Source organism: Vibrio sp. F13 (genome assembly GCF_020806305.2).
Taxonomy (GTDB): domain Bacteria; phylum Pseudomonadota; class Gammaproteobacteria; order Enterobacterales; family Vibrionaceae; genus Vibrio; species Vibrio crassostreae_C.
Genome location: NZ_CP170176.1, coordinates 1,383,543 through 1,441,213, shown reverse-complemented (window position 1 = coordinate 1,441,213; position 57,671 = coordinate 1,383,543). Strand labels below are relative to the sequence as shown.

Below are 57,671 nucleotides of genomic sequence, written 5' to 3'. Positions count from 1 at the left end.
TACGGCGAAGTTGAATGGGTCGGCTTCACTTACTGTGTCTAACTGCAGTGGTTCCCAAGGATGTGAGGCAATGACTTTTTCATGGTGGTGTGCAGTGCTCGGAATCAAGGCTTGACCGGTTTGGTCAAGCACGTAAATGATGCCATGTTTCGCGAAAGTCATTTGCCTTGCTGCTGTGAGAACGGCATCCAAAGTTTGAGCTAACTGGCTGCGATCAGCCAGAGATTGGCTGATCGCAAGTAGGGCATTACTAAGCTCACTATGGTTAGCTGAACGCATAGGTTAGAGTTCCTTGCTCGTCCACAGAAACGTCAATTTGAGTATGTGAATCATCCTTGTCATTCACCAGTAGTTGAGTCGAAAGCTGCGGCAATAGTTGACGGTTAATAACGGCATCAATATTTCGAGCTCCCGTCTCTGCAAGGCGGCAGTTGCCTAATACGAATTCCACTAAGTTATCACCATAGCAAAGTGCCAGTTTGTGGTGGCTTTGCAGGCGCTCAGACACTTTCTTAAGTTTATGATGGATGATATCAGTCATTGCTGCGTCTGAAAGTGGAAGGAATGGCAACACGGACATACGAGCCAACAAGGCTGGCTTGAAGTGTTGATTCAACGTTGGGCGAATGGCTTCAGCGACGATATTGGCATCAATGTCTTTCGCTTGGTGAACTAAAGACTCAATCTCATGAGTCGCAAGGTTACTTGTCATGATGATGAGTGTATTTTTGAAGTCGATGGTACGACCTTCGCCATCATTTAGCGTGCCTTTGTCGAACACTTGGTAGAACAGGTTGAGTACTTCTGGATCTGCTTTTTCAACTTCATCTAAAAGAACAACAGAGTAAGGGCGCTGACGAACTGCTTCGGTCAGCATACCGCCTTCACCAAAACCAACATAGCCAGGAGGAGAACCAATAAGACGAGAAACCGTGTGTTTCTCTTGGAACTCAGACATGTTGATGGTTGTCATGAAGCGTTCACCACCAAACATCTGATCAGCGATAGCGCGAGCGGTTTCTGTTTTACCTACACCACTTGGGCCAACCAATAAGAAAACACCCGTTGGTGCATCTGGGTTACCTAATCCCGCTTTTGCGGTTTGAATACCTTCAGCAAGCGCATCAATGGCAAATTCTTGGCCTTTAATGTTTTGGATTAGGTTTTGTTTCAAGTTTAAGGTTGCTTGCGACTCATCTTGAAGCATCTTACCAATAGGGATGCCTGTCCAATCAGAAATTACATGACTAATTTCGTCGGGACCCACTTCATAGTGAACGAGTGGATTGGTACCGCGCACGTTATCTAAACGTTCGTTACAAGATTGAATAGCTTCGCGAGTCTGCTCTTCAGAATATTCATGACAATTTGGTTTGTCACTTGTTAGTGCGTCATCATCTTGAACCGTATTGTCAGCTATAGGAGCGCTGTCTTCTTCAGTCGAAGGAGTAGTAAGGCTATAAAGATGGCTACGCAGTTCAATGATTTCTTGAATAAGAGATTGTTCTTTCTTCCATTGAACTTGAAGGGTAGCTTGTTCTTCGGTGGCCTTTTCAATCTTCTCTTTTAGATCAGGAATTAAAGCGGCGCTGTGTTTGTCACCGGTTTGCTGCAGTTGGTCACGCTCAAGAGCTTCGAGTTCGCGGTTCGCAGCCGCAATTTCTTGATGCAATGTTTCGACAGGTGCCGGTGTTGCATTAAGGCTAATATTGACGCGAGCACAAGCCGTATCTAACACGTCGATTGCTTTATCTGGCAGTTGGCGTCCAGTGATGTAACGATCAGCTAAGTTTGCTGCGGCAGTGATTGCGTCGTCACGTACGTACACGTTATGTGATTTTTCATAGGCTGGTCTTAAGCCTCGGATGATCAATGCGGCTTGACTAGCTGATGGCTCATCGAGTTTTACTAGTTGGAAACGGCGCGCCAGAGCTGGATCTTTTTCGAAATATTTCTTGTATTCAGACCATGTGGTGGCAGCAATTGTTTTTACTTCACCACGTGCTAGAGCGGGTTTAAGTAGGTTGGCAGCATCACTGCCTCCAGCTTGATTGCCTCCACCAACTAGCGTGTGAGCTTCATCTATAAATAAAATGATTGGAGTCGGTGAATTCTTCACTTCATCTAGTACTGCGTTAAGGCGTTTTTCAAACTCACCTTTTACACTCGCTCCTGCTTGAAGTAAGCCCATGTCTAGGCCGTATAGTTCAACACCTTTGAGGCAGTCTGGCACATCTCCTTCGGTAATTTTTAATGCAAGACCCTCTACCACCGCTGTTTTACCAACTCCCGGCTCACCTACGGCGATTGGGTTATTTTTTCTGCGTCGCGCCAATATGTCGATTATTTGTCGGATTTCCTGATCACGGCAGAATACTGGGTCGATCTCGCCCTTTCTTGCTTTGCCGGTAAAGTCGGTGGTGAATTTACTTAATGCCGAACCATCTTCACGTGCATCGGTTTTTTCTGATGTCGTTGCTAAAGATTCTAGTGAGTTTGTTGTGAGTTCAGAAAAGTTACGCTTTAAGGTATCTGGGTTTACACCGTCTAAGATTGAAGCGTAGCCGTGCTGACCATAGCGTAGTGGGTTACTCACGAGTGTAAGAAGTAGGGCGCCAGAGCGAATCTGAGTTTCGGATAGATCTAAAGATGAGACCAACCAACTTTCTTGAAGCCATTCGATTAAAAGCGAAGAAAAAACGGGCTTGCTGCCGTTGCCTGTTGTGTTGGTATCTAAAGTCGAACGAATGGATTGCCTTAAAATGGTCTCTGAGCAATCGAAATGACTTAATAAGATATCAAAATCACTATGTGGCCTTTCTAATAAGCTTAATAGATAGTGTTCAATTTGCACTTCATTGGCTTTTTCCGATACGGCTAATGCAGCGGCGTCCTCTAAAGCGACTTTTACAATAGGGTGCAGACGTTGTATTAAAGAGGAAAGGTTTATATTTATCATTTTAGTTCTATTAGTTATGTATATGGGATGCAGCAATTATACTAAAATTGATAACTGGTTTTTTATTCGGTGATGAATTTACTATTGTTTATTGGTTACTTTTATTGTTTGTTTTGGCTTTTTATCTGACTAATATTTAAAATCCCGTTCAAAATAATAAATAGTCTAGGCGTTATGATTTAATTGCTAGTTTTTTTGACTTTATTTCTAATCTTCGAGATAGTTATTTTGCCTTTGTTTTTTAAATTCAATTTATTAGTATCCACGTTCAATAAATCGTTTTTCTAAACAACAAATTGTTGTTAAATATAATATTTATAACGGATAATTTATTGTAACTATCTGTATTTATTGGTTTTATAAAGTTGGCATGATGTTTGTATTAGCTTAATCAGTCGCGGTGATAAGCGATTTGGTGAATTAATGAATTATAAATTTTAAAAAGGAAATATCGATGCCAACTCCAGCATATATGTCTATCAATGGTGAAACTCAAGGTCACATTACTAAAGATACTTACTCTGCAGATTCTGTAGGTAACACTTGGCAAGAAGCTCACGTTGATGAGTTCCTAGTTCAAGAACTTGATCACGTACTAACAGTTCCACGTGACCCACAAAGTGGCCAACCAACAGGTCAACGTGTTCACCGCCCTGTAGTAGTAACTAAAGTACAAGACCGTTGTTCACCTCTGTTATTCAACGCATTAGTGTCTGGCGAAAAGCTTCCTGAGTGTGTAATCCGTTTTTACCGTACTTCAGTACAAGGTAAGCAAGAGCACTACTACTCAATCAAGTTAATTGATGCACTACTTGTAGATATTCAAACTCGTATGAATCACTGTCAAGACGCTGCAACTTCAGATCGTGTAACTGAAGAAGTACTTAAGCTGACTTACCGCGCAATCGAAGTAACTCACGAAAACTGTGGTACTGCTGGTAACGATGACTGGCGTGCTCCACGCGAAGCTTAATCGCTTTTCGTGAAAAACAAAGGGTCAACAACTGCTGTTGGCCCTATTTCTATTATTAGTATCAGGTAAAAGATATGGTGAATGACGTAGAATTTAAGTTTGAACTGCAAGGCTCTGAGCATGATTTTCGTGTGGAGAGCTTTCAGGTAATCGAAGAGCTTTCAAAGCCTTTTCAAATCAGCCTATCATTACTTTCACTTGATCCTGATATCTCATTTGATGCACTCATCCGTAAACCAGGTAGCTTGACTCTATATGGTCAAGGTGTCAGTTCAGCGAGATGCTTTCACGGCGTAGTTAATGAAGTTCGTTACCTTGGATCGGGTAGGAGATTCTCCCGTTACCAACTGACTCTTGTTCCGCAAGCTTGGTTTTTGAGCCAAAGACAAGACTGCCGCATTTTTCAACAAAAATCAGCGTCGGCGATCATCTCTGAAGTTTTAGATGATGCGTCAGTAACTGATTATCGATTAGAACTGTCAGGTGTCTATCCTTCAAAAGAATACGTGCTCCAATATCGAGAGACAGACCTAGAGTTTGTTCAACGAATTTTGGCAGAGCATGGTATGTGGTACTACTTCGAGCATACAGAAGCTAACCACACAATGGTTATTGTCGACAGTAATGATGCAATAACTGAGTTATTGAGCTCACCACTTAACGGATCTTATCTAGGCCCTATTGTTTATCATGCGGATGGTGGTGGTGTTGCAGACCGCGAGCATATCTCTGACCTTGAACTCGTGAATAGAGTAAAAACTGGCCACGTTACTTACACTGATTATAACTATGAGTTTCCGAAGATCCCTCAGGAAATGAGCAGCTCCGGCGAACTCGATTTAGATTTGAAATTATTCGATTTTCCAGGACGTTACGTTGACCCAGCAATGGGGCAAGTAAGATCAAATGAATGGATGTCAGAGCACGTTGTAGATAATCAGCAAGTAGAGGCGACCAGTAATGTCATGAGACTGGCGTCTGGATACAGTTTTAGTATCAGTGAGCATCCACGTTCGGCAATCAACCGCGATTACCTCATGCTGTCGGTGATGCATAGTGGTCATGACCCTCAGGTGCATGAAGACGAAACTAATGGTCTGCCAACTACATATCACAATCAGTTTGCGTGTATTCCTAGACATGTTGAGTTTAGAGCTCCAAAACTTGAAGCTCCTTTGGTTGAAGGTACACAAACAGCGGTTGTCGTAGGGCCTGCAGGTGAAGAGATCTATACCGATAAGCTTGGGCGAATCAAAGTTCAGTTTCATTGGGATCGTTATGGCGAGAGCGACGAGCATTCGAGTTGTTGGATTCGAGTTAGCCAATCAATGGCGGCACCAACTTGGGGGGCGGTATACTTACCTCGTATCGGCCATGAGGTGGTAGTGACCTTCCTAGAAGGTGACCCTGACAGGCCCTTGGTTACAGGCGCAGTTTATAACGGGCTTCATTATCCTCCGTATTCGTTACCAGAGAACAAAACGCGTACAACTTTCCGAACTCAAACGCATAAAGGGACAGGCTATAACGAGTTGAGCTTTGAAGACGAAGCGAACCAAGAAGAAGTTTACATCCATGCGCAAAAGGACATGTCGACTAAGGTTTTGAATAACCGCTATCGCGATATAGGTCAAGATGAGTTCTTAAAGGTTGCACGCCATCAAACAAATGATGTTCATGGTGATCACAAAGAGACCATCGACGGACACAAGACTACCCAAGTTAACAGCACGTTTACTGAAACTGTAGAGCAAGATGTATCCGTTACTTACAATGCCAATGAGACTCAATATGTTAAGAATAACTCTGATCTAGAAATTGGAGACAATCAAATTACCAAGATTGGTAAGAATGATGACTTGGATGTGGGCGAAAATAGCAACTTAACGGTAGGTGCTTCAAAAAGTTCTGACATTGGAGCTGATGATAACCAAACGGTTGGTGGCAACTTAACGGTTTCTGTTAAAGGAAATACTTCATACAAAGCCGATGGTGCGACCCAGATCATAAGCGGTGACAAGATAGTACTGAAAACGGGTGGGTCTTCATTAGTGATGAATAGTGACGGCTCAATCAAGTTGTCAGGTTCCTCAATAACTATCGAAGGAAGCGATAAAGTTGTAATCAAAGGTGGAAACGTAGCGATCAATTAATGATGGAAAAACAAACCCCAATTATACAAACCATCACGGAACAGCAAGCCGAATCAACGGCTTGCTTTTCGCGTTTTGGAACAATTGTATCGATTAACGAAACTAAGAGTGGTGTTCGCGTCGATTTCGAAGGAAACCCGTTGCTGCAGCCAATTAATGCGAGGTTGGGGCGAGGGTTTAAATTAGCCGAGTTGCAACTTGCTGTTGATAACAACCTTTCATGTCGTATCGAGTTTCTAAATAACGACTTTAACCTTCCCTTAGTCACAGATATCTTTTTCTCTATTCTTGATGATTCGGATGAGTTTGTACTGAGAGCAAAGAAAATGGTTATTGAAACGGAACAAGAGTTAATTGTGAGAAGTGGCGAAACAGAGACTCGTTACAGCGGCCGTGATGGCCGAATTACCACCAAAGCCAAATATGTGACTTCTCAAGCTGAGAAGGCTCAAAAAATTCAAGGCGGCACCATTGCGATCAATTGATCGTGTTACTAGATTGGATTCCCGGATGCGTCAAAAAATAGGTATAGATCAACTAAACCAGCCGATTACTAATGAAGATGTGGAACTGGCCATCGCTAATGCGGAAATTACGCTCACTTTATTGAACGAGCTTCCTATCAAATGGCTGGATATGTGTAATGAAAAGCTGTCACTGGCTTCGGAGACATTCGGTTTCTTGTTAAAGCAACGCTTACAAGTACATAAAAGGGGATACCCAAGCGTTAAACTGGAGTATTTAGCGCTGGCTGAGCGTCAGATTGAAGACCTAAAAAATGTTTATTTGTCTTTCTATCGATTGGCTCCGGGATTGATTCATCAATTAAAGCAGAGCGAACCAACCATTTATGCTTGGCTCATGTTGAATTCTGAGATTGGACAAGAGCAAGAAAACCTACTTTGTGGTTTATCGATACTTGATGATTTGGATTACCAAACCGCAAAATTGCTAGTTGTTCAGTCATCATTATCAGGTATCGACTCTGTGGTAATCGAAATGGTTGAAGGTGGTTGTAAACTGCCCCTGCTTTTCTTGGAGTGCTTACAGTTACGCCAAACTGTCACAGTTGGTCTGCTAAAACGTTGGCTTAAAGACAAGCGGTTTTCTGAGCATAAAACACATTTGTTTTTATCGTTACAAAACGATGCAGAAAGCGTTGACTGGTTAGCTGAAAACTCAAATAGCAGTCAGAACTTGTTTGAGCGATTACTTGCGAAAGAGGATAGAGGGACATGGTTTCGTAAGGAATTTGGTACCTCAATCGATAGTGTATCTGATCCCGAAGTGGTCACTTTTGCCAAACTTTTAGAACTCAAAGAGTTTTCCAAGTTTGATACGAGCGGTGCGCTGGCGCCAATTGAGTTTGTTTTACATGGCCTGAATGAGCACGTTCCTGAAATAGTTGAATTGATGTTAAGCCTTGATGAGTTCGATGGCGAGCAATGGGTTCAGGCGCTCTATATTGTCTATGGACAACGTATGCCAGTGACACCAGAAAATTTTGGCCTCGACATTGAATGGGATGAAATACTCATAAAGTTAACAGAGTGGGTTGAAAGTGGTGCTTACATACAAGTATCACCAAGTCGAATGGGGCAACCTTTGACCTTAGAAACCAGTATACAAGCCATGTTCGATACTCAGGTTAGTACCGTATTTAGGGTTTGGATTTGGCGACAGGTTTGTCTTCACACTCGATCATACATTCCTTGGGATTTTACTATGCCTGCTCATCAACAAAACTGGAATATCACACGATTAACTCAGAATTCAGCAGCCTCAGAAAGGTTCAATTTAAGGAATAATAATGCAGTTGTGGGATATTGAGAATCATCCTGACCTTTCTATTAAAGGCAGATTCCAACGAGATCAGAATGGCGATGAGGTGTGGGTTGTTGTTGGAAAACGCTCTTGGAAACTCGTAGATTCAGTTTGGACGGAGCAAGAAGAGTCAGAGATTTACGACGATCCGATTTATTTGGGTGAAGCGGGGCTCTCCGCCATGAAAGTAGACCATGAATTTGCCATAGTCAAAGCCAATACTGATGTGCTGATTTTCGGTAAGGCACGAAGCTATGCAAAAAAGGCAGTTACGTACCATGAGTGTCGGCTTTTGATTGATGGCCATATCGACAAAACCATATCGGTACTTGGTGATAGGCAATGGATTGAGCACGGAGGTAGCGTAACGCTAAGTAAACCACTCCCATTTGTGGAAAAAGAGATGGACTTCTCCTGTGCTATCGGAGGCGATTTAAGAAACCGGCTCGGCGGAGGTATTGCTGATACTAAAGGGGAACTATTGAAACAGAAGGTTCCTTCGGTTTTTTATCCTACGGAAGATTGGAGTGCGATACCCAAGAATACACGGGTTGCTGGATTTGGCCCGTTAGCCCCATTTTTCGGGGCTCGTCAGCAATATGCTGGCACTTTTGATGACGATTGGCTAGAGAATAGGAAACCTCTTTATCCCGTAGACTTTGACCAGCGTTTTTATCAGAGTGCGCCACTAGACCAACAATGCAAAGGCTTCATATCTGGCGGTGAACGATTGATGATGAGTGGATTTTGCCATAATGATGCACTCTCTTTCCGTTTCCCCAAAGAGATGTATGTAGCAGAAGCTCAATTTAAAAATGCCAACTATCAAGTAGATATGCCTATTTCTACGGTTTTCATTGATACAGAGGCTCGCATACTTTCAATCAGTTACAGCGCTGCCTTTCCATGTCAAGGCGAGGAGCATCTTTTAGTGTCAACGAAGATCCATAAAAAACAGGAGTTGTCGGATAATGAATAACAATTCAGCACGATTCGTTATTGGTATGGAAGCCATGACACCAACGGGCATGAATCTTGATATTGCCACAACAGTTGCCAAAGCGGATTTGGGAAGGTTCGATCAGCAAGTGGCCGGTGATGGGATAGAAAGATTCACCTACGCTAGTATTGAATACATTTCCAGTACATCATTGTTTGACAAGTGTTCGGTGCTTATTGAGAGCTTGATCGACTCTCTTTTAAAGCAGTTACCTACATCATTAAAGCCTATTCCGTTACTCGTCAATGTACCGGGCTCTATTTCTGCTGTGGAGATGAGTCAGTGGTTAAGTGAATGTAAGCATTGTGATTCAATATCACGTTATGAAGTGGTTCAACAAAGTGGACCATCATACTTGACCACATCATTGGCTAAGTTGAACCAATTCGATGCAATAATGAGTATCTCAGTAGATTCACTTGTTGATGATCTCAGTGACTTAATCGAAGCTGGAGATGTCATGAGTTCAACTAATCCATGGGGCATAATACCGAGTGAGGGCGGGGCTGGAGTCATTTTGTGTCGAAACAATTTGGTTAAAACGTTAAAACTTAAGCCCTTGGCGCAATTAGGTTACTTTGACTTAGAAGCCGCAAACACAACTCGTAGAACAATGATGAAGCTCGTCAGGAATGCGAGTCGCAATATCAAGAGTTTTGGGCCTGTATTCTCTGATATGACTAATCTGAGGTCTCATACTGAAGATTATGGGTTCGCGTTAGGTGCACGCGCCGAATGTTTTGATAACCCACAGCAGCCCACTTTAATTAATGATTTATGGGGTACATTGGGTAGTTGTTCTGCATTGGCATTAATGGCCTGCACTATCCAAGAGGTAACGCATAATAGCCCTGTAACCCTGTTAATGTTTGATGTTAAAGGAGAAAGGGCGTTGCTCCAACTCACTTGTATGAAACAGACCTGACTGCATAGCCGTGATACGAAACGCTTATATTATAATCATTATCACACGACAATTATCTGAAAGGCGATTCAGTAGACAAAGTTAGTCTTAGCGTTTATTTAGATCCACCTTATTCATCAAGCCGCTTTAGTTGCTGCACCGCTCTATCTCTAAATTTGTAACACCTTGATGAAACTGATGTGTATTTTTATCATCGTAATTAAGTATAGCGTTGTACATTCCAATGACGAACTCAAGCTTAGGAGCGGGGCTTGATGGTTTTATGATAAGTGAGCAGTATTTCAGTGCTTTACCATACTCACTTGATATCGAACTATTCCTAATTCCTATTTGGTGAATCCACTTCCCAAACACCTATTCCAATTATAGAGATAATCAATATTATTTCTGAACATTACTCAGATAAACGAACAATTCGTTTTTATTAGAATGAACTAAAAATGTGACTCAGTTAACAATGTATGTTTAGTTCGTTATTTACGTGGATAAGTACCCTAATTTTTAGCCAAAAATAGTTAGTTAAAGCGTTTGTCGTAATGTTCGGTTGTTTAGTAATAATAACTGAATTAATAGTCTTACCGATGGTTTTAAATACTGCTATTGAAAAGGGTATTGGACAGTAATTATTATCTAGCATTAATTTATTTCGTTTGATAAAGAGTTTAGCGTGCCAGAAAAGCAAGGGACAGCCAAAGGTTATCTAGATAAGTTGGTTGTGAAAGCAATCGAAAAGAAAAATCAGCAAGCTCAGAATATGGCTAATAAAAATAAGCCCAAGCTAGAGTATGTGATTTTCTCCCAATTTGACGTGTTAGATACATTACCTTCAAAAAATGGCAAAACGACTGTTTATCACCTGGCCAAGAAAGGGAACCCTGAAAAACAGGTTTGCTGTAAGGTTCTAAATGAAGGTTCATCTGAACTTGCGAATGAATTAATCATTAATGAAGCCAGTCGTCTTGAGATGTCTCAACATCCGAGTGTTGCTGATTTCATTAAAATAGGCAAAGAGTTCGATCGACCATACTTTATGTATCAGTGGATTCAGGGCGAATCTTTGGCTGAAAAAATGGCTCGTCATACTCCTAAAGGTTTTAGGCATGACCATATTGCGTGGCTGATATATCAATTGTCTGGTGCGCTTGAGTTTATGCACACGAGAGGTGTCTGCCATTTAGATATTAAACCTTCAAACATTATTGTTACAGAGTCCGATTATGTAAAGTTGATCGACTTTGGTGCTGCTCGTTATGTTGGTGAATCTAATACTTACGCTGAAGCAAGCATGAGCTATGCGTCTCCTGCGTTTATAAAGTCTGGCGTGGCTCAACCTCAAGATGACGTCTATTCATTGGCGTTATTAACTGGGCATCTATTTCTTGGAGCTGCATTTGGCGATGCTTGGACAACTCAATTACAAGCAAAAAAACGACCAGGTTTAATCCCTAACCATGTATGGAAGTTAATTAAAGATGTTGTCAACAACCCTCGACAGCACAGGTATACAGCGACTTCGTTTGCGCAGCAACTAGCCAAGATCAATACCCAAAAATTTGGTGCTGATGTAAGTGCTCCCTTATTTAGTAGTTTACGGAATGCTGATCTCGTTCTAACCAAACATCGAACTATTGACAGAATTCAAAGTGGTCGGCTTCGATACTTAGAAGCGAGTTTGGTTCTGTGTGTCGTGATTATCACTGGTACATATTTATATAACCAAGGTCAGCCTGAATGGAAATCGATTGTTAAATCGACCAACAGTTCGAGTAGCCTTGTGAGCACGATTAAACCTGCACAAACCGCGTCTTTTTTAGCGCAGTCTCCATGGGATATTGAATTCGCGTTACAAGATATGGAAAAAGATGTCGTCTCGACAGCTCCTTACCGAGAAGCTTATGAAGTCCAACAGAGCAAATTAGCTAAGTTGTATAAAAACTATGAATCGGACTTGAATGAATATGAAGGGGCGGTCGATCTACTTCCTAAAACTCTGATGTCGATCCGGCATGATCTCGTTGTTTTGCGAGAAAAACTGAACAGTGACGGCTCTCTATTTCCTTATGCAGATAAAGCGCTGACGGAAACGATGGCAAGTCTGAATAAGGCGACCATCAATTCACAAAATATTGCCGCCTTTGGTGGGAATCAAGAACAGCGTTTAGTCGAACTCATCTTAGATGGGAAATCAGATGTTGCAGACAGTGATATTGAAACTGCTTGGAAAGTAAACCAGTCAAGAGCCTACTTTTATAGTCATGTATTACCGCGAAAAGTGCTCAGCGGAATAGATGCCTCGATAGAGAAAAATGCAAAGCAGCATTATTACACCAAAGCAATTCTTGAGGCAGAAGCTGCGCAATCATTTTTTGGTAACACGCCAAAATTGAAAGCTAAAGTAAGAGCTCTAAAAGTAGCAAGAAGCGAATTTATCTTGTTCAGTACTGTAACTGAACAATCAGTATTTGGCCGACAGAAACTTCACGACTCGTTAGCTGATCTAGAGACTAATGCCCCTAAGAAATTCAGCGAAATAACGGAAATTCTTAATAGTATGGCAAGTGATTCTATAGACAAAAGTCATCAACTATCTAAACCAGCGCGAGGTGCTATAGCAATCGAGCGAGCAATTAGAAATTACAATTCTGAAAGCAGAGGTTAACTTGAGTCTGATCGATACTGAAACGCTATTAGCACCAATATCTGAACACTCACCAACTGGTGAGGATGCTAGGTACGAGTTTTGCTATGAAATGATGGAAGCCGAAGTGAAAAAATTTGGTTCATTATTTGGTGAGACTGTTGACTGGCATATAGTAAAAGTCCATTCGATTGAAGTGCTAAGTCAGCATAGTAAGGATCTTAAAGCGCTTTGTTATCTGATCCGTTCTTTGGTAGAGGACAAAGGCGAGATAGGGCTTGAGGAAGGATTATCTTTGCTCAATGACTCAATCAGTCGTTTTGGTCATGAGTTATACCCTAAACGTAAAAGAGGTAGAGATGGGGCTGTTGAGTGGCTCAATCATCAATTCAAACTCGTCGCGACTAAATTGTCTGCAGAATCCCTTGACTGGGAAGTTCTATCTCGATGTATCACACTAACTGAAGGTATCCAGCGTCAGTTTGACGAGATATTTCAAGACTCTGATGTAGACTTTTTCGAATTAAAAAGTCATTTGAATCAACTAATGCAGAACGCATCTTTAAATGAAGAAACGTTGGTTGAACACAGTTTGGCTGATTCCGAACCGCTCATTGATGTTGTTGCACTGTCCGAGAAAGCGATCGTTCCACAAAGCCACGAAGCTGACAGTCCGAAGACGCACACCACGCCTAATCAGAAACGAAGTAAACCTCGAGAGCACAGCACTGTAGACGTTGACACAGATTTTTCATCTCCGGCTGCATCAAAGCGTACGTTAAAAAAAGTGTCTGAGATCATGGTGCATTCAAATCCGACTGAACCTTTAGGATATCGGATTTACCGTCACCTGACATGGGCCGACGTTGATGGTTTACCTGATCACAAAGACAATCTAACGCCTCTTAGCCTCGCTGTGTCATCAGACCAGCAGGCGGAATATCGAGATAAAGCAAATCAAGAAAGTGATATCGATACGATCAAGCGTTTAGAGCGAACACTTACTGATGCGCCATTTTGGCTGACTGGGCATTATTTCGTTTATTCAATGTTAGACAATCTTGGGTATGACGAAGCTGCGTTGGCTGTAAAGCAAGAAACAAAGAGATTTGTCGATTCTTTTGAGGGAATTGAGAACCTCTCTTTCAAAAATTCTATTCCATTTGCGGATGAAGCAACGATTACTTGGTTGTCTACAGGTAACGCTTGTCCTTCGGGTAAGTCGTCAATAATTCAAACTATTGTTGTAGCTGAAGATGATCTATCTGAGATGGAGGATATTGCCCTAGGTGACTTGGGTAAATATGTGGCTGAACTGTCAAACAAACTCGAGTTGGATAACTCCGGTCGTGGACAATTCATGTTGCACTTAAAGTTAGTGAAAGCCTACCAAAGTGTTGGTTTATACCCTTTGTGCTTGCCTTACTTGGAACAAAGTTGGGCGGTGGCTAAGGAACTAAATCTATCAATTTGGGAACCCCATTTGTTTTTTTCTTTAGAAAATCTAATTCAAAAAACTCTAAAGGAACTATATCGAACTAAGGATTTTTTACCTGTGAGATATAGCGAATGGGAAACAATTTATGACCAGCAATAAACTAGAAAGGACTAATTATGTCACGTGATGGCTCGGTGGCTCCGAAAGAGCGAATTAATATACGTTATGTTCCAGCAACAGGCGATGCGTCTGATGATGTTGAACTGCCCCTAAGTATGATGGTTGTCGGTGACTTCACTGCTCGTGCAGATGAAACTCCAATCGAAGAGCGTAATCCGATTAATATCGATAAAGATAACTTTAACGAAGTATTAGAAGGTTACGCACCGAATATCAAAGCAAATGTTGAAAACCGTCTTTCTGATGAAGAAGGTGCGCAAATTGGCGTTGATATTACATTCAAAAATATGAAGGACTTTACTCCAGAGTCGATTGCGAAGAGCGTTCCTGAGCTGAATGGTTTACTAGAACTTCGTGAAGCCTTGGTTGCATTGAAAGGCCCTCTAGGGAATGTACCTGCTTTCCGTAAGAAGATTGCAGCAGTTCTTCAAGATGAAGAAGCAAGAAAGAAACTTTTGGATGAACTAAGCATTGGTGCAGACCAAGGCGAAAAAGCAGAGTAAGGAAGATCATGTCGGCAGAAGCACAAGCACCAGAACAAGAAGCAGCTCTAGTTGAGTCAGGCTCTCTTCTGGATAGCATTTTAAATGAGACTCGCATTAAACCTAGTGATGAGGGTTTTGACGTTGCAAAGCGTGGCGTTGAAGCATTCATTGGTGAGTTATTAAGCAGCTCAACAGTAGAAAAAGTAGACCAGTCTTTAGTTGATTTGATGATCTCTGAGATTGATCAAAAGTTGTCTAAACAGGTTGATGCAATTCTTCACAACGAAGAAGTTCAAGCGATTGAATCAACATGGCGTGGTCTTAAATATCTTGTTGATCACACGGACTTCCGTGAAAACATTCAAATCGAACTTATTTCGGCTAAGAAAGACGAAGTTCTGGATGATTTTGAAGATGCTCCTGAAGTAGTGAAATCAGGTTTATATAAGCAGATTTATACTCGTGAATACGGTCAATTTGGTGGTAAGCCTGTAGGTGCCGTTATTTGTGATTACCAACTGTCTGCGTCTTCGCCTGATATTAAACTAATGGAATATATGGGTAATGTAGGTGCTATGTCTCATGCACCATTTATTACTTCTGCATCTTCTCAATTCTTTGGTTTAGATTCTTATGAAGAATTACCAAACTTAAAAGACTTAAAGTCGGTATTTGAAGGTCCTCAGTATACTAAGTGGCGCGGATTCCGTGAGCACGAAGACGCACGTTATGTTGGGCTGTGTACATCACGTTTTATGCTGCGTACGCCATACTCAGTTGAAGACAACCCAATTAAGGCGTTTGACTACGATGAAATGGTTACGGACAGCCATGACAATTACCTTTGGGGTAACTCAGCTTATGCTATGGCTTCAAAGATCAGTGAGTCGTTTGCAAAATATCGCTGGTGTCCAAACATTATTGGCCCGCAAAGTGGTGGTGCGGTAACCGATTTACCGGTTTATAACTTTGAAGCGATGGGTCAGATCGAAACTAAGATCCCAACCGAAATTCTGGTTTCTGACCGCCGTGAGTATGAACTTGCAGAAGAAGGCTTTATGGCTTTAACAATGCGTAAAGGTTCTGATAACGCAGCGTTCTTCTCGGCAAACTCAGTTCAAAAACCAAAAGTGTTTGCGAATACACCTGAAGGCAAGCAAGCTGAGATGAACTACAAGTTGGGTACTCAGCTACCTTACATGTTCATTATTAACCGCTTAGCTCATTACATTAAAGTACTTCAACGTGAGCAAATTGGTTCTTGGAAAGAGCGTACCGATTTGGAAGTTGAGCTAAATAAATGGATCCGTCAATACGTATCTGACCAAGAGAACCCGCCAGCAGAAGTTCGTGGTCGTCGACCGTTACGAGCGGCTAAAGTCGAAGTGTCTGACGTTGAGGGTGACCCAGGTTGGTATAAAGTATCGATGTCTGTTCGTCCTCACTTCAAGTACATGGGCGCGAGCTTTGACTTATCTTTGGTTGGTAAGCTAGACCAATAATAAGTTTGGAAATAAATAAGCGGCCAGGTTTACTGGCTGCTTTTTTTCTTAGAGTGTTATATGGAAAAAGGTTACCGATTATTAGAACGAATTGAACTTGGTGAGCCGAAAAATTGTTATGAAAAAGTGGTTTCACATAGGCATTTAATTGAATCCATTCATCTGCACCTTGCTGATTTGCTTAATACTCATGCGGGTAATTCAATGATCGATCGGGAATATGGCTTACCTGATTTCAATGATGTTCTATCGAACAACACCAATTTAGTTCGTCACATCCAAAAGAACATCACTTCCACAATAGAAAGCTTCGAACCTCGGCTACGAAGTGTTGAAGTACATTACCGAGAAAATCACAACAACCCTCTTCAATTAGGCTTTGGCATATGCGGAGAAGTCTTACACAACGGTGGAAAAGTTCCGATGTCTATCGATGTCTATATGGGAACTGACGGCCAATTTAACGTTTAGTAGGTGCCCATTGAGTAACAGTAAATACTTTCAAGATGAACTCACATATCTACGAGAATCCGGCAGCGAATTTGCCAAGTACAATCCAAAACTGACCAACTTTTTGTCTGAAGGAACATTCGATCCTGATGTAGAACGTCTTCTTGAAGGTTTTGCGTTTCTTACTGGCCGTATTAGAGAAAAGATTGATGATGAACTCCCAGAGCTCACTCAGTCGTTAATGACGCTGTTGTGGCCACATTACATGCGCTCGATTCCTTCGTTATGCATTAGCGAACTAACGCCACACTCCGGAAGTGTCACTGAAAAAACAGTGGTAAAGCGCAGGGCTGAGATGGCTAGTGAACAAGTGGAAGGTACGCAATGTTTATTCAGAACCTGCTATGACGTAGAGCTTTTCCCCTTAAAAATCACAAGCATTGACCAAAGCAACAGTCGAACAAGCTCATCTGTTGATGTGACACTTGCGACTGAACATGGGCTAGAGTTATCTCGTATCGGGTTAGATAAATTAAGGTTTCATTTACATGGTGAGATCCATATAACTAGAATTCTTTTCTTATGGATATTTAGATACTTAGACTACGTCGAGTTAGACGTGGGCGGTGGGTATAAACGTAAACTTGGACCTGAATTTGTTAAACCGGTTGGGTACCAAGACGACGAAGCGATACTGCCATATAGCGACAATTCATTTGCAGGTTATCGTTTGTTGCAAGAATATTTTTCTTTACCAGACAAATTTATGTTTTTTGATATTACGGGTCTCGATTGGCTAAAAGGGATACCACAAAGAAGTACCGTGAACCTTAAATTCCATTTTAAGAGAGCATTACCTGCCGAAGTTGTCCTGAAAGATAAGCACTTAAGGTTACATTGCACGCCAGCTGTGAACCTATTCGAAAAAGATGGTGATCCAATTCGGCTTGAACATCGCCGAAATGAGTATAAAGTTCGGCCACAGAGTGACAACCAGGATCACTACGAAGTTTATTCAATAAACCAAGTAGAAAGTTGGAGCAAAAATGAAAGGCGACGAAAATCTCTTATTGAATTTGAGTCCTTTGAACACCAAATAAATCAAAGAGATAAACGTGATTTCTACAAGTCAAAAGTTTCAGAGCGAGTGAGTGGAAGAGGGCTTGAGCGTTATATATCTTTTCATACCCACAATGGGGATATTGCAGACCTAGGAACCGAAACGGTTTTGATGAAGTTATTGTGCAGTAATGCAGATTTGTCTGAAAGATTGTCTGTAGGAGACATCATATATACCACACATAAATCTCCAACTTACGCCACGTTTAGTAATATTACTAAACCTACGCAATCTGTTAGCCCGCAAGTGAATGGCGAACTCCAATGGCAACTGATTGCTAATATGTCATTGAATTATCTATCGCTCTCTAATATTGATGTACTCAAGGTTTTACTGTCTACATATGACTTCCATTCTAGAGTGGATAGGCAGGCTCATAGGGCTTCGTTGCACAGGCTTGACGGCATTATCTCATCAGAAATGAAACCTATCGATAGAGTGTTTAGAGGGGTATCCGTTCGTGGTAATCAATTTAAGCTTAAGATGAACTCTAGTTTTTTTGTCAATGAAGGGGACATGTTTTTGATGGCAAATGTATTGAATGAGTTCATACGCTTATATTCAAGTGTTAACTCATTTACAGAGTTAGAAGTCTACGATGAACGCAGTGGCGAAAGCTACCAATGGGCAAGTTTAACCGGACAGCAAACAATCTTATGATTGATGAATTATCAGAAAAAATAAACGAATTTAGCTTTTTTCAAGCAGTTTTGTTGTTAGAGAAGCACTACCAACTATTACCGGGCAGTGATTTTGTAGCGGTTGGTGAAAACAAATATTTTTATCAAGAGAGAATTGCGTTTAGTGTCTCACCAAACCTCTGTTTCCCCAAAAGTGATATGGAATTCATCAGTCATATGGAAAGATCTGGTGAGCACTATTCGAGAATTGAAACTAACTTCTTAGGATTACACGGTTCAAGTTCACCTTTGCCCGCGAACTATACAGAAAAATTAGTAGGTAGAGATGATGATGATAATCCAGTTAGAGACTTCTTTGATTTCTTTCATAATAGATATACCAGTTTAATCTATCGTGTTTGGAAAAAGTACCGTTATCATGTTCAGTATCAAAGCGATGCAACAGATGACTTTTCTGGGCGTATGCTGCACCTAGCAGGGTTGTCTAATGTTATTCAAGAGTCCGATACGATCGGGCTTGATCGTGCAAAGATTTTGTCTTACGTCAATCAGCTATCTACCAGGACACGCTCTCCGAAACTTATTTCTGGCATTGTTGCGCACTATTTTTCATTACCAAGTGTTCGAATCGAAGAGTGGGTCTTTCGAAGAGTAAAAATTGCCGAATGCCAAAGGAATCAATTAAATAGAACGAATTGTATTTTGGGTTCAAATTTACATTTAGGTAAGAGCATCCCAGATCTAAACGGTAAGTTTAATCTTTGTATTGATAACATTGATTTCGAGACGTTCCGAAAGTTCTCCTATGGAGGAGATTTCCATAAAACTTTAGTGGGGTTGATGCGTTTTATTCTTCGTGACCCCATGTCTTGGGATTTAAAGCTAACCGTTGATTTAGACTCAGTTCCAAAGAACCAACTCGGTCAAGGTGATGGGACGAGTTTGGGGCAAACTTTTTGGTTGGGTCAAGCAGGTACGAAAGATGCGAAGATTAGAGTAATTGGAGGCATTTAAAAAAGCCGCTCATAAGAGCGGCTTTATTTTTAACGACTGATTGGCTGGTGTAGCACTACTGTTGTATTGAGAGAGCGAATGCCATTGAAAGACTCTATCTCATTACATAAATGGTGTATTGATTGCAGATCAGGAGCTTCAATCAAAGAAATAATGTCGTAGGTCCCCCCAACAATGCTTGTAAGTCTGACTTCAGGTAGTTCTTTTAATGCATTACTTACATCATTTTTCTTACCTTTTTCACAAGAAATTAGCAAATAACTGGCCGCTTTTCTCCCGTCATTTTCTACTCTTATTTGTGCCGTATACCCTTTGATAATACCGGTCTTTTCAAGCCTGTTGATGCGTTCAGCGACCGCTGTTCGCGACAAGCCGATGTTGCGAGAAAGATTAGCAATCGATTCTCGCCCATTGGAGAGTAGATTCGAAAGAATTTTACGATCTAGTTTGTCTAAGCCTTGTAAACTAATGTTGGACATCATGTGTTCTGCCTTTTCTGAATTATTATTGTATTTGTATTTGTATTTGTATTTGTATTTTTACTATATAGCTTCGGGTAGAGTGAAGTTATACAGCTCCGCTAACGTAAACGGGTTTTTCTGAGTCAAAGGAGTGATTCGCAAGCTCAGATCTCTGCCTGATACTTTTATATCACTCACGAAGCTACCGTTATGGGTATTTGTTAACGTTGAGTCACCAAATAACCGATAGATAGCCCATTGACCATTCTTGCTTAGTACATGTTGTTTACCTTCGTCTGTTACATCTTGAATTGTTATACTGATATTGAAATCTCCATTTTGAGGAGGCCACTCAAGTTCGCGAATTCTGCTGGGACCATGGTAATAGTTGATATTTGAGTCCGCTATTTTTAAGCTTGCTCTGATCGCACTAGAATCAAGATCAAGTACCTTCGCACTAAATGGAAGGTACAAACGGTTTGTACTCTTGTTGATTAGTGTATCTCTGATGACATTGTAATTTCGTAACTGAACAAGCAGTTCTGGTGAGAGAGGCATAATTTCACCTTCTACTTGTTTTGGCGTCCATAGGTTTGTGTCATAAAAAGGAGCGAAATTTTTATCGATAAATGCATCAAGCAAGCCTCCCGATGCGAAAAGCAGCTCAAAGTCTTCGATCGAAATTTCTTCTGTTGCACTTAGATCAAAAGGGTACCTTCCTAAACCTAACTCTTTGAACTTAGAATAGATCTCACTATACCAAAGAGTCTGTATTCCTTTTGATGATTCAGAAATCATCACGGACCAGCTCTGGTTAACTACGTCTAAAAGCCAACTTCTTACTGGCTCAGGAGATTTTTGTGCAATTTGTTTTAAACGAATCAGAGGATCGGCATCCGTACTACTCATCCGGTGTTGTGCTGCAGACAACGCTGCCATTTGAGGGTCCGGTGCGTCTGCTATATCTTTCATATACGTACGAACTCTGCTCAGTGCAGTTATCGTTTCATCCCATGGTGTAGGGGAGTTTGGGGTTTCGTTAATTTGCAATTGATTCAAGATGTGGAAAGCTTGTTCAACTCTTTTCATTAATAAGTAGTCAGGCTTTACAACTTCTTCAACGAGTTCTGGTGCTGCTTTTACGGCACCCGTAAGTTTAGGGTTAACTTGAGCCATTAATGCTCCTTGTTGACCGATCGGTGAAAACTGCGTGTTTGTATAAACTTGTTTTAGAACCGTTGTCATCGGAGAAGATGGGCCAGAGATCAGATCAATGGCGTTAGTAATCTCCCCTATATTGTTATAACGCTTTACTTTTAGTTCGCTTAAAGCATTTCGCCAATAACTGATGTAGTCATCCGTATATTTTTTTCTTACTTGCTTCTTGAATGTCTCTTGTTCTTTGTCTGTTGGGATTACGTGGTTTGACAAACCCAATACCCAGTTGTCGGTGATGACTTGTTGCGACATTAAATCGACGCGAGGGCGGTAAAACGTACTGAAGCCTGTAGATGTGTAAACTTTATCGATTTCTAATCGTTGAGGATCCAAGTTGTCGTTGAAGACATTATTAAAGTCGAAACCGACTGCTCGCTGTAAATTCAAAGTGCCTAAATCAATGTCACCTGCTTGTTGTAACAAGCTGGCGTACACAAGATCTACATTTGAACTAGAGAGTAGAGAACGTCTTGTCGCACGCACCATATTCATGTTGATCGATACAGGTTCAAAATCAGTGCGGAAATATGCGTCCAAATATTTCATCACTGTCGTGATCGTGTCTGGTTGATCACTGAGTTTTTGGAGCGTTGACATCGTTTGCTGACGTAGAAATTTTATCTCGCGTTTTGTAGGATCATTCAACATTAAGTAACCTTTTAGTAAAGGCAGTGCATTATTAACGTTGTCTTGATTTTGTGTTAGTTGCAAACGATAACCTTGCTCAATTACTGGCATTAAGTGGTTTCTAATTTGCATTATGAGGGCGTTATAAGCGATTTTCGTACTTTCATCGAGACGACTTACATTCATATTCACAAGTTCATTATCTAGCGCTTGTGAGCCACTAAGCCATGCTTGATAAGATGGTTGTACAGTTTGGATCGCACTTGAAAGAGAACTTTCAAAAGAATTGCCTTTTGGGTAAGACGATTGTGAATCATCTATACCAATAAGCTGACTAATCACTCTCAGGTTGTCATCTAAAGTCGTTGAAAACAGGTAAGCACCACTACCTAGTAAAATAATGGAAGCTGCAACGGCTAGACGGCTCTGCCTCTGGATCATCCTAAGGTAAGTCTTGTTTTCACCTGCGAAATCAGATTCAGGCAGGATCTGAGAGTCCATTAAGAAACGCGTAAAATAGGGCGTTTCTGTTAACTGAGTATGTTCCGACGCAATGATCGGCAAGTTAAAGTAGTTGCTGCAACTCTTAGCTAATAGGTTGTATTTTCTACCACCTTGGATATTCGATATAAAAAACACTTCACGGATATCAAGAGAATAAGACCCAGTATTGAGTTCTGAAAGTCGTTCTATCACAGAAGCAATTTCAGACTGACACAATTCGAATTGTTTAGGGAATGCTAATATGGCTTGCTTCTCGTTAACGTCATTAGAGTGAGACGACGAATCTAACGCATTGCTCTCCATTACTTTTACTAAATTACGGAAGCTATCATGGTAGTACTCAACAAATACACCTTTAGCTTCCTTTAATGGAATTGATAGAAATTCAACCGAGGTCTTTAAAGAACTAAAGTGTATGTATTCCTTAAATCCTTCTAGCTTGTCGAGCTTAGACATCATTAAATATAAAGGGATCGCTGAAGATGTTTTTTCACTTACTGATTCTAATCGATGGTTAAGCGCGGTTAACGTGTAATCGATTTGTTCGGTTTCAGAGACAATTAGAAATTCAAAATCGATAAAAAACAAGCAACCAGAAAATGGCTTTCTAGGCTTGTGTTTAATGACCTCATCTACAAATGTGTTCCACAGAGCGCTATCGTTACTTGATACTTCTTGAAACAATAGGCGTTGATCCGGTTTGATATACACGGCGGAGTCTGACTCATACCATTCGAAAAAATCATTCTTTGCAGTACGAGTCTGATCCATTGGCTTGATTGCACTGGAGTTAAGTAGAAACTGAGTTCGACCCGCGTATTTATTGCCAATCATTAAATAGATTGGCTTTTTATTGGAACCAGAAAGAAGCGGACGGATGACCATGGCTAATGCTTCTTCTTCTGTTTCCAGCTTTAGGGCTTTAGTGTTGTTTTTCTTTTTTAGCCACAACGTTACCTGAAACAACGAATAGAAAATTGTTATAGCACCTAAAGCAATCCATAGGTAAAACTTGTCTGTTATATCTAGCCAAAGGATATAGATTGCAGCGATCGTAGCAGCAAGAAAGAGGAAAATGGCCGTTGATATAACAACAGGGTTCCTCATTAGTTTGTGTTTTAACATAAGCCTATTTCGTTGTTTTGAGTTTGTTGTAATACCGAGTCTTAAGACGGTTTTATGAGTTTTACGGTTTATTTGCTGACAGATCTGATTCTAAGGTTTTTATTTTGTGTAAATAGACGTTCAGTATCCGAAGAGATTTCTGTAGTTCTTTTTGTTGTTGTTCTTTTTCTGCATATTCAATGCGGCCAATCAATGGAAAAAGAGAGTTACTGTACTCATAAGCTCGTGCTGTCTTTTTACTTTCACTTCCCCTAATTACATTCGCAAATACAGTCCTGGCGTTAGAAAAGCGTCGGTGAAGTTGGGCGTAATCTGTGTTTAACTTTTCTTGTTCATTGGTGAACTCTTGGCGTAATCGTAGAATAGAAGACGAGTCCGGATACAGCTTGGTCAAATCAAGCGTCAATCGGTCTAAAATATCGATCTGATACACTTTGATTGGATCGGCAACCCAACCTTTCATTAGTGTGTCTAATTGGTTTACGACATTAGGTCTAACATCTTGAGAAATAGGAGCATATTCATATCTTAATGAATGTGCTATTTCATTAAGTTGTGAGATATCAGATGTGATGATTTGTTTAGTCAGATCTTTTAGTTGGTATTGCTTATAAAAGAAGTGAGAGGACAATGCTAAAGCAAGAAATCCGGCTAACAGGTAGACGACTAAATAATTAGAGGGTGTTTTATCGTCGACTTTCGATGTTGTTGCAGATTGCTTATTTGACACATCAATTTTAATGGTTGATGGTTGAGCCACTGGTGTTGGTTGTTTATTTTCTTCTGGAGCTCGGTACTTTCGTTGATTCTCTGCTTCGCGCAGGTTTGCTTCGGTCTCTTTATGTTCATCAACCCATTGCTTTAAGATTCGACGTACCCCACCTAATGAAGGTGCTTTTATACCGTAATGTAGTCTTAGTTCTTCTTCAATTCTCATACATAAGCGATGGCAAGTTTCGATCAGCAGTACGTCGTCGGGGTTTGTTTTAATCGACTTTATTCGTTTTTCTGTGTGTTCAACCATCCAGTCTATCGCCCCAATCCTTGCGTTTGATTTTGTAACTTCTGGATATGCGGTAAACCAATAAACGACGCATAAGTCCAGAATAGAACTGAGTCCTTCAGCTAAACCTTTTAAGCCATCATTATGTGTTGCTGCGACAGTAAAGTAGCAACTACAACGGAAATCTTTGCTGTTTTTCGAAAGTATCGTTTTTGAAAGAGACTGAACCTTTTTCCAAGAGACTCTCCCTGTCACCTTATTAAGGTTATTAATTTGACGTTTTATCTCTGTAAAATCATCTAATGCGTTTGGGTTAGTTCCGCTAGGCTTTTCTTCGTCAATAGGCCGTCTTGTGAAATCTGAGGAGAACATAATCTTGATATCCAACTGTATATATAACGAAATCGAAATTTAGCGATAACTAATAAATTTAGCCTCGCTTGTTTTTTATTTATATTTTTCAAGGATTCTATAGTCAAACAGAATCCTTGAATGTTAAAAGATTTGAAAAGTTCTTAATTTCAGCACTATGTGACGTTATTCACAAAAAGATCAAAAAATGTAACAATTTACGACTAGGCTTTATAAAATTTCAGTGATAAAAGTCACATTTATGGTCTTTTTGGGGAGAAATAATATGAATCTAACTATTCCTACGTGTGGTGCTTTATTGATTAATAATTACTCATTGTCAATGATTGCATAAATATTAACTAACACTAAATTAGAAAAATGCTGTAAATGATTATGCTATAGGTTAAAGATAAAAAAGTGGCATGTTAGGTTTTTTGAATTTTGTAAATGCTAATTTTCTTGTATTGAACAACCTTCTTTCTTTGGATGGTTGTTGGTCGTTTGATTTTTCAATTATTGATAGTTTTGATTTTATAAATGAATTTTATTTGTAATTATTCGTAATGCATTTTCTTGTAGATATATCGCTTTTTTTGCTAGTTATAATGTCGTAATTAGAGGGTGAGAGAGTCTCCTTATTGTAAAAGACATAATACTTGCTATCTTGCGCATCTAGTTAATATATGGATGAACTCAGAGGGAAGCATGCGAAACCTAAGTAAAATCGGTCTAATATCCACAATGTGCCTTTTTTCGTCCATCGCAATCGCGAAGGGTGAAAGATATGGTGGTTCAGTAAATATGCTGAGCATAGACACTATAGAATATGATGAAGGGCCGAGTGGACAAGTAGATGCTCTGCGTTACGGGTTCGTCCATACACGTCCAATTGATGAAAGTAACAACCGATGGCGTTGGTGGCTAGGTTTTAATTATTTGGCTGAAGACGACATCGAAGCTCCAAAGAATGGCGTTTATAACGAGGTAACCAATTACGAATTTCGTATTGTGCCTCAGTATGCTTTAGGTAGCTGGTCGGTGTTCACACCTTATATAGGTGCAGGCTTGTCTTTAGGTTACTCGCAATACTCAAACCGTTGGAAAGTTGACGACCAAGGCTTTCGTGACGGCGAACAACTTGAAGATATCGATCAATTTGAAGCTGGCGCTGTTGTGACTTTTGGTAGTGTGATCAAGTTAGGAAGTAACCCAGACGCTCATTTACAAATAATCCCGCAAGCTTCATACATCTTACCTTTTTATAACGAAGGTCTAGGTGGTGTCGAGTTTAGTGTTTCTCTTCTGTTTTAAAGGCTATTCATGCGTATAAATCAATTGGTTTTGGTGATCTCAAAGTGCCCAGAAGAATACGTTGGATCTAAGAGCATAGAAATGCCTGAAGAAGGTGGTTCTATCGGTCGTGAAGCTGGATGTACAGTTTCATTGACTGATCATAATCGTTTTATATCAGGTACACATTGCCTTTTAAGCATATATGGAGATACCTATTACATTAGCGATATCAGCACCAATGGAACGTTGGTTAATGGGAATAAAATCCTGAAGAATCAACCTGTCTCATTGTGTGACGGTGATAGAGTGTCTTTAGGTCAATATGAAGTGAGTATTTCTCTTGAGTTGGTAACGACTTCATACGACATAGCTTCTGAAATAGCGCCAGAAAGAGACTCTACAGACCCTTTAATGAACTTGGAAGAGTCCGTTGTTGAAGAAGAGACTGAGGCAGGCGCGCTTGAAGATCTCTTCATGGAAACGAAACCTGATGGAGTAGATACTCATGATCCCGTCGAGCACTTAAAATTCTCAATGCAGAGAGATGATGATTATTTGGTCCGAGACGAAAGTAACGAAAAAAATCTTATGAAGTCATCGATAGAACCACAAAGGCAAGTTGTTGATGACAGTTTAAGCATCCATTCTGAGTTCGACCTCCCTAGTCTGATTCCTGAAGATTGGATGGGGATGGAAGAAGAACAGCAGGCGAACCTGAATGCTCAAGACATCGCTGATGATCAAACTAAGATACCGAACCGTTTAAAACCAACAAACATTGAAGGTACCGATTTTAAGTCAGATACGCTTACCGGCAGTTCAGATGTTCCCAAGCGTAAACCGACAAAAGTACCGCCTGTTACTATTATCCCTAATTTCGCAAATATACAAAGCCACAAGTGGGAAGAGGTGACACAAGAGTTTGTCCCTCATACCGAACCACAAGAGCAGCCTGTTGAAAGTGAGAGTAGAACTCAGAGTAATACCGCATTGAGTGAAACTTCTTACGAACATGAAAATGTAACACATGCATTCTTTGAAGGACTGGGTGTTGATTTAGAGTCTGACACGAAACATGACGCTTTATTTTTTAAACAAATGGGCGCTTGTTTGCGATTGTGTATCGATAATTTGTACAAAGATTTACAGAGTGTTGAAGAGCTTACTGACGAAAGCTCCTTTGCTCACAATGATCTTAGCCTAACTACATTGATGTTAACGCTAAATAGTCAAAATCTATTGGCTCCAAATGAGCTAATTGAACAGATACTGGATGAACTTAGCGAGCACGATACCTTATATGCGAAGGCAATTAACGATTTGGTATTGGAGCAACTAAAAGTGAATGATCCTCAGCAGTTTGCAAACACTTTAAGCCAGGAAACGCGCTTCCTTAGTAAGTCAAAGCTATGGCAAAAGTACAGCGAACATTATGAGCAGAATACTCGACAATTCAATGAGTCGACATTTAAAGCGTTGATGAAAGACAGATACAGTAAGGTTGCAAAAGCTGATCATGCGTAAACTTATAATCCCCATTACCTTGTTTCTATTATCAGGTTGCTCTATGTGGGAGCAATTTAAAGAATCATCTGGAATTACACCAGAAACATCTTCAATTGAACTCGTGATAGAAGCGTCAGAACTTCTCAATGTACGAGAGCAGGGACAATCTTCGCCGGTCATTCTGAGAGTTCATGAACTCACTTCACCTGTTTTATTTCGTAGTTTGGATTTCTTCGCTTTGTTCGAAAATGATAAGGCCTCCTTGGGGGATGAATACATTAAACGGTACGAATATCAGCTGCAACCAGGAGACAAGTTGCACGAGATTCTAGAGTTAGACCCAACAACTAGAGCATTGGGTTTTTCTGTCGCATTCCGCGATATCAATGGCTCATCTTGGCGGAAGGTCGAAGTGATCGAAGAAAAAAGTGAGTACTTCCTCAGACTAAAACTTGAGGGTAGCGAATTATCTTCGAACAATACTCGTGGTATTGAACAGACGTATTTTTAAGGAACTGACGAATGTCTTTATATAATCCAGTTGTTTGGCAAGATGGTATGTTCATGAAGCCTCAACATTTCCAACAACTAGACCGATCTCAAAGTAAGTTATCTAACATGCTTAGCTCTAATAGCTCTCCATTACATTGGGGAGTAAAAAAAATTGAGATTAATACTGAGCTATTGGCATTAGGAAAAATCGGAATCACACGAGCAGAAGGTATATTACAAGACCGCACGCCATTTGATTTACCGCTTCTTGCTGAACTTCCAGAAGTAAGAGATGTTGACCCATCTATTGCGGATAAAGTGGTGTACTTATGTTGCCCACTACCATCAGAGCGTTCGGAACTCTTTGGAGGTAATGGTGACGGTGCTCGTTATAACATGGAGACCCAAGAAGCCGTCGATGCATGTTATGAATCAGAAGATATGGCAAGTATTGTGGTGGGTAAACTTAACTTCTTCTTAATGTACGACCACGAAGATAAGAGTTCTTATACATCGATACCCATTTTAAAAATTTCCGAAGTGAAGCCCGACGGAAGCATCATTTTGGATGAGAACTATATCCCGACGTGTATTGATATTCATGCTTCTACCGTTTTAAGCAAGTTCGCGACTGAATTCGCGTCAATGCTCAAACATAGAGCAGAATCTATAGTTCAGCGTTTGGGGGTGGTTGACCAACAGGGCGTATCGTCTGTTGCTGACTTTATGTTGTTACAAGCCTTAAATCGCTACGAACCGTTGTTCTGGCATTTTGCAAGCGTAGAGGGTGTTCACCCAGAGTCGTTTTACCGAATCCTATTACAAGCTGAGGGTGAATTATCCACATTGTGTTCTGCATCTCGCAGACCACAAGAGTTCACCAAATATAACCACAGCCAACTTACTGATTGTTTATCTCGGACACTTGATAGCGCGAAAATGACACTCAGTGTGATGTCAGAGCAACGCGCAATACCTCTAACATTGAGAGAGCAAAGCTACGGAATTCGAACAGCAGCAATTCCAGACAGTAAAATTGTCGAATCTACGACGTTTATTCTTGCTGTTAAAGCAGACGTACCGCTTGATATTTTACATACACAATTTGTGAGCCAAACTAAGATTGGTTCGATCGACAATATTCGCGATCTAATTAACTTACAATTGCCGGGCATTGAAATGAAACCAATGCCAGTGGTACCTCGAGCGTTGCCTTATCATGCAGGTTATACCTATTTTGAGCTCGATAAAGCGAGTGACGAATGGAATGCATTGAATAACACAGCTGCCATCGCTGTCCATATTGCAGGTGACTTCGCGAACTTGTCACTACAGCTTTGGGCTGTACGCCTATGAGTTACGCCGAAAACGATGTCACAGTAGTACTATTTCAACCAGAGCCAGGCAAGCCAATGGAGGTGATGCCTGCACCTGATTTATCTAGAAATATTGCGGTAAGAGACCTAAATGTTGAGAGTATGGGTGTTAATCCTTTGGTCGATCAGTTTACTTGGTTAATCGCCAGTCTCTCATGCATGTCTTCGATTCCTTGGTTGGACGACCCTGGCCCTTTTAGAGAACAAGTTGCACGAGAAATTCGCAAAGGTGAGCGAAAGCTCAATGAAATGGAGTTGGATCGAGCATCAATATTGGTCATACGCTATTGCTTATGTGCTGCGATAGACGAATCTGTATGTCGACAAGAGTGGGGGGCGAACAGTCATTGGAGTACAAATAGTTTGTTGTCTGAGTTTCATAACGAAACATCGGGTGGCGACAAGTTCTTCACCATCTTAGAGCGCTTAAAAGCTGACCCTCGAAAATATAGACACGTAATAGAATTCCTCTATTTGTTGCTGCAGCTAGGGTTCCAAGGCAAGTATGGTCGAGAAGAGCGTGGCAACGAAAAGCTTTCAGAGATAGGAAATACTATCTATCGCTTAGTTAGAGACGAGCGTTTAGCTGAGCAGGAAAAAGTAACGTTAGTTAACTTAAAGGCGAAGTACTTAAAAAAACCGCTCAAACGGGTTATTTCCCCTAAGTTAATTCTTGGCGTCAGTACTGTCATCTTTGGCGTTATGTATGCTGCGACTTACTTGGTTATTGACCTAAAATTTCAGCAGCTTTTGGATGTGTATCAGTAGCATCAGATTTAATTGTGAGATCTTCTGTCCGTTTTTAAAAATAGACTCGAAGTAACAGTCTCATCCTTCATTTTCACTACGTACTTAGAGAGATTGCAGCCTGCGATCTCTTTTATCATACATCTATTGGAATTTAATTGGATTTACTATGGGCGTAACAGTTTGTGCGAATGGACTCAGCGTAGTTCATCAAGGCTCAGGAGGAGAAGCGAACGCAACACTCCCTGATGTTTGTTTAACAACAGTCGGCAAACCTGTTGTTCCTATCCCTTATGGTAACAATGCAAAGTCCGCCGATTTAGTAGGCGGCACCACGACCGTCTCTATGGATGGCGGTAACAGCATTGCTATTAAAGGCAGTAAATTCAGCGCCAGTACTGGCGATGCAGGTGGTGATAAAAAGGGCGTAGCCTCAGGCACTATTGAAGCCGAGGCCGAATTCATATCAGCTTCTCCTACCGTTAAGTTCGAAGGTGTCGGTGTATGCCGCCTTTCTGATCAAATGACCATGAATAAAGCCAACACCATGTGTTTAGGCGGTGCTCAAAACCCTTCGGTTTCTGTGACAGAAGAGCAAGAAGGGACGTATACGGTAGACCTGTTTCTTTCTTATTCTGATGGAGAACCTGTTCAAGGGGCTACATATAAACTGATTGATCAAACCGGCGCTTCCTTTGAAGGTACATTAGATAATGTAGGCAAAGCTTCGGTGAGTGGGGTTGCACCTGGTGAATTTAACATTGACTATGGTGAAGATAGTCGCGAATTCATGCCAAACATCCCAACTAAAACCAACCCTAATTTCAACCCAAATGCGAATGCCCAATTAATTATTGAAGAAGCCAAACGAGGTGAGGTTGGTTTCTGGGAAAATTCTTGGAAGAGAATGTCTGGCGCTGCCAGCTGGATCTGGGGGGTAATTTTAGGTGACTTTAATGATGATGCATCGGTAGAGCAAATCATTGCAAACACAGCGCTGACAATGATCCCCGTCGTAGACCAAGCAGCGGATGTACGAGACCTCTCAGCAAATATCATGACACTATTAAGTGAAGAAGAGCGAGATAAGCCAGAAAATTGGTTGGCACTCTCTTTGACTTTGATTGGCTGTGTTCCAACGTTTGGTAGTGCAGTTAAAGGTACATGTAAAGTCGCTTTGAAAGGTGGTAAGGGCACATCGAAAGACACTTTACTCGCGGTACTTCGGGGGATGGGCAAAGGTGATCCAGAAAAGTTCTTGCGTACATTAAAATGGGTTGATTACGCCAAGCAGGCGAGCAATATTGTATCGGATGTTCTAAAACCTTGTATTGAAGTGGCGAGTGAGCTTGCTTCTTACGCTAATCGCATGGGAGCTGATGAACTAGCAGAGTACTTCTTAAAGTTAGCCGACGAAGTGAAAACAATCGATAAAATGGTGCCAGATAAACTAAAAGAAGCGATGGGTGAGTTTGACCAGTTATTCGCTCGAATTTTGGGTAAAGGCGAGCGAGCTTATCCTGCAAAAGTTAAGCACAACACTGGTAAATCTGCTCAGTCAGGGAAGAGTGCGGATAAAACTAATGAGGAAAAAGACAAAAAAGAAGTTAAGTGTAAGGTCTGCTGCAGAATTGCTGGTAAAAAGAAAGGTCAATGTCAAGAAGCATTAAAGATGTGAGGTCTATATGGGTATACAAACAGATAAAGGACGTTGGTCCCGTTCGAGCCTAAAAACAAAGAAAATTAGTTCAGTTAGAGATAAACACCCTTTAAACTTTCAAGCATACTCGGTAGCGGCTCACCACTTGATTTCTTGTGAAGTAGCGAAGAAATTATCGAGCGTTCGAAAGAAGCAAATCGTGTACAAAGGTTATGATATAAACTACCTGTTTAACTTAACTTTCTTACCTACAATCGACCAGGTTTCATGCCAATATAGGGTACCTCTACACAAATCAGGACACACGGATCAACGTTTAGAAGAGTACTATCAGGCAGAAACGGGTACTAGCATTGTGCAAGATCTTTCATCTTTGGAGGCCAATGTTGCTAATGAAACGAATTCGTTTAAATCTGAATTATTAGAAGGGGACTTGTCGTTGATTACAAGTCTATCTGGGTATCATAAAGTCGTAGCTTCTATGCTTGCAAAAAAACTAAAAAGTGTAGATTGCGATACTAATGCTCAAGAGTACGTAGATACTCTAGATGAACTATCCCTTGATATTGCAGACTTAATCGGAAATCATAAACTTCACTTGATAGCCCGAGGAAGACACCTCAGTAATACAGGCACCGGATGTCATTTTTGTAGGAACTCCGGTGGTGATCGAAACCATTACGATTTGAGTGATGTTAGTTACAGAAGATCGGTACCGACTAAAGAAAAGGTAAAGGCATTTTGCTATGAAGGCAGTTCGTTGAAGACGATAGGAGAACAACAGTAAGCTATGAAATTCTCAATAATTAGTGAAAACTTTCAAGTTTCTAGTACGAGCTTTACATGTATCGATAATAGAGAGCCACTATATAGTAAATCCGAATATGAACCTACGAGCTCGAAATCACCAATAGTGTGGGAAGCACTGGACGGTTCGACTAAGCAAGTTGGAAATATAGCCGATAATGGGGATCTTTGTGTTACCAAGGAGTTTGCTGAGATCGTGATGAGCTTTGACCCTTATGGTATAGAGTGCTACCCAGCGACACTAAAATTAAGTGATGGCTCGTTGACTGATAGATATTTACTTGCTCTTAACAATGTTATTGATGTTATTGACGATGTTAAGTCTCGAACTAGAAAATCTCCTAAGAGAAACAAAATCCTTGTTATGGAGTTGTATTTGTCAAAAGATAAGATAGTACAAATACCTTTCCAAAAACGTATTTTGTTTAGGGTGCAAGGCGCTGATACTGCGACAGTGTTTTGTGAGGAAATTTACGATCTAGTAGCTAAAGATGACCGTTATTCTGATTTGAGGATGTTTAAGCTAGATTGCAATCAAGAAGTACCGAAATATTGAGGCGATAATGAAAAATCAATATAGTGTTTTATCAAAGCAAAACTTAACAGAGTTTCCATTTCAACAAACTCCAAAGCCAATTGTACCTGTCGAACCAGACTTATTACTGGAAATGACTTTTTCACCAAAGCTTTTTGTTATTGGCGATATCGCTTCAAAAGTAGAACAATTGGTTGTGCACGGTGTGGAATGGTTAGATGCTCGTGTCGATTGCTCCCCAAGCCAGCCATCTGATGATCAAATTAAGGTGTATGAAGACTATCGGATGCCTTACATTCACCAAACTTACAAATTGACGAATCAAGAAAAGCAGTTTGGTAAGCTTAATTGGATAGATGCTGAAAATACCGAGTTTGATTTTTCTAAGTTTGAGAATATTCCACTAGAAGAAAGGCTGATCTTCAAACTAGAAGAAGATTATGGTTTGGTTTTTATTCACCAAAGCGTGATTGATTTACTTAAGCAACATGTTAATGATGTTTGGGTTCGAGATGTATAAAATGAAAGCGCCTGAGGCGCTTTTTTTTAAGTCATACTGGTTACGTTAACTTCTGATACATAGCAATAGTTAAGCACTTAGATCTTTTCAATCTCGGGCAGGGTGTATACCTTCATTGATTCAACGTTAGGTTGATAGACACGTAATAAGAAAGACCAGTTGTCTTTAGGGGTGTAAGCAAAGTTTACGTTATTACCATCCGCATGTTTTTTACAGTCTAAACCACCGAATACCACCGTGAATGTACCGTCTTCGTTTTGCGTCAGTCCTTGATTGGTCGAAACGATGTTATTCTCGTTCGACATGAGATAACCTTTTGAATCGTAGACAGTGATTGAGTAATAACCTAGGTCACTAGCTAATTTAGGTGCTTCGTATGTCGCTTGGTAACATTGTTCACCTTTGGCATTCTCTAGTGCGTAAGGTGCATACATTGCGGTGTCAGCTGTCGATAGGCCGAACGCTCCAGCAATTGTGTAAGTAGTCTTTTCCCAGTCAGTCACATCTTGCGCTCGGTATTGAACTGTATCGTATGTGTCATTTAACTTATCGTATTCTGGCATTAATGCAGTACGAACTGCTTCCATAGCCTCAGTGTTTGGCTTTGGCAATCCTTCAAGATCTTGACCACCACCGATAATTTTCACTTTCGGCTGAAGCTCTTCTGTAATCCGTTTAACGTTTTGTTTTGTTCCATCTGTCGCAAAACGCAAGCCTATCAGCACATATTTTGTATCGAACATTTCAGGAGTGAACTCGTAAGTTCCTGCGCCAACCTTATAAAATGGTTGAGTGTGGTTCATATCTTGAAGGTGAAGTGTAACCAATTTCCCATCGTTCTCAGGTACAACGACTGTAAATGGTTTGGAGGTATCGATAACGCCCATTGAGTACAAGTGATCAATGGATGGTGATACAACCCAACGAGTGTCTTTGTTCGCCAGTTCTTTGAAGTGATGAAGGTTGTTTAAGCCTAACTTAAAGTTGCGAGCAAAATTGTCAGCAAACCAAATGCCTTCTTGGTTTATGTACTCATGCACCGTCATACCATGATCTTCTGGGTTTACCGCCCACGAAGAAGAGTCAATGTTAGCAAAGACGTCTTCAATTGATTTATCTTCATTGTTAAAGCTGGTTGTGGACGTTCCTGCAACCGTAGAGAAAGACGTGACCACTAATAAAGAAAGTAGAGTTTTTTTCATTTTTAAATACCATATTCTGTTTTATTAAGTTGAGGTAATGGTAAGTAAAAGTTTGGTATTTATGAAATGACTATATAGAATCACAGGTATGACAAATATGTTATACCTGTGAGGTTGGTACTTTGAAAGCTGCGCTAAACAAGATCGATTTGAACCTACTTAAGGTTCTACATGTTTTGATAGAAGAGCAAAATGTTACCCATGCTGCGGAGCGACTTTTTCTTGCTCAGCCTTCTGTGAGTCGGAAGTTACGGAAACTTCGAGAGCAGCTTGATGATGAGCTCTTTGTTTCGACTCCACAAGGAATGAAACCTACCTACAGGTGTAATCAAATCGCAGAGTCACTCCCTGACTTAATTGCGCTGCTAGAGAAAACATTAACTCCGGTAAAGAAGTTCGACGCGTACAGCCACGCTGGGCATATCTCTTTGGCCATTAATCCGCTTTTAGGACAGTCATTGCCTCATATCTTGTTTCTATTCCTTGCCAAGCATGCGCCGAACGTGACATTTTCTTGCCACATATGGAACCAGAATACGCTTGATAATTTAGCGAAAGATAACATTCAGTTAGGCATTAATTACGACGTCCCAATAGGCAGCAAGGCCATATTGCATAAACATTTGGCCGAAGATCACTTTAAGTTGTATGCGAATAAATCCCATCCTATTCATCTGAAGAAGATTGTAGAATTTGAATATCTTTCAGAATGTCGATTTGCAATTGCACAGTTGGCTGAGTGGAATGAAAAAGAGGGGATGATGGAAAACATGTTGGTGCAAAGAGGATTGAATTATAACGAAGTCTTTCGTTCCGAAATAATCTCAAATGTCGCAGCTGTGGCAGCGCAAACCGAGGCTCTATTTCCAACTTCAGAACTGTATATCGATAATACACATAACCTAGTTGAAGTTAGTCATGCGAGGCTCCCATCATTCAATAGCAAGCAGATTTTGCTTTATCAACACAAAAAAAGGGAGTCAGATCCTTTCTACTTGTGGCTACATGAAAACATAGTCCAGTTGGTTGATGGGTTAGGTTAGTTGTCCTCCTGGCAACTGTTTAACTCGATACATCGCTTTTTCTTAGAGTGAGCGCCATCACCAGGTACTTCAAGGATATTTCAACGAGTTTGTTTCAGTAAGTTCGGGGGTAATTCTCTATCTGTAACCGTTGATAAACTTAGCTCGGCGGCAACGAGCTCATGTGTGTTTGTATTGACTGCAATATGAAGCTTTCGCCAGACTCTACGCTTCCCATCCGTCCCGTGTTTTTTGACTTTCCATTCACATTCACCATAAACCTTAAGGCCAGTAGCATCGATGGCTAGGTGCCGTATTGCTCCTCTAGCTTTAGTCTTATGAGGCCTCAACTTGCTTGGCTCTACGAATGATGTAGGTGTAATGCGGACAACTTAACGGCACATGGGCTAACCAAAATATCGAGACTACAAATCCTTGCAGCGCTGTCAGTGGCATAGAGAAAACTCGTTTCACCATGAGTGCTGTCGTGATAGCTAAATCATTGAACCGATATGGCCTAAACGCGCGCTTATTCTGTTTGCTCTGCGTCCACCCTTTATCAATCCAAAAGGTCAGAAAGCCTCGATTAATAAATGATTGGTTGTATTGTAACGAGGTTTAGGCACAGAGCTACGAGAGGGGGTGGGCGTAGCTGAACAGGTCGTAGGTTCTAGGTTTAGTTCGATTGAATTACACAACAAAGCCAACTCTCGATATGGAATAGAACGCTATCTAGATAATGAAGAATAATAGGCAGCAATATCTTTTAAATCTTGTTCAGAAAGTCGACTTAATTGAGCCTTCATCATGTCAGCGTAGGCACCTTCACGTTGGTCGTTCTTATACATTGTCATAGTATTGAACAAATAGAGGCGGTCTTGCCCTTTAAGGTCTGGGGAGTTTTTATTCGTGTTGTCGCCAGCAACTGAATGGCAAAAAACACAACTCGGGGATTTCAGTTTACCGAGTTCTGGATCACCAAAGTTGTCTGCGTGAAGTGTGAAAGAGAGGGAAGCAGTTAGTAAGATTAGATACTTGTTGTACACGTATATACTCCTGTGAAAACAAAAGTATAAAGCTTCCCCTTAGGGGAAGCTCAAGTATTAATAGCGATAGATGAGAACTTTGCTGAGAGTTACAGCGCTTTTTCTAATTCCGTTAGGAATCGAGCAATGTCTTCTGTACTAATATCACGGTGAGTAACAAAGCGAACAGGATTACCTGGTGACATAGTAATACCTTGTTCACCTAGCTCTCGTGCGATGCGGTTGATATCTACTGATTCATCTAATTTAGCAAACACAATGTTAGTTTGAATGAAATCAGGGTTAACAGAAAAGCCTTCTAACTTGCTTAGGCCGATCGCTAGGTTTTTCGCGTTCTCGTGGTCAGCTTTAAGTTGAGCAACGTTCTCAGTCAGTGCCATTTTACCTGCTGCAGCAAGAATGCCTGCTTGACGCATACCGCCACCAACCATTTTACGTAGTCGACGTGCTTTACCGATGTACTCTTTACTACCAAGTAGCAGAGAGCCAATCGGAGCACCTAAACCTTTAGATAAACAAATCGTCATCGAATCGAAGTGTTGCGCGATCTCTTTAATGTGAACGTCTAACGCGACTGCCGCATTGTATACGCGTGCACCGTCTAAGTGCATCTGTAAACCATGTTGGTTTACGAACTCACGAGCTTCCGCTAGGTAAGACATTGGCAGCACTTTACCATTGATCGTGTTTTCTAAACTAAGAAGCTTAGTACGAGCAAAGTGGCTGTCGTCTGGCTTAATCGCAGCAGCAAGCCTTTTAAAATCTAAAGTGCCGTCTGGGTTGTTCTCGATTGGTTGAGGTTGAATCGAGCCCAATACCGCCGCGCCACCGGCTTCGTATTTGTAGTTGTGCGCCTGTTGACCACATAGATATTCATCACCACGCTCACAGTGCGCCATTAGGCCGAGTAGGTTGGCTTGCGTACCTGAAGAGGTGAACATAGCGGCTTCAAAGCCCGTTTCGTTGGCTGCCCACTGCTCAAGCTCGTTTACTGTTGGGTCATCACCATATACATCATCACCGACTTCTGCGTTTGCCATTACATCGCGCATAGCTTGTGAGGGTTTAGTTACGGTATCAGAACGAAAGTCCATGTTTCTCTCCTAGAGTGTTATAGGTAGCCGCAGAGTTGGGCTTTACTTAAACAAGCGATAGTTTTTGTATCGGTGATTTGATCGTGTCGTATTTTATCTTGCAGTTCTTCTAAGCTTAGTTCGAGCACTTCTATGACTTCATCTTCATCACATTCAAAGCGGGTAGTGAGGCTTAAGTCTTTTGCGACAAACAGATACTGTATTTCATCACAGAAGCCAGCCAAAGGGGTGACTTGCCCCAAGCTTTGAAAGGAAGTTGCGCTGTAACCGGTTTCTTCTTCCAATTCACGCTGGGCACATTGAAGAGGTGACTCATCAATTTCCATCGTGCCTGCAGGTAGTTCCAAAAGCCATTTCTTAAGAGAAGGGCGGAATTGGTTAATGAGGATGATTGTTCCAGACGAAGTGATAGGAAGAATAACTGCCGCGCCAGGGTGGTTTATTGTTGTATGTTTTACCACGACGTTCGTAGGGAGCGTCACGTTCTCTTCTATGAGAGAAATACTTTTCCATTTATGGATAACTTTACTCATGCAGTCTGGCCACATTCCTTGCCAATTTTTCGTATAACGGAAGACGTGCACCACCATAACGTCTATGGTGTCGAAAATAAAAGAAAAATTAGGGTTAGCAATAGATTTAGTTTCACGCCGTTCGTGATGTTACTCTCATAATTGGAATCTATGATTGCGCCAAAATTACCGACGTAACCATCTGATATAAATGCAACTCAATAATAAAATGCACTTGTAACAAAGCGCTAACAAATGTATAAAAACAATTCTACACTCTCAACTGTTCAAAGATTTTCGGAGTAACGCATGAACCCTTCTATTTCTTCACATGCTGACAAGGCGCTACTCTCTGAAAGAATCAATAAATTAGCGCATGCTCTGTCTGATGGTGTCTACGAAAGAGAAGACACTATTAAGCTTTGTTTACTGGCTGCTTTGGCTGGTGAAAGCGTGTTTCTATTAGGCCCTCCGGGCATCGCAAAAAGCCTTATCGCGAAACGTCTCATTCAGGCTTTTGATAACAGCAGCTATTTCGAATATTTGATGACTCGTTTCTCTACTCCCGAGGAAGTGTTCGGCCCACTAAGTATCCAAGAATTAAAAGACAACGGTCGTTACGTAAGACTAACCGAAGGCTACCTACCAACTGCACAAGTCGTCTTCCTCGATGAGATCTGGAAAGCCGGCCCTGCAATCCTAAACACGCTACTTACTGTCGTTAACGAAAAGACTTTCAAAAACGGCAGTGATATTGAACGTGTACCGATGCGTCTACTAGTATCGGCATCCAACGAACTTCCAGATGAAGACAGCGGCTTGGAAGCACTTTATGACCGTATGTTGGTACGCGTGTTCGTGAACCGTATTCAAAACAAACAAAACTTCAAATCGATGCTGACGACGGGTACTTCTCAAGAAGCGGTAATTCCAAAAGGTTTGGCGATTACGGACATTGAATACCATCAATGGCAGAAAGAGCTCGATAAGCTGGAACTGACAGACAATTCGTTTGATAAGTTGTTTGAACTAAAAACCATGCTTGAAGAGACGGTTAAGAAGCAAGGCTCTGCTTCAGAGTCAGAATTGTATGTATCAGACAGACGCTGGAAGAAGGCCGTTAAACTATTGAAAGCGAGTGCGTTCTTCAGTGGTCGCGATAGCGTGAACCCGCTGGATATTATGCTTCTGCAAGATTGTTTGTGGCATAGCCCAGAATCACGTGATGTGGTTCGTAGCGTGGTGAAAGACTTTGCATTGAACCGAGCGTTTGATCAACAAGAGTCGAAAGCTCAAATTGAAATGTCTCGTGAAGAGTTAGAAGAGATTCAAGACGATGTTGAATCAACGTTGTCGGTGTCACTTTCTATGGAGTCAACTAGTGGCTTGTTGCGTAAAGATGTTTACCAGAATGACATCAAGAACGCGAAAATGTACAGCGTGGGCAGTGCTTACAATCTAGTGAAACTGGTTATGCTACAAAGCAACATGTCGGTGTCTGAATCAGAGAAAGGCGATAGCCGTTGGGTATACGTAGCCAAAGACGATTTTGATCGTGTTCTTAAAGAAGGTCACGGCGATATTTACGGTTACGTAAACGAAAATAAAAACCTATGCCGTTTAAAACTCGACTTAGATGCCTCGAACCAATTAGTGATTAAAGACATTGCCAATCGCTCTGTCTTGGTGAGCGTTGTTACCACAGATGGTTTGGATCAAGAACTGTATAACAAGTGGTTAAGTGGCGCTGAAAGAGCGCTAGAACAGTTAACCGAAGCGGAATTCAAGTTAAAACGCGTTCGCACTGAATTCCATGATGCGTTACCTCATAACTATATTGACCCTGATTTACCGAAAGCGATGGAAGCAAGTTTGCAAGCGGTAACGCAAGATCTTGAAACCACCAAAGTGAAGAGCAGTAAGATTGCTCAGCGTATTAAGTTTATGAGCCAGTACTTCGAGTAAGGGGAGAGCATATGTTAGGAGCAGACGGCTTAAACCTCGCTTTGATGGTGGCTGATTCAGGAATCATTGATACAGCGATGAATGATCTCATCGCTCGTTCTCAAGTCATGATGGCTGCAGAGAACAAAGGTGTGAAAACATCAGTGAAAAACCACTTAGTCAAATGGCGCGGTAAAGTAAAAAAACGCGTCACCAAGGTGTGTGAAACTGATCGATTCCAAGAGGAAATCGCCCTTTATCAAGAAGTGATTTACTGGGATGAACCTCAGTTCTTTGATGAGATAGACAGTGTTATCAAAAAGCTCGAGTGGCACTCAGCGTTTTATCTACAAGCTCGACGCCTTATGGAGAACAACAAGGGTGTTTATAACGCGATGTTTCCACACTACTTTTGCGACCAATGGTACCAATCACTTTCTGATGCGATTAAACAAGCTCAAGTAACTGAACTTGAAACAAGCAAAGAAAAAGTCTTAGCCGATCTTTATCAGCGCATGGAAACCATGAAAAACATGGATAAAGTGACTGAGTCGGGTGATGAAGGCAGTGTAGGGCGCTTGTGGGACATGGCTTCTGCCAAATTAAGCAAAACAGACCTTACCATCATGAAACGTCATGCTGAGTTCTTGAATAAGCACAAGGGCTTGCAAGAGATCGCTGAAAAGCTAGGCCGTATGGCTGGTGAGGAAGATGATCCTTCGCTACACAAAGCCCCTGTAGAAGAATTGCAGGTGGTTGAAGAGAAAAGCGATGAAGCGGTCGATGATATTGTCGGGATTCATGAAAGTGATGACCTTAACAAGATGCTGCCAAACGAAACCATGTTCTTAGCTTATCCTGAACTTGAGGTTATCTTTTACAAGCACTTGGCCGACAAGCGTTTACTGAGCTATCGCTCGCAAGGTAAATCACGCACGTTACGCAAAGTGAAGGCGCAAAAACCAGATAGCAAGAACATCGATATTGAAAAGGGCCCGTTTATCGTCTGTGTGGACGCTTCGGGTTCTATGAGTGGTTTCCCTGAGCAGTCTGCTAAAGCAATGGCTTATGCCTTAATGCAAATTGCTCTTGCAGAAGAGAGAGACTGTTATGTGATTCTTTTTTCTTCTGAGCAGATTACCTATGAGTTAACAAGGCAAGATGGCCTACGTGAAGCGAGCGACTTCTTAAGTTACTCATTCCACGGCGGTACGGATTTGGAACCTGTTCTCATGAAGTCGATTGACCTAATGACTGGTGATAAATACAAGAATGCCGATTTAATCGTACTTTCTGACTTTATTGCGCCGAAACAATCAGACGAAATGATTGCTCAGGTTGAAAAGTTGAAAGAACACAAAAACCGTTTCCATGCGGTTAGTCTTTCTAAGTATGGCAACCCTCAACTTATGACTATGTTTGACCACTGCTGGGCGTATCATCCGAGTCTTGTCGGTCGTTTTATGAAGAAGTGGTAGCGCTAGAACATCTTGTTTAACTCGATTTTACTGTGTGTTTTTTGATTAAAGAGATTGAACATGCAGCAATTTGATTTAAATGTCAGCAAACGGAATTTAAATTCACTTTTTTGTTTGACTATCTCCCCTCAATCCGTAAAGTAGGCACCCGAACACAGCGGTGCGGCTTACTTAAGTCCCTAAAGTGTTGAATTAAAAAGGCGCCTTGGCAGAGTGGCTATGCAGCGGATTGCAAATCCGTGGACCTCGGTTCGACTCCGGGAGGCGCCTCCATTCTTTTTCTTAGCTTGATAAGTTAAGAGATATTAAGAATGAAAATGCGATACTAGCTCAGTTGGTAGAGCGCAACCTTGCCAAGGTTGAGGTCATCGGTTCGAACCCGATGTATCGCTCCAAATTTTGTAGTGTTGATTCATTTTGACATTAAGATGGTGTTTTACTTTTCAGTAATCGGCATCGCAATAAAGAATTGCGTGCCCTGGTGGTGGAATTGGTAGACACAAGGGATTTAAAATCCCTCGACGTTCGCGTTGTGCCGGTTCAAGTCCGGCCCGGGGCACCATCTATTTGATTATTACCTCGCTTGGTATTGATCAAAAGAGTTGTTCTCTTAAAACACTATTGAAGGCGCCTTGGCAGAGTGGCTATGCAGCGGATTGCAAATCCGTGGACCTCGGTTCGACTCCGGGAGGCGCCTCCATAATTCAGAAAAAACCAGTCCTAGTGACTGGTTTTTTCGTTTCTGGCCCCGCTAAAAGCTTCCTACGTACCCATTTCAATGCTTATCAAAGAAATCTTTGTTACGGATATACTTGCTCATCAAGTGGTAAGAGAAAGGTCTTATCAGCCAACTAAAGATAGAGCGACCAAGGCGGATTAATGTAGGAGTGTTCTCATAGATTCGTCCGTTATAAAGCCAAAGCACTTTACCTACATGCCAATAGAGCAAAGGAACCGGTGGCATGAAGGTCACGATGTCGATGTCACAGCAAATTCGGTAGGTCTTCTTACTCATGCGATAGTGCTTTCGAAAGCTCCAATCACCAATGGCGGGTTGGCCAAAAGTCACTATTCGTTTAATACAGCCTGGGTACTTTTGATCAAAGTAATCAGCGAAGACACAACCGATAGCGCCTCCGGAAGAGTGGCCAGTAATAGACACTCTTTTTCCTTGTTCGATGAGAGGTGTGAGCGTGGCTTCCAAGCGCTCAATAACGGTTAAGCCAAGCTTATCTTCATTACGACTTGGCTGGCTCTCTTGAAACATTAGATGGTAGAAACCCGCATGCACACGATAATTGAGCCCAATTCTCTTACAGCTTCTTGTCCATAGAGCAAAGGTTAGTAGCCAATCTGAGATACTGTGCGATCCTTTGATTACCACAACCACTTCATCTTTGTCGCTACTCCACAACACTCTAATCATGGTATTACCAAATTGGTTCTTGATGATGCGTTGTCCATTAGGGTCAAAACCATAGCGAGTCTGCTTAAAAACTCTAGGGTAGGCGAGGTTACAAAGAACGGCATAGCGCTCATATTGATATCGTTTTAGTGGTTTCACATGTTTACTTCTTAATAAGAGTTACTTCAAACTCTAATCGTTGAATGTGAAAAGCACATGAAAACGCCATTTGCTTGGTTTAAAACAATAAAATCACCGCATTCAATTGGTATTTGAATCAATGGTTGTCAGTGATTTGTCCGTTTAAATTAGAAATCCAAGTATAAGAACCGTACAAGCTGCACTAAATTTATTCTTTTGAGTTCGATAATTAATCACTTGAATTAAAAGATAAAATTTATTGTTGACGAATTTTTTCCTTCCGTTAAAGTACACCTCGTTCTCACGGCTTAGGTCGCTGAGAGATGGTGTTTTTACTTTTCAGTAATCGGCCTCGCAAGATTGCGTTGCCCTGGTGGTGGAATTGGTAGACACAAGGGATTTAAAATCCCTCGGCGTTCGCGCTGTGCCGGTTCAAGTCCGGCCCGGGGCACCATCTATCTAGCTTCTACATTTTGAGTAGAGTGATGAACAAAGAGTTGTTCTCTTAAATCACTATTAAAGGCGCCTTGGCAGAGTGGCTATGCAGCGGATTGCAAATCCGTGGACCTCGGTTCGACTCCGGGAGGCGCCTCCATTCTTTCTCTTAGTTTGATAAGTTAAGAGATAATAAGAATGAAAATGCGATACTAGCTCAGTTGGTAGAGCGCAACCTTGCCAAGGTTGAGGTCATCGGTTCGAACCCGATGTATCGCTCCAAATTTTGTAGTGTTGATTCATTTCGACATTAAGATGGTGTTTTACTTTTCAGTAATCGGCATCGCAATAAAGAATTGCGTGCCCTGGTGGTGGAATTGGTAGACACAAGGGATTTAAAATCCCTCGACGTTCGCGTTGTGCCGGTTCAAGTCCGGCCCGGGGCACCATCTATTCGATTATTACCTCGCTTGGTATTAATCAAAAGAGTTGTTCTCTTAAAACACTATTGAAGGCGCCTTGGCAGAGTGGCTATGCAGCGGATTGCAAATCCGTGGACCTCGGTTCGACTCCGGGAGGCGCCTCCACTATTCAAAGTTGAAAGGCCAGCAGAAATGCTGGCCTTTTTGCTATCTGAAATTCTAAACTCTCATGCTATGTTCAAACTTCCACGTATGCTCTCTAATCAGTAGCACCACTAGGAACAAGCTATATCAGATCACTTTTGTGCCGGTCTTTTCCTTATGTAAACCTATCATTTGCTAAACAACCAACAGCATCTGTTAACCAATTGCGCCGTTTGTGAGTGGAATGAGTGGGGAATGGAAAAGGGCGACTGTCTTTTGCGTCATTAAATTCTTCATATTTATACATAGTTGCTCATGATCCTGTAACGCTTTCATGAGTTATTACACTTATTATGACCACAAATGAAAATGATTGTCATTTACTTGTGTTGCTGCTAACCTATTGTGAAACTTTACAACATCTTATCTACTGCACGAAAGTGTATATAAAACCCCGCTAAACCTTATTAAACCTACGGTTATTCGTTTGCTTCGTATGATAAATCAGCAGATCTACCTCTTTTGTCCTACCCCTTTAGGGTAGTTCGATTTCGTAATTGATTTACATCATATTTTCATTTTCTTTCATAATTCATTATTCGCTCAGTTAAGAAATATATAACCTTCAGGAATTCTTATGAGCAAGATGAAGCTAGTCGTAATCGGTAACGGGATGGTCGGCCATCGCTATATCGAAGATTTAGTCGAGAAGACAGACGTTGCTAACATGGACATCACAGTCTTCTGTGAAGAGCCTCGCGTAGCCTATGATCGTGTACACCTTTCTTCTTACTTTTCACACCATACTGCGGACGAACTTTCTTTAGTTAAAGAAGGCTTCTACGAGAAACACGGCATCAACATGCTGATCGGTGAGCGTGCTATTAACGTTAACCGTGAAAAGAAAACAGTTTACTCAAGTACTGGTCGTGAAATTCAATACGACAAGCTAATCCTTGCTACAGGTTCATACCCATTCGTTCCGCCAATCAAAGGTAACGAAGGTAAAGACTGTTTCGTTTACCGCACAATCGAAGACTTGAAAGCTATCGAAGCAACCGCTAAGAATTCTAAATCTGGTGTGGTTGTTGGTGGTGGTTTGCTTGGTCTTGAAGCTGCAGGCGCACTAAAAGCTCTGGGTGTAACCACGCACGTTGTTGAGTTTGCTCCAAAGCTAATGGCTGAGCAGCTTGACCAAGCGGGTGGTAACCAACTTCGTCAAAAAATCGAACGTATGGGCGTTAACGTACATACAAGTAAGAACACGCTTGAGATTGCTCCTGAAGGCACTGAAGCTCGTAACGTAATGCGCTTTGCAGACGGTACAGAGCTAGAAACTGATTTCATCGTATTCTCTGCTGGTATTCGCCCACAAGACAAACTTGCTCGTCAAATGGGGCTGGGTATTGCACCACGTGGCGGTATCGAGATTAATGATCACTGTCAAACGACAGACAAAGACATCTACGCAATCGGTGAGTGTGCGTCTTGGAACCAAACGTTCTACGGCCTAGTGGCTCCTGGTTACAAAATGGCAACGGTAGCGGTTGACCACGTTGTTGGTAACGAAAGCACATTTGAAGGTGCTGACATGTCTGCGAAGCTTAAGCTTTTGGGCGTGAAAGTAGGCTCTATCGGCGATGCGAACGGTCGTACTCCTGGCTGTAAGAGCTACGTTTACCAAAACGAAGAACAAGAAGTTTACAAGCGTCTAATCGTTTCTGAAGACAACAAGAAGCTGCTTGGTGCAGTAATGGTTGGTGACACGTCTGACTACGGTGATCTTCTACAGCTTATGCTGAACGAAATCGACCTACCAGAACACCCAGATGCATTGATTCTTCCTGCTCATGCTGGTGCTGAAAAGCCAACACTTGGCGCGGATTCTCTTCCTGAGTCTGCTGTTATCTGTTCTTGTTTCGATGTGACTAAAGGCAAGATCGCTCAAGCGGTTGCTGAAGGTCACCACACAATCGGTGATATCAAAGCAGTAACAGGCGCAGGTACTGGTTGTGGTGGTTGTATTCCACTAGTGACTTCAGTACTAAACGCTGAACTTGCTAAAGCTGGTGTTGAAGTGAAGAACGACGTGTGTGAGCACTTTGCATACTCTCGCCAAGAGCTTTTCCACCTAATTCGCATCGAAGAAATCAAAACGTTCGATGAGCTATTAGAGAAATACGGTAAAGGCTACGGCTGTGAAGTATGTAAGCCTCTAGCAGGTTCTATCCTTGCTTCTTGCTGGGGTGAACACATCCTTAAGCCTGAATTAGTGAAGCTGCACGATACCAACGACAACTTCCTAGGTAACATGCAAAAAGACGGTACTTACTCTGTAATCCCTCGTATGGCGGGTGGTGAAGTAACACCTCAAGCACTAAGCGTTCTTGCTGATGTTGCTGCTGAATACAACTTGTACACCAAGATCACAGGTGCACAACGTATCGGCCTATTTGGTGCTCAGAAAGATGACTTACCAGCAATCTGGAAGAAGTTAATCGCTGCAGGTTACGAAACGGGTCAAGCTTACGCAAAAGCACTTCGTATGGCGAAAACATGTGTAGGTTCTACTTGGTGTCGTTACGGCGTTCAAGATTCAGTTGGCCTAGGCGTGATGATCGAGAACCGTTACAAAGGCATCCGTACTCCTCATAAGATGAAGTTTGGTGTGTCTGGCTGTACTCGTGAGTGTGCTGAAGCTCAAGGTAAAGATTTAGGTATTATTGCGACTGACGCAGGTTGGAACATGTATGTATGTGGTAACGGTGGTATGAAACCTCGTCACGCAGACTTACTGGCAAGCGACCTAGACCAAGAAACGCTAATCAAGTACATCGACCGTTTCATGATGTTCTACATCCGCACGGCTGCGCCACTACAACGTACTTCGGTATGGATGGACAACCTAGAAGGTGGTGTTGATTACCTACGTGAAGTGATTGTAGACAACAAGCTTGGTATCAATGACCAACTTGAAACTGACATTGCTGGCCTAGTAGATAACTTTGCTTGTGAGTGGACAGACACTATCAACGATGAAGCTCAACTTAAACGCTTTGCACACTTCATCAATGCTGATGACCGTGATGAAAACGTTGTGTTTGTTGAAGATGGTCGTGAACAACACCGTCCTGCGACATTCACTGAGAAACACCCTGAAGCCATTACTTCAAAGCATCAGGGCGACATCATTCACGTAGAATCTGTTTAATTGGGAGACGACACCATGGCATTTACCAAAGTTTGTAAGATCGAAGACATTATCCCAGGTACAGGTGTTTGTGCGTTGGTTAGTGGTGAGCAAGTGGCTATCTTCCGCCCAACTGAGGCTGAAGAAGTATTCGCGATTAGCAACACAGACCCATACTTCCAATCTAACGTGCTATCACGTGGTTTGATTGTTGAGCACAAAGAAGAGCTTTGGGTAGCAAGCCCACTTAAGAAGCAACGCTTTAACCTAGCAACAGGTGTGTGCATGGAAGACGAGAACTTCAACGTGAAAGCGTACAAAGCTCGTGTTGCCAAAGGCGCTGTAGAAATCTCTGCTTAATCTTCGGATGAGTAAGATTTGATAGTTCAAGGGTTCTAGTTCTCGATATTGCCTTAACTCGGCAACTAGAGCCTTTTCCTATCCAATTTTAACTTTTAATTTAAACTTTTTAAGGACAACCTTATGTCTCCTGATTACAAACCAGCTGAATTCGTTCAAACGATGATTGATGTGGGTGAAGCGAAAACGAAAACAAGTACTCGCGATCTTCTGATTCGAAGCACTATGGCTGGTATCATCCTTTCTCTAGCGGTTGTTGTTGCTATTACAGCAATGGTTCAAACCGGTATTGGCCTTGTTGGCGCACTTGTGTTCCCAGTTGGCTTCGTCATTCTAAGTGTAATGGGTTATGACCTAGTAACTGGCGTATTCGGCCTTGCACCTTTAGCGAAATTCGACAACCGCCCAGGTATTACTTGGGGTCGTATCCTACGTTGTTGGGGTATTGTTGGTCTTGGTAACCTTATCGGTTCTTTGATTGTTGCTTTCCTTGTTGCAGTATCACTAACGGGTAACTTCTCTTTAGAACCAAACGCTGTTGCTCAAAAGTTCATTGCTGTTTCTACAGGTCGTAGCCTAGGTTTTGAAAACATGGGTATGGACGGATGGATCACGTGTTTCGTACGCGGTATCTTCTGTAACCTTATGGTATGTCTAGGTGTGATTGGCAACATGACTGCACGCACAGTATCTGGCCGTGTAGCAATGATGTGGTTCCCAATCTTCATCTTCTTCGCACTCGTATTTGAGCACACAGTGGTAAACATGTTCCTATTCCCACTAGGTATGATTCTTGGCGCTGATTTTGGTATCGCGACATGGTTGAACTTCAACCTTATCCCAACAATCCTAGGTAACATCGTTGGTGGTCTATTAATGACGTGTGTTCCTCTATACTTAACTCATGCTAAAACAGCTCCTTCTCTAGGCGCTAAGTAATTAGATAGTTCTAGGTTAATGAGCAACTAATAATGTGTGTTAAGCCCCAAGCTGTTGATTTGGGGCTTTTTTGATCTTAACACTCTCTACTTTGATAACCGTGCACCTAAGGCGAGCAATGTGTGCTTGATGATGGTGCAAATGTCAGGGTTTTCCAACGTAATAGATTGTTTTGTTATATAAACTTCTATCTTGATTAGAATTAATCGTAAAGTTTTATGGCAACAACTGATAGTCTAAGAAGTAGGGATATTGGTGATTCATACAACGATGAATCGTCATACAGAATTAAGCTTGAAATATAACAAGCTAACTTTCGGAGCAAAGCATGTCAGAAGTATCGCCATCGAATGTTAAAACAGGAAACACAGGATTTGTTTCATTAGTAGGTGCAGGTCCGGGCGACCCAGACTTACTTACGTTAAAAGCGGCACGAGTGATTCAACAAGCAGACGTGTTGGTTTATGACCGTTTGGTATCAAAAGATATTTTGGCGATGGCTAATCCAGAAGCGGAAATGTTGTATGTGGGCAAAAAGCTCGATCATCACTGCGTACCGCAAGATCAGATCAACCAACTATTAGTGACCAAAGCTCAAGAGAACAAACACGTAGTGCGTCTAAAAGGTGGTGACTCGTTTATCTTTGGTCGTGGTGGTGAAGAGTGTGAAACGTTAGCTGAGAATGACGTGAGATTTGAAGTGATTCCGGGCATCACAGCTGCTGCCGGAGCAACGGCTTATGCGGGCATTCCGTTGACGCACCGTGATCATGCACAAAGCGTGCAGTTTATTACAGGTCACTTGAAGAAAGATGGCGAAGATATTGACTGGCAATCTCTTGCTCAGCACAACCATACCATCGTGTTTTACATGGGCTTGAAAGAGAGTCCGAACATTCAGAAGAATCTACTCGATAATGGTATGCGAGCTGACATGCCAGTTGCGATCATCGAAAACGGTACACGCCAAGAACAAAAGGTGTTTAGAGGTGGGTTACGTGATTTAGCTGACCTTGCGAGCGTCGCAAAGAGCCCAGCGCTGATTGTTGTAGGCAGCGTGGCTCAGCTCCATGAAAAACTTGCTTGGTTTAACAAACAAGCTTGATCGTTTGACCTTCTAATTGGATCTCTAAGCCACTACTGAGTCCATCAAGAATCAAATACTGCAGCGGCTGCCTTGTCGCTGCATTTCTTGTTGGCGCATCGGCATTTCGTCAATGATATTGGTGATCTGTTTCCAATCTGTTTTGCCACTCCATCGGTGCTTCTCTTTCCCGTCTTTACCAATCAAAACAGCGGTATGTGATCCTTTCGGGATCTCGTAAATACTGGTGACTGCTTCTAAGTTAAACTCTTCTTCTAACCAAGTTGGGACTGTGTAACCACTCTCAGCAATAACCATAATGACGACATCTCGTTCGTCCAATTGACAGTTATTGAGCAACACTTCATTCAGAAACTCTTTAACGATTGAATCTTCCTTTGGAGCGAAATAAATCACACTGCGGTGTGGCAAAGGCTTTGAGTGAGAATAAGCGGGGTAGGCGAGTACTGAATTGATGGTTAAGCTCATGATTATTACCGTGCTGATGGTCAGTAGTTTAAGCAAACTAAACCAGCTACCAGAGTTTGATGGTTGATTTAAAGTTTGCATCGCTTTGGTTGTGTCGATGCTTACGATCGAATTGTGTGTTTGTCGGTGCAGCATTGCCAACCTCCCTTTAAAAACTCTAAGCCTGAGTACGATTTGAACGCTACGTAAAGAAGAAGGTGAAGATCAGAACCACCTAAGAAACGCTCAAAACAAATCCATTTACAATAAGCATAGTTAGGATTACGTAAAGACACTTAGCTTTACGCTAAAGATATTAGATTTACGTTAACGATAGCTGGCAGGTTCATTTTTATTGAGTAAAGCGACTCGCATTTTATAATTGAATAGAATAGGGTATACGGAAAATCTAAAGGTATGAATTTATGGAAAACATAGCAATTTTGGTCGACGTTCAGAACGTTTACTACACGACGCGCGACAAATACCGTTCTAACTTCGACTATAACCAGTTTTGGTATGTTGCCACGGAAGGGCGTAACGTTATTGCAGCTAATGCTTACGCAATCTCAAGCCAAGATCCAAAGCAGCGTCAATTTCATCATATCCTTCGTGGTGTGGGCTTTAATGTGAAGTTAAAGCCGTTTATTCAGCGTCGAGATGGCAGTGCAAAAGGCGATTGGGATGTGGGTATTGCGTTAGACGCGATAGAACTTGCTGAGACGGTTGATACGATTGTTTTGGTATCAGGAGACGGTGATTTCGAAATCCTTGTAGAGCGAATCAAAGAGCGCTTTGGCAAGCCTGTTGAAGTGTATGGTGTTCCGGGGTTAACTGCTCAAAATCTTATCGATTCTGCATCAAAATTTGTACCGATTGAAAAAGATTTTCTTCTATAGAGGAAATCGGGCACTTTATAATTGAAATCAATAATAACGATAATTAGAATGCAAACAGTTCTTATTTATCGGTATGTGTAATGTCTCGCGTTTTAGTTGTTGATGATGATATTCAATTGTGTGAATTACTGGGTGAAGTGTTAGAAAATGAGGGGTATCACGTTGATACTGTTCATTGCGGTGAATCCGCGCTTGAGTTTATTCAATCTCACCCTGTCGATTTGGTTCTACTCGATGTAATGCTTCCGAACCTAAGCGGCATTCAAGTAGCAAGACGTATTTGTCAGCGTTTTGCTACTCCCATTCTTATGCTAACCGCGCTTAACGACGATGCCTCAATGCTCGATGGCTACCAAGCAGGCGCCGACCAGTACATCGCTAAACCTTTCAATGTTCCTGAACTCTTAACCCGTATTAAGGTGATCTTGCGCCGAGTGGGTTTTGAACGCCAAAGACAATCTTTAGCTTCCTCTAATCACGGCTTGTGTGAACAACTCTCTCGTTTGCCATTAACTGGCACTGAAAAAGACTTGCTTGATTATTTGGTCAAAAATGACGGTATTGTCGTCTCAAAGTCTGATCTGCAAATCCATGTACTCAAGAAAGAATTGTGTCCCTTCGATCGTAATTTAGATATGCATATCAGCAATATACGTAGAAAGCTCGTTCAGGCAGGTTTGTCTAAACAACATATAAAAACCGTTCGTGGTAAAGGTTACAGTTACCTAGAGTCGGTCGGAGCATGAGTAAAAAACTGCTGCGTTACCCTGATTTTATTGCTAAGCGTAAAGACGGACTCACTTTCCAACTGTTCAGTTACCTGACCGTCATTTTGGTGAGTATTTTGATCCTGCAAGGTGTCGCTGAAAGAGCCTTGATGAAAGCGCTGCTTAAAGTCCCAGAATCGGTAAAAGCGGAAATGCTCGACCTTGCTTACCAAGCGAATGTGTTGATCGAAGAAGGGGACATGGATGAACTCGCGGACTGGGGTAATGCTCAGCAGTATTATCTGTTCGTCATTGATAAAGACAATCGTCCGATCACACATCGTCACATGCACCCACATTTTGAATTTAAGCTCAAATACTTAAGAACGTTAGATCACCAACTTAGTGATCGTGTGAGTAAGCCGATCTTCGGCCTACCACTGGATAACGGTAAAACACTGGTTATCCAACTACCGCACCAGTTTCATCCCGCAAAATCTTTTGCGCCATATTCCTATATGCTTAAAGCATTGATTGCATTGGTCGTATTGTCTCTGTTCTCGATTATCATGGCCAAAAGCCTTCAGCAACCGTTGGATAGATTGAGAGAAGCGAGCCGCAGACTGGCTCAAGGTGACTTCACGGTCAGTGTGGTGTCGGAGTTGAACTCCACCACGCGTGAATTCAACGAGCTTGCACACGATTTTGATTATATGACCTTTGAGATTAAATCTCTGGCTGAAAAGCAACGTTGTTTGATTCGTGATGTCTCACACGAGTTAAGAACACCATTAGCAAGGCAAAACCTCGCACTACACCTGCTGCGCAGCAAGGTTGATGATAAAAGCATTGGTTTGCTAGAACGAATGGAAAATGAAACAGAAGAGATGAATAAGCTGGTGGGTGAGATACTTGAATTTAGCCGCTTAGAAACCTCTCGCTATGACTCCAAGTTAAGTTTAATGCACCTTGAGCACTATTGTTCAATGTTGATCGCGCAGATGCAAAACGATTTAAAACCGAATCAAACTTTGATTGGTTCCCTAGAGACGCCGATATCAATGGTGAACGTTGATGAGAGGCTACTGCTTCGAGTCATTGGTAACTTGGTCGGGAATGCCATTAAATACGCGGGTGAGAACGCTCATGTGGTCGTGACGACATACGAACAGGTAATGGATAGACGTTACAGTGTAATATCTGTAGAAGATGACGGTGACGGTATTCCTGATAACAAGATTGCAGGTATATTCGACCCGTTTACTCGTATTGAATCAGCAAGAGACAAACGGTCTGGTGGCTACGGTCTGGGCCTTGCGATTGTTAAAGAAGCGATGGGTGTGATGAATGGACATGTAACTGCTGAGAATAGAGAAGGTGGGGGGCTGAGAGTGAACTTGATGTTCCCAATCGGTGATTAGCTTTCCCTATTGATAATTACCTTAAATTGATAACTGTCCCAACTCAGTAGTACTGACTTAAGCGATACCCAATAAAAACGCCACTGCATCTGCAGTGGCGTTTTTCTTTATGCGCTTTGGTATGGGCTAGGCGTAGCCATTAATTACGCCTGAGCTTGAAGACAAGAGCATAAGATAAGCGAGACTATGCCTGTTGGCGAGCTAGCTTAACTTCTTCTTCTTTCTCACCTGCTGCTGGGTCGTTGAAGCGAGACTCGTCTAGAGCGCCTTCAGACTTAGCAACGATGATAGATACGGCACTATCACCTGTGATGTTTACAGCGGTACGAATCATATCAAGAAGGCGGTCAACACCCATGATTAGAGCAATACCTTCAAGCGGCAGGCCAACTTGGTTCAATACCATCGCTAGCATAACAAGACCAACACCAGGGACACCTGCAGTACCAACAGACGCCAGTGTCGCCGTTAGGATAACCATTAGGTAATCACCCATTGAAAGGTCGATGTTGTACGCTTGCGCGATAAACGCCGTCGCAACACCTTGCATGATTGCAGTGCCGTCCATGTTCACAGTTGCACCTAGTGGTACTGTGAAAGAAGCGACTTTGTTGTCTACGCCCATACGGTTCTTAGCCGTTTCCATAGTTACTGGAATTGTTGCGTTCGAAGATGCTGTTGAGAATGCAAACATGATTGCATCTTCCATCTTACGTAGGAACGTAATCGGACTAAGCCCTGTGAATCCTTTAAGCATCGCACTGTAAGTCACCAAGCCATGCAACAGCAGGGTACCAGCAAGCACTAAGAAGTATTCTGCTAGGTTCCAAATTGCACCTAAGCCAAGGCCAGAGAACAGTTTCGCCATCAAGAAGAATACGCCGTAAGGAGCAAGGTTCATTAGTAGCGCAACTAGCTTCATGATCACTTCGTTTAGATCAGAGAAAACTGCAGCGATACGTTCACCGGGTTTGCCCGCTGCACTGATTGCGATACCAAACAACACTGCAAATACGATAACTTGTAACGTTTTGCCCTCAGCCATCGCCTGAATAGGGTTGGTTGGGAACATGTCGATGATTACTTGGCCCAGAGAAGGGGCATCCGCTGATTTGAAAGAGCTTGCAGCAGTAAGATCCGCACCAGCTCCAGGTTGGAACAGGTTACCGATAGTTAATGCTAGAGTGATGGCAACGGCAGTAGTACCGATATAAAGTGCAAGCGTTTTGCCACCCATACGGCCAAGAGTTGATAAGTCTTTAAGAGAACTTGTACCGCACACTAGTGAAACGAAGACTAGAGGCACAACAAGCATTTTTAAACTGGCGACAAAGATTTGTCCGCCCACTTCAAAGAGTCCGTTAACGATGTAGTTGTTAACAAATCCGTTGTCTGCAAAAAGGGATTGAATGGCGAATCCCGTTAATATACCTACGACCATACCGAGGATTACTCGACCAGTCAGAGACATAGGTTTCTTGGTATTCATTTAGAACACTCCTTATTATTTATAACTTTGATACCTTTTCAAAGTGAGCAGGAGATTAGCAGTCGGATAATCAATTCGAAAAACAAAAAATGAGTTTGGAATTATAGATGTGATCAAAATCACTGATAATTGTGTAAATTAAACAAATAAAAACAAAATAATTCACTATTAATTTACATCTATCGAGGGTTTTATACATAAATTTGTCGTTTCAAAGGTAGTAAATAAGAAGAGATGATTTTCTTATCAATCTTCACGTCTTCAATTGACTGAACAAATACCGTTGTTTCAAAAAATTCGGTGAAGATAACCAGTCGATTTACGTCCATGAGCCTTAACTATTTGTATTGAATGGTTTTGTTGAACTCCTCAAATATGACTCACCGACAGGCCTTTACAAAACTTTACGAATGCAAAGAATGTAAATTTAATGCAAATGGTAATAGTTATCACTTATATTCACTCCCGAAATAATTCAGTGGTACCGGCAACGGTTCAGCGAACACATCGAATAAATAACAAAGTGTTCGTCTAAAAGAATAAAAGCGGAGTAAAGGACATGTTTTCAAAGAGCCCATTGGCTTTAGTGATCGGCGCAGTATTAGCTTCACCAGCAGTATTGGCAGAAACAGTAAAAACAGACGAGCATATGGTTGTTGAAGGTCGTGACTACGGTTATAAAGCCGACACGAACACAACAGCAATGCGCATGGAGGCGACTCAATTAGAGACTCCGGGACAAGTTTTAGTAATCGATGAGCAAATCATCGATGAACAGCGTGCAACAACGCTTGGTGACGTGCTTAAGAATGACGCGAGTGTAAGTGCTGGCGGTACAAGCCGTAACCGTGAACGTTTCTCTCTACGTGGTTTCTCGGTAGAAAGCTCTTCGGGCTTCCTTAAAAATGGCCAGCAACATTGGTCTCACTACCGTCAACCAATCGAACTGCTAGAGCGTGTTGAAGTACTAAAAGGACCTTCTGGTCTTCTTTACGGTATTTCTGCACCAGGTGGTTTGATCAACATGGTAAGCAAAAAGCCAACTTACGATACGCAAGTAAGTGTTAGCCAAGATATTGGTTCTAATGACCATTCTCGTACAACGGTAGACGTAAGTGGCGCTTTGAACGACGCTGAAACTCTACGTGGTCGCGCGATTCTATCTAAAGAAAGCTACGGCTCTTGGAGAACTTATGGTGACGGAACTGAACCACAAACAGAACGTTTTGTTGGTGGTGTATTCGTTGATTACGATGTAACTGAAGACGTGACAGTTTCTGTTCATTACGACAAAACTAACGACGAAGGTAGCGTAGATTCTGGCGCTTTATACACGCTAGACGGCAACCGAGTAGGTAGCGACAAGCACATCTGGGATGCACAGTGGTCACAGATCGAGAATGATGTTGAGAACGTTGGTTTTGATATTGCTGCTAACCTGACTGATACATGGTCATTAAAAACAGGTTTCAACTACCAAGATTTCGAACGTATTGATATGGAAAGCTACCCAAGCTTTTCAAATATGAATCCTGATGGTACGGGCACCGTGACTCAAGGCGGTAACTACCGTCATGATAAATGGCGTTTCAGAACGGCTTACGTTGATCTAACAACAACCGCTGATCTTGCGGGCACAGAGCACCAACTATTATTCGGCGCTAACTGGTTAGGTTACAGCTATTACCGTGGTATGGATCGTTTCAGCAGCGGCGAATACGCGCCAGATGCAACGGTACCAGCACCGTCAGTGGGTCCAACATCGCTAGGCAAGATGAGCACTTACGATACTTGGGGTTTCTACATTCAAGATCTGATTACTATCAATGACGAATGGCAAGTTCTTGCGGGCGCTCGTTTCGACCGTAAAGTAAGTGATGGCGTTGCAGAAGAAAACGTAGCACCTAAGCTTGGCGTGATTTACCACCCAGCATCAAACGGTAGTATCTACGCTTCTTACTCTGAAAGTTTCGAACCACAAGGTGTTGTGTCTAGCGGAAGCCGCAACTACACCAACGATGGCGAACTTCTTGACGCAGCAACGGGCGTGTCTTACGAAGTCGGTACTAAGTGGGAACTGATGGACGAACGTCTATTCGTTTCTGGTGCGGTATTCGATATTACCCAAGAAAACATTTCAATGGATGTAGAAGACACTTCATCAGGCGATTGGACGAAGACACAAGGTGGCGAACAAGTTCACCGTGGTGCTGAGCTAGCCGCACAAGGCTTTATTTCAGAGCGCTTCTCAATGTCTGGTTCTGCAATGTACTTAGATGCTGAAATCACGAACCATGAAACATATGAAGGTAACCGTCCAGTAGACGTACCTGAGTTTGCAGCAAGCGTTTGGTCTACCTATGCAGCAACAAACGAAGTTGATGTGAACCTGGGTCTTATCTACGAAGGTTCTCGTTACGGCGATAGCGCGAACACATTCAAGAAAGACGGCTACGCACGTGTAGATATGGGTGCTGCATACACGCTTAAGTACGACGATTCTCTTGATTTCGTAGCGCGTCTAACAGTCGAGAACGTATTTGATAAAGAATACCTAGCGGGTGGCGGTTCAACATCTTCAAACCACCAATTTGCTGAAGACGTAGTAATCGGCGAAGGCCGTAACTACATGGCGACTTTACAGGTAAAATACTAATTTGTTAGTAGGGTACTATTGTTAGCCTAAATACTAAGGGGAAAGTTTCGGCTTTCTCCTTTCGTGATTCTGCTATTCAGTAA

At 41.8% G+C, this 57,671-nt stretch carries 44 protein-coding genes, 9 tRNA genes and 2 pseudogenes (1 of these 55 only partly in view); 42 read left to right on the top strand and 13 right to left on the bottom strand.

Annotated features, from left to right (window positions below):
* A pseudogene (locus LMH68_RS21325) lies at window positions 1-279 on the bottom strand (sigma 54-interacting transcriptional regulator) (its annotated part extends 1,105 nt beyond the left edge of the window); the annotation flags it as partial.
* Window positions 266-2,959: a type VI secretion system ATPase TssH gene (gene tssH / locus LMH68_RS21320; RefSeq protein ID WP_229647816.1), complete on the bottom strand. Its 2,694-nt coding sequence runs from the start codon at window positions 2,957-2,959 to the stop codon at window positions 266-268. The gene tssH and the pseudogene LMH68_RS21325, both read right to left, overlap by 14 nt.
* A gap of 454 nt (window positions 2,960-3,413) precedes the next feature.
* On the opposite strand from tssH, the gene LMH68_RS21315 reads away from it, so the two are divergent.
* From LMH68_RS21315 to tssG, 13 genes are all read left to right on the top strand, one after another.
* Complete coding sequence (locus tag LMH68_RS21315; protein ID WP_012600867.1) at window positions 3,414-3,932, top strand: Hcp family type VI secretion system effector; 519 nt, start codon at window positions 3,414-3,416, stop codon at window positions 3,930-3,932.
* A 74-nt stretch (window positions 3,933-4,006) separates the two neighbouring features.
* The gene (tssI, locus tag LMH68_RS21310; RefSeq protein WP_229647815.1) at window positions 4,007-6,085 is read left to right on the top strand and encodes a type VI secretion system tip protein VgrG; all 2,079 of its coding nucleotides are present in this window, start codon (window positions 4,007-4,009) and stop codon (window positions 6,083-6,085) included.
* Entirely contained in the window at window positions 6,085-6,570 is a 486-nt protein-coding gene (locus tag LMH68_RS21305; protein WP_102429262.1) for a hypothetical protein, read from the top strand. The genes tssI and LMH68_RS21305 overlap by 1 nt, the downstream gene beginning before the upstream one ends.
* Window positions 6,571-6,595: 25 nt before the next feature.
* Window positions 6,596-7,915 carry a hypothetical protein gene (locus LMH68_RS21300; protein WP_229647814.1) on the top strand — a complete coding sequence of 440 codons (1,320 nt, stop codon included), beginning with the start codon at window positions 6,596-6,598 and terminating at the stop codon, window positions 7,913-7,915.
* Entirely contained in the window at window positions 7,896-8,888 is a 993-nt protein-coding gene (locus tag LMH68_RS21295) for a DUF2169 domain-containing protein (protein WP_229647813.1), read from the top strand. Before LMH68_RS21300 ends, LMH68_RS21295 begins: the two co-directional genes overlap by 20 nt.
* Complete coding sequence (locus tag LMH68_RS21290; protein ID WP_229647812.1) at window positions 8,881-9,834, top strand: hypothetical protein; 954 nt, start codon at window positions 8,881-8,883, stop codon at window positions 9,832-9,834. Before LMH68_RS21295 ends, LMH68_RS21290 begins: the two co-directional genes overlap by 8 nt.
* A gap of 667 nt (window positions 9,835-10,501) precedes the next feature.
* On the top strand, window positions 10,502-12,493 hold the full coding sequence (locus LMH68_RS21285; RefSeq protein WP_229647811.1) for a serine/threonine protein kinase: 1,992 nt from the start codon (window positions 10,502-10,504) through the stop codon (window positions 12,491-12,493).
* A 1-nt stretch (window position 12,494) separates the two neighbouring features.
* Window positions 12,495-14,069: a type VI secretion system protein TssA gene (tssA, locus tag LMH68_RS21280; protein WP_029235906.1), complete on the top strand. Its 1,575-nt coding sequence runs from the start codon at window positions 12,495-12,497 to the stop codon at window positions 14,067-14,069.
* 17 nt (window positions 14,070-14,086) lie between these two features.
* Window positions 14,087-14,593 (top strand): type VI secretion system contractile sheath small subunit, encoded by a 507-nt coding sequence (tssB, locus tag LMH68_RS21275; RefSeq protein WP_017064520.1) that lies wholly within the window; start codon window positions 14,087-14,089, stop codon window positions 14,591-14,593.
* A gap of 8 nt (window positions 14,594-14,601) precedes the next feature.
* A complete protein-coding gene (gene tssC, locus LMH68_RS21270; RefSeq protein WP_017067544.1) occupies window positions 14,602-16,077 on the top strand; it encodes a type VI secretion system contractile sheath large subunit in 1,476 nt (491 codons plus the stop codon).
* A gap of 60 nt (window positions 16,078-16,137) precedes the next feature.
* Window positions 16,138-16,548 carry a type VI secretion system baseplate subunit TssE gene (tssE, locus tag LMH68_RS21265; RefSeq protein WP_017064522.1) on the top strand — a complete coding sequence of 137 codons (411 nt, stop codon included), beginning with the start codon at window positions 16,138-16,140 and terminating at the stop codon, window positions 16,546-16,548.
* Between the two features lie 10 nt (window positions 16,549-16,558).
* On the top strand, window positions 16,559-18,307 hold the full coding sequence (gene tssF / locus LMH68_RS21260; protein ID WP_229647810.1) for a type VI secretion system baseplate subunit TssF: 1,749 nt from the start codon (window positions 16,559-16,561) through the stop codon (window positions 18,305-18,307).
* Complete coding sequence (gene tssG / locus LMH68_RS21255) at window positions 18,304-19,302, top strand: type VI secretion system baseplate subunit TssG (protein WP_029235222.1); 999 nt, start codon at window positions 18,304-18,306, stop codon at window positions 19,300-19,302. The genes tssF and tssG overlap by 4 nt, the downstream gene beginning before the upstream one ends.
* Before the next feature lie 29 nt (window positions 19,303-19,331).
* On the opposite strand, the gene LMH68_RS21250 is transcribed toward tssG, so the two are convergent.
* From LMH68_RS21250 to LMH68_RS21240, 3 genes are all read right to left on the bottom strand, one after another.
* Window positions 19,332-19,784 (bottom strand): Lrp/AsnC family transcriptional regulator, encoded by a 453-nt coding sequence (locus LMH68_RS21250; RefSeq protein WP_017062578.1) that lies wholly within the window; start codon window positions 19,782-19,784, stop codon window positions 19,332-19,334.
* A 60-nt stretch (window positions 19,785-19,844) separates the two neighbouring features.
* Window positions 19,845-23,237 (bottom strand): type VI secretion system membrane subunit TssM, encoded by a 3,393-nt coding sequence (gene tssM, locus LMH68_RS21245; RefSeq protein WP_413755876.1) that lies wholly within the window; start codon window positions 23,235-23,237, stop codon window positions 19,845-19,847.
* A 61-nt stretch (window positions 23,238-23,298) separates the two neighbouring features.
* On the bottom strand, window positions 23,299-24,612 hold the full coding sequence (locus LMH68_RS21240) for a type VI secretion system ImpA family N-terminal domain-containing protein (RefSeq protein ID WP_102429258.1): 1,314 nt from the start codon (window positions 24,610-24,612) through the stop codon (window positions 23,299-23,301).
* Between the two features lie 687 nt (window positions 24,613-25,299).
* On the opposite strand from LMH68_RS21240, the gene LMH68_RS21235 reads away from it, so the two are divergent.
* The 9 genes from LMH68_RS21235 to LMH68_RS21195 all read left to right on the top strand — a co-directional run bounded on the left by LMH68_RS21235 (window position 25,300) and on the right by LMH68_RS21195 (window position 33,530).
* Window positions 25,300-25,905 (top strand): hypothetical protein, encoded by a 606-nt coding sequence (locus LMH68_RS21235; RefSeq protein WP_229648392.1) that lies wholly within the window; start codon window positions 25,300-25,302, stop codon window positions 25,903-25,905.
* A 9-nt stretch (window positions 25,906-25,914) separates the two neighbouring features.
* Complete coding sequence (tagH, locus tag LMH68_RS21230; protein WP_229648393.1) at window positions 25,915-27,411, top strand: type VI secretion system-associated FHA domain protein TagH; 1,497 nt, start codon at window positions 25,915-25,917, stop codon at window positions 27,409-27,411.
* Window positions 27,404-27,904 (top strand): type VI secretion system lipoprotein TssJ, encoded by a 501-nt coding sequence (tssJ, locus tag LMH68_RS21225; protein ID WP_229648394.1) that lies wholly within the window; start codon window positions 27,404-27,406, stop codon window positions 27,902-27,904. The genes tagH and tssJ overlap by 8 nt, the downstream gene beginning before the upstream one ends.
* A gap of 11 nt (window positions 27,905-27,915) precedes the next feature.
* Window positions 27,916-29,241: a type VI secretion system baseplate subunit TssK gene (tssK, locus tag LMH68_RS21220; protein WP_102333589.1), complete on the top strand. Its 1,326-nt coding sequence runs from the start codon at window positions 27,916-27,918 to the stop codon at window positions 29,239-29,241.
* Window positions 29,238-30,029, top strand: coding sequence for a type IVB secretion system protein IcmH/DotU (icmH, locus tag LMH68_RS21215; RefSeq protein WP_017064531.1), 792 nt, complete (start codon window positions 29,238-29,240; stop codon window positions 30,027-30,029). The genes tssK and icmH overlap by 4 nt, the downstream gene beginning before the upstream one ends.
* A 148-nt stretch (window positions 30,030-30,177) precedes the next feature.
* Entirely contained in the window at window positions 30,178-31,686 is a 1,509-nt protein-coding gene (locus LMH68_RS21210) for a PAAR-like domain-containing protein (RefSeq protein ID WP_229648395.1), read from the top strand.
* 7 nt (window positions 31,687-31,693) lie between these two features.
* On the top strand, window positions 31,694-32,455 hold the full coding sequence (locus LMH68_RS21205; RefSeq protein WP_229648396.1) for an AHH domain-containing protein: 762 nt from the start codon (window positions 31,694-31,696) through the stop codon (window positions 32,453-32,455).
* Between the two features lie 3 nt (window positions 32,456-32,458).
* Window positions 32,459-33,031, top strand: a complete 573-nt coding sequence (locus LMH68_RS21200; protein ID WP_229648397.1) for a hypothetical protein — start codon at window positions 32,459-32,461, stop codon at window positions 33,029-33,031.
* A gap of 7 nt (window positions 33,032-33,038) precedes the next feature.
* The gene (locus tag LMH68_RS21195) at window positions 33,039-33,530 is read left to right on the top strand and encodes a hypothetical protein (RefSeq protein ID WP_229648398.1); all 492 of its coding nucleotides are present in this window, start codon (window positions 33,039-33,041) and stop codon (window positions 33,528-33,530) included.
* Window positions 33,531-33,607: 77 nt separating this feature from the next.
* Here LMH68_RS21195 and LMH68_RS21190 read toward each other — a convergent pair whose 3' ends face one another.
* On the bottom strand, window positions 33,608-34,732 hold the full coding sequence (locus tag LMH68_RS21190; protein ID WP_017064536.1) for a DUF1254 domain-containing protein: 1,125 nt from the start codon (window positions 34,730-34,732) through the stop codon (window positions 33,608-33,610).
* A gap of 122 nt (window positions 34,733-34,854) precedes the next feature.
* Here LMH68_RS21190 and LMH68_RS21185 point away from each other — a divergent pair, with 122 nt between their 5' ends.
* On the top strand, window positions 34,855-35,775 hold the full coding sequence (locus LMH68_RS21185) for a LysR family transcriptional regulator (RefSeq protein ID WP_076668635.1): 921 nt from the start codon (window positions 34,855-34,857) through the stop codon (window positions 35,773-35,775).
* A gap of 83 nt (window positions 35,776-35,858) precedes the next feature.
* Here LMH68_RS21185 and LMH68_RS21180 read toward each other — a convergent pair.
* The 4 genes and pseudogenes from LMH68_RS21180 to LMH68_RS21165 form a co-directional block, all read right to left on the bottom strand.
* A pseudogene (locus LMH68_RS21180) lies at window positions 35,859-36,345 on the bottom strand (IS5 family transposase); the annotation flags it as partial.
* Window positions 36,346-36,482: 137 nt separating this feature from the next.
* Entirely contained in the window at window positions 36,483-36,800 is a 318-nt protein-coding gene (locus LMH68_RS21175) for a c-type cytochrome (RefSeq protein ID WP_017064539.1), read from the bottom strand.
* Between the two features lie 89 nt (window positions 36,801-36,889).
* On the bottom strand, window positions 36,890-37,894 hold the full coding sequence (gene ltaE, locus LMH68_RS21170; protein WP_229648399.1) for a low-specificity L-threonine aldolase: 1,005 nt from the start codon (window positions 37,892-37,894) through the stop codon (window positions 36,890-36,892).
* Window positions 37,895-37,911: 17 nt separating this feature from the next.
* A complete protein-coding gene (locus LMH68_RS21165; RefSeq protein ID WP_123322394.1) occupies window positions 37,912-38,427 on the bottom strand; it encodes an NUDIX hydrolase in 516 nt (171 codons plus the stop codon).
* A 288-nt stretch (window positions 38,428-38,715) separates the two neighbouring features.
* Between LMH68_RS21165 and LMH68_RS21160 the strand changes: the two genes are divergently transcribed.
* The 6 genes from LMH68_RS21160 (at window position 38,716) to LMH68_RS21135 (ending at window position 42,528) form a co-directional block, all read left to right on the top strand.
* Window positions 38,716-40,371, top strand: coding sequence for an ATPase RavA domain-containing protein (locus tag LMH68_RS21160; protein WP_229648400.1), 1,656 nt, complete (start codon window positions 38,716-38,718; stop codon window positions 40,369-40,371).
* A gap of 11 nt (window positions 40,372-40,382) precedes the next feature.
* On the top strand, window positions 40,383-41,828 hold the full coding sequence (gene viaA / locus LMH68_RS21155; protein WP_017064542.1) for an ATPase RavA stimulator ViaA: 1,446 nt from the start codon (window positions 40,383-40,385) through the stop codon (window positions 41,826-41,828).
* Between the two features lie 199 nt (window positions 41,829-42,027).
* A tRNA-Cys gene (locus tag LMH68_RS21150) sits at window positions 42,028-42,101 on the top strand.
* A gap of 46 nt (window positions 42,102-42,147) precedes the next feature.
* A tRNA-Gly gene (locus LMH68_RS21145) sits at window positions 42,148-42,223 on the top strand.
* Window positions 42,224-42,303: 80 nt separating this feature from the next.
* Window positions 42,304-42,390, top strand: a tRNA-Leu gene (locus LMH68_RS21140).
* Window positions 42,391-42,454: 64 nt separating this feature from the next.
* A tRNA-Cys gene (locus tag LMH68_RS21135) sits at window positions 42,455-42,528 on the top strand.
* A gap of 75 nt (window positions 42,529-42,603) precedes the next feature.
* Here LMH68_RS21135 and LMH68_RS21130 read toward each other — a convergent pair.
* Window positions 42,604-43,392: a lipase family protein gene (locus LMH68_RS21130; protein ID WP_229648424.1), complete on the bottom strand. Its 789-nt coding sequence runs from the start codon at window positions 43,390-43,392 to the stop codon at window positions 42,604-42,606.
* 349 nt (window positions 43,393-43,741) lie between these two features.
* Here LMH68_RS21130 and LMH68_RS21125 point away from each other — a divergent pair.
* From LMH68_RS21125 to cobA, 9 genes are all read left to right on the top strand, one after another.
* Window positions 43,742-43,828: transfer RNA gene (locus LMH68_RS21125), tRNA-Leu, on the top strand.
* Window positions 43,829-43,895: 67 nt separating this feature from the next.
* Window positions 43,896-43,969: transfer RNA gene (locus tag LMH68_RS21120), tRNA-Cys, on the top strand.
* A 46-nt stretch (window positions 43,970-44,015) separates the two neighbouring features.
* Window positions 44,016-44,091: transfer RNA gene (locus tag LMH68_RS21115), tRNA-Gly, on the top strand.
* 80 nt (window positions 44,092-44,171) lie between these two features.
* A tRNA-Leu gene (locus tag LMH68_RS21110) sits at window positions 44,172-44,258 on the top strand.
* A gap of 64 nt (window positions 44,259-44,322) precedes the next feature.
* Window positions 44,323-44,396: transfer RNA gene (locus LMH68_RS21105), tRNA-Cys, on the top strand.
* A gap of 616 nt (window positions 44,397-45,012) precedes the next feature.
* Window positions 45,013-47,586: a nitrite reductase large subunit NirB gene (gene nirB, locus LMH68_RS21100; protein ID WP_229647489.1), complete on the top strand. Its 2,574-nt coding sequence runs from the start codon at window positions 45,013-45,015 to the stop codon at window positions 47,584-47,586.
* A 15-nt stretch (window positions 47,587-47,601) separates the two neighbouring features.
* Window positions 47,602-47,925, top strand: coding sequence for a nitrite reductase small subunit NirD (nirD, locus tag LMH68_RS21095; protein ID WP_017062559.1), 324 nt, complete (start codon window positions 47,602-47,604; stop codon window positions 47,923-47,925).
* 123 nt (window positions 47,926-48,048) lie between these two features.
* The gene (locus tag LMH68_RS21090) at window positions 48,049-48,864 is read left to right on the top strand and encodes a formate/nitrite transporter family protein (RefSeq protein ID WP_017062558.1); all 816 of its coding nucleotides are present in this window, start codon (window positions 48,049-48,051) and stop codon (window positions 48,862-48,864) included.
* A gap of 328 nt (window positions 48,865-49,192) precedes the next feature.
* Window positions 49,193-49,969, top strand: a complete 777-nt coding sequence (gene cobA / locus LMH68_RS21085; RefSeq protein ID WP_017066845.1) for a uroporphyrinogen-III C-methyltransferase — start codon at window positions 49,193-49,195, stop codon at window positions 49,967-49,969.
* A gap of 51 nt (window positions 49,970-50,020) precedes the next feature.
* On the opposite strand, the gene LMH68_RS21080 is transcribed toward cobA, so the two are convergent.
* Window positions 50,021-50,518 carry a DUF4174 domain-containing protein gene (locus tag LMH68_RS21080; RefSeq protein ID WP_050546503.1) on the bottom strand — a complete coding sequence of 166 codons (498 nt, stop codon included), beginning with the start codon at window positions 50,516-50,518 and terminating at the stop codon, window positions 50,021-50,023.
* A gap of 323 nt (window positions 50,519-50,841) precedes the next feature.
* Here LMH68_RS21080 and LMH68_RS21075 point away from each other — a divergent pair, with 323 nt between their 5' ends.
* From LMH68_RS21075 to LMH68_RS21065, 3 genes are all read left to right on the top strand, one after another.
* A complete protein-coding gene (locus tag LMH68_RS21075; RefSeq protein ID WP_010429860.1) occupies window positions 50,842-51,315 on the top strand; it encodes an NYN domain-containing protein in 474 nt (157 codons plus the stop codon).
* An 80-nt stretch (window positions 51,316-51,395) separates the two neighbouring features.
* Window positions 51,396-52,061: a response regulator transcription factor gene (locus tag LMH68_RS21070; RefSeq protein ID WP_017062555.1), complete on the top strand. Its 666-nt coding sequence runs from the start codon at window positions 51,396-51,398 to the stop codon at window positions 52,059-52,061.
* A complete protein-coding gene (locus tag LMH68_RS21065) occupies window positions 52,058-53,443 on the top strand; it encodes a sensor histidine kinase (protein WP_229647490.1) in 1,386 nt (461 codons plus the stop codon). Before LMH68_RS21070 ends, LMH68_RS21065 begins: the two co-directional genes overlap by 4 nt.
* Before the next feature lie 184 nt (window positions 53,444-53,627).
* Here the strand turns inward: LMH68_RS21065 and LMH68_RS21060 are convergent, their stop codons facing one another.
* Window positions 53,628-54,932, bottom strand: a complete 1,305-nt coding sequence (locus tag LMH68_RS21060) for a dicarboxylate/amino acid:cation symporter (protein ID WP_017062553.1) — start codon at window positions 54,930-54,932, stop codon at window positions 53,628-53,630.
* A 559-nt stretch (window positions 54,933-55,491) separates the two neighbouring features.
* On the opposite strand from LMH68_RS21060, the gene LMH68_RS21055 reads away from it, so the two are divergent.
* Entirely contained in the window at window positions 55,492-57,588 is a 2,097-nt protein-coding gene (locus LMH68_RS21055) for a TonB-dependent siderophore receptor (RefSeq protein WP_017062551.1), read from the top strand.
* The last annotated feature ends 83 nt before the right edge of the window (window positions 57,589-57,671 follow it).

Coding starts and splice junctions, on each gene's coding strand:
- tssH (WP_229647816.1), bottom strand. CDS start 2,959: ATGATAAATATAAACCTTTCCTCTTTAATACAACGTCTGCACCCTATT.
- LMH68_RS21315 (WP_012600867.1), top strand. CDS start 3,414: ATGCCAACTCCAGCATATATGTCTATCAATGGTGAAACTCAAGGTCAC.
- tssI (WP_229647815.1), top strand. CDS start 4,007: ATGGTGAATGACGTAGAATTTAAGTTTGAACTGCAAGGCTCTGAGCAT.
- LMH68_RS21305 (WP_102429262.1), top strand. CDS start 6,085: ATGATGGAAAAACAAACCCCAATTATACAAACCATCACGGAACAGCAA.
- LMH68_RS21300 (WP_229647814.1), top strand. CDS start 6,596: ATGCGTCAAAAAATAGGTATAGATCAACTAAACCAGCCGATTACTAAT.
- LMH68_RS21295 (WP_229647813.1), top strand. CDS start 7,896: ATGCAGTTGTGGGATATTGAGAATCATCCTGACCTTTCTATTAAAGGC.
- LMH68_RS21290 (WP_229647812.1), top strand. CDS start 8,881: ATGAATAACAATTCAGCACGATTCGTTATTGGTATGGAAGCCATGACA.
- tssB (WP_017064520.1), top strand. CDS start 14,087: ATGTCACGTGATGGCTCGGTGGCTCCGAAAGAGCGAATTAATATACGT.
- tssC (WP_017067544.1), top strand. CDS start 14,602: ATGTCGGCAGAAGCACAAGCACCAGAACAAGAAGCAGCTCTAGTTGAG.
- tssE (WP_017064522.1), top strand. CDS start 16,138: ATGGAAAAAGGTTACCGATTATTAGAACGAATTGAACTTGGTGAGCCG.
- tssG (WP_029235222.1), top strand. CDS start 18,304: ATGATTGATGAATTATCAGAAAAAATAAACGAATTTAGCTTTTTTCAA.
- LMH68_RS21250 (WP_017062578.1), bottom strand. CDS start 19,784: ATGATGTCCAACATTAGTTTACAAGGCTTAGACAAACTAGATCGTAAA.
- tssM (WP_413755876.1), bottom strand. CDS start 23,237: ATGTTAAAACACAAACTAATGAGGAACCCTGTTGTTATATCAACGGCC.
- LMH68_RS21240 (WP_102429258.1), bottom strand. CDS start 24,612: ATGTTCTCCTCAGATTTCACAAGACGGCCTATTGACGAAGAAAAGCCT.
- LMH68_RS21235 (WP_229648392.1), top strand. CDS start 25,300: ATGCGAAACCTAAGTAAAATCGGTCTAATATCCACAATGTGCCTTTTT.
- tagH (WP_229648393.1), top strand. CDS start 25,915: ATGCGTATAAATCAATTGGTTTTGGTGATCTCAAAGTGCCCAGAAGAA.
- tssJ (WP_229648394.1), top strand. CDS start 27,404: ATGCGTAAACTTATAATCCCCATTACCTTGTTTCTATTATCAGGTTGC.
- tssK (WP_102333589.1), top strand. CDS start 27,916: ATGTCTTTATATAATCCAGTTGTTTGGCAAGATGGTATGTTCATGAAG.
- icmH (WP_017064531.1), top strand. CDS start 29,238: ATGAGTTACGCCGAAAACGATGTCACAGTAGTACTATTTCAACCAGAG.
- LMH68_RS21210 (WP_229648395.1), top strand. CDS start 30,178: ATGGGCGTAACAGTTTGTGCGAATGGACTCAGCGTAGTTCATCAAGGC.
- LMH68_RS21205 (WP_229648396.1), top strand. CDS start 31,694: ATGGGTATACAAACAGATAAAGGACGTTGGTCCCGTTCGAGCCTAAAA.
- LMH68_RS21200 (WP_229648397.1), top strand. CDS start 32,459: ATGAAATTCTCAATAATTAGTGAAAACTTTCAAGTTTCTAGTACGAGC.
- LMH68_RS21195 (WP_229648398.1), top strand. CDS start 33,039: ATGAAAAATCAATATAGTGTTTTATCAAAGCAAAACTTAACAGAGTTT.
- LMH68_RS21190 (WP_017064536.1), bottom strand. CDS start 34,732: ATGAAAAAAACTCTACTTTCTTTATTAGTGGTCACGTCTTTCTCTACG.
- ltaE (WP_229648399.1), bottom strand. CDS start 37,894: ATGGACTTTCGTTCTGATACCGTAACTAAACCCTCACAAGCTATGCGC.
- LMH68_RS21165 (WP_123322394.1), bottom strand. CDS start 38,427: ATGAGTAAAGTTATCCATAAATGGAAAAGTATTTCTCTCATAGAAGAG.
- LMH68_RS21160 (WP_229648400.1), top strand. CDS start 38,716: ATGAACCCTTCTATTTCTTCACATGCTGACAAGGCGCTACTCTCTGAA.
- viaA (WP_017064542.1), top strand. CDS start 40,383: ATGTTAGGAGCAGACGGCTTAAACCTCGCTTTGATGGTGGCTGATTCA.
- nirB (WP_229647489.1), top strand. CDS start 45,013: ATGAGCAAGATGAAGCTAGTCGTAATCGGTAACGGGATGGTCGGCCAT.
- nirD (WP_017062559.1), top strand. CDS start 47,602: ATGGCATTTACCAAAGTTTGTAAGATCGAAGACATTATCCCAGGTACA.
- LMH68_RS21090 (WP_017062558.1), top strand. CDS start 48,049: ATGTCTCCTGATTACAAACCAGCTGAATTCGTTCAAACGATGATTGAT.
- cobA (WP_017066845.1), top strand. CDS start 49,193: ATGTCAGAAGTATCGCCATCGAATGTTAAAACAGGAAACACAGGATTT.
- LMH68_RS21080 (WP_050546503.1), bottom strand. CDS start 50,518: ATGCAAACTTTAAATCAACCATCAAACTCTGGTAGCTGGTTTAGTTTG.
- LMH68_RS21075 (WP_010429860.1), top strand. CDS start 50,842: ATGGAAAACATAGCAATTTTGGTCGACGTTCAGAACGTTTACTACACG.
- LMH68_RS21070 (WP_017062555.1), top strand. CDS start 51,396: ATGTCTCGCGTTTTAGTTGTTGATGATGATATTCAATTGTGTGAATTA.
- LMH68_RS21065 (WP_229647490.1), top strand. CDS start 52,058: ATGAGTAAAAAACTGCTGCGTTACCCTGATTTTATTGCTAAGCGTAAA.
- LMH68_RS21060 (WP_017062553.1), bottom strand. CDS start 54,932: ATGAATACCAAGAAACCTATGTCTCTGACTGGTCGAGTAATCCTCGGT.
- LMH68_RS21055 (WP_017062551.1), top strand. CDS start 55,492: ATGTTTTCAAAGAGCCCATTGGCTTTAGTGATCGGCGCAGTATTAGCT.